This is a genomic window from Flavobacterium sp. (assembly GCF_035456085.1).
Taxonomy (GTDB): Bacteria; Bacteroidota; Bacteroidia; order Flavobacteriales; family Flavobacteriaceae; genus Flavobacterium.
Genome location: NZ_DATIDY010000089.1, coordinates 1 through 51,249 on the forward strand (window position 1 = coordinate 1; position 51,249 = coordinate 51,249).

General features: G+C 32.8%; 40 protein-coding genes and 1 tRNA gene. 24 read left to right on the forward strand and 17 right to left on the reverse strand.

Annotated elements, in window-relative coordinates:
• Window positions 1–133 precede the first annotated feature (133 nt).
• Entirely contained in the window at window positions 134–1,198 is a 1,065-nt protein-coding gene (locus tag VLC96_RS06700; RefSeq protein WP_325261557.1) for a family 16 glycosylhydrolase, read from the forward strand.
• 470 nt (window positions 1,199–1,668) lie between these two features.
• On the forward strand, window positions 1,669–2,433 hold the full coding sequence (locus VLC96_RS06705; protein ID WP_325261561.1) for an endonuclease/exonuclease/phosphatase family protein: 765 nt from the start codon (window positions 1,669–1,671) through the stop codon (window positions 2,431–2,433).
• Between the two features lie 175 nt (window positions 2,434–2,608).
• On the opposite strand, the gene VLC96_RS06710 is transcribed toward VLC96_RS06705, so the two are convergent.
• Window positions 2,609–5,365 carry a helix-turn-helix and ligand-binding sensor domain-containing protein gene (locus VLC96_RS06710; RefSeq protein WP_325261562.1) on the reverse strand — a complete coding sequence of 919 codons (2,757 nt, stop codon included), beginning with the start codon at window positions 5,363–5,365 and terminating at the stop codon, window positions 2,609–2,611.
• A gap of 460 nt (window positions 5,366–5,825) precedes the next feature.
• Here VLC96_RS06710 and VLC96_RS06715 point away from each other — a divergent pair, with 460 nt between their 5' ends.
• The 8 genes from VLC96_RS06715 (at window position 5,826) to VLC96_RS06750 (ending at window position 18,697) form a co-directional block, all read left to right on the forward strand.
• Window positions 5,826–8,933 (forward strand): SusC/RagA family TonB-linked outer membrane protein, encoded by a 3,108-nt coding sequence (locus VLC96_RS06715; protein WP_325261563.1) that lies wholly within the window; start codon window positions 5,826–5,828, stop codon window positions 8,931–8,933.
• A gap of 14 nt (window positions 8,934–8,947) precedes the next feature.
• Window positions 8,948–10,453, forward strand: a complete 1,506-nt coding sequence (locus VLC96_RS06720) for a RagB/SusD family nutrient uptake outer membrane protein (protein ID WP_325261565.1) — start codon at window positions 8,948–8,950, stop codon at window positions 10,451–10,453.
• 54 nt (window positions 10,454–10,507) lie between these two features.
• On the forward strand, window positions 10,508–11,374 hold the full coding sequence (locus VLC96_RS06725; protein WP_325261567.1) for a hypothetical protein: 867 nt from the start codon (window positions 10,508–10,510) through the stop codon (window positions 11,372–11,374).
• A 122-nt stretch (window positions 11,375–11,496) separates the two neighbouring features.
• On the forward strand, window positions 11,497–12,564 hold the full coding sequence (locus VLC96_RS06730; protein WP_325261569.1) for a glycoside hydrolase family 16 protein: 1,068 nt from the start codon (window positions 11,497–11,499) through the stop codon (window positions 12,562–12,564).
• A 13-nt stretch (window positions 12,565–12,577) separates the two neighbouring features.
• Window positions 12,578–14,041 (forward strand): glycoside hydrolase family 30 protein, encoded by a 1,464-nt coding sequence (locus VLC96_RS06735; RefSeq protein ID WP_325261570.1) that lies wholly within the window; start codon window positions 12,578–12,580, stop codon window positions 14,039–14,041.
• A gap of 150 nt (window positions 14,042–14,191) precedes the next feature.
• A complete protein-coding gene (locus VLC96_RS06740; RefSeq protein WP_325261572.1) occupies window positions 14,192–15,934 on the forward strand; it encodes a cellulase family glycosylhydrolase in 1,743 nt (580 codons plus the stop codon).
• 30 nt (window positions 15,935–15,964) lie between these two features.
• The gene (gene bglX, locus VLC96_RS06745) at window positions 15,965–18,187 is read left to right on the forward strand and encodes a beta-glucosidase BglX (RefSeq protein WP_325261573.1); all 2,223 of its coding nucleotides are present in this window, start codon (window positions 15,965–15,967) and stop codon (window positions 18,185–18,187) included.
• A 108-nt stretch (window positions 18,188–18,295) separates the two neighbouring features.
• Window positions 18,296–18,697, forward strand: a complete 402-nt coding sequence (locus VLC96_RS06750; protein WP_325261575.1) for a DUF2059 domain-containing protein — start codon at window positions 18,296–18,298, stop codon at window positions 18,695–18,697.
• A 238-nt stretch (window positions 18,698–18,935) separates the two neighbouring features.
• On the opposite strand, the gene VLC96_RS06755 is transcribed toward VLC96_RS06750, so the two are convergent.
• Window positions 18,936–19,009 (reverse strand) — tRNA-Met (locus VLC96_RS06755).
• Between the two features lie 151 nt (window positions 19,010–19,160).
• Here VLC96_RS06755 and VLC96_RS06760 point away from each other — a divergent pair.
• Window positions 19,161–19,553: an START-like domain-containing protein gene (locus VLC96_RS06760; RefSeq protein ID WP_325261620.1), complete on the forward strand. Its 393-nt coding sequence runs from the start codon at window positions 19,161–19,163 to the stop codon at window positions 19,551–19,553.
• Between the two features lie 52 nt (window positions 19,554–19,605).
• A complete protein-coding gene (locus VLC96_RS06765) occupies window positions 19,606–20,445 on the forward strand; it encodes an aminotransferase class IV (RefSeq protein ID WP_325261577.1) in 840 nt (279 codons plus the stop codon).
• Here the strand turns inward: VLC96_RS06765 and VLC96_RS06770 are convergent.
• The 5 genes from VLC96_RS06770 to VLC96_RS06790 all read right to left on the reverse strand — a co-directional run bounded on the left by VLC96_RS06770 (window position 20,437) and on the right by VLC96_RS06790 (window position 25,008).
• Window positions 20,437–20,997, reverse strand: a complete 561-nt coding sequence (locus VLC96_RS06770) for a YqgE/AlgH family protein (protein ID WP_325261579.1) — start codon at window positions 20,995–20,997, stop codon at window positions 20,437–20,439. The two genes, VLC96_RS06765 and VLC96_RS06770, sit on opposite strands and share 9 nt — an antisense overlap.
• A 128-nt stretch (window positions 20,998–21,125) precedes the next feature.
• Window positions 21,126–21,398: an HU family DNA-binding protein gene (locus VLC96_RS06775; RefSeq protein ID WP_035637634.1), complete on the reverse strand. Its 273-nt coding sequence runs from the start codon at window positions 21,396–21,398 to the stop codon at window positions 21,126–21,128.
• A 181-nt stretch (window positions 21,399–21,579) separates the two neighbouring features.
• Window positions 21,580–22,527 (reverse strand): methionyl-tRNA formyltransferase, encoded by a 948-nt coding sequence (fmt, locus tag VLC96_RS06780; RefSeq protein WP_325261583.1) that lies wholly within the window; start codon window positions 22,525–22,527, stop codon window positions 21,580–21,582.
• Complete coding sequence (locus tag VLC96_RS06785; protein ID WP_325261584.1) at window positions 22,527–24,422, reverse strand: RecQ family ATP-dependent DNA helicase; 1,896 nt, start codon at window positions 24,420–24,422, stop codon at window positions 22,527–22,529. The genes fmt and VLC96_RS06785 overlap by 1 nt, the downstream gene beginning before the upstream one ends.
• A 52-nt stretch (window positions 24,423–24,474) precedes the next feature.
• Window positions 24,475–25,008, reverse strand: a complete 534-nt coding sequence (locus VLC96_RS06790) for an AAA family ATPase (RefSeq protein WP_325261621.1) — start codon at window positions 25,006–25,008, stop codon at window positions 24,475–24,477.
• A gap of 381 nt (window positions 25,009–25,389) precedes the next feature.
• Here VLC96_RS06790 and VLC96_RS06795 point away from each other — a divergent pair, with 381 nt between their 5' ends.
• The 4 genes from VLC96_RS06795 (at window position 25,390) to VLC96_RS06810 (ending at window position 28,789) form a co-directional block, all read left to right on the forward strand.
• Window positions 25,390–25,686 carry a DUF493 family protein gene (locus VLC96_RS06795; protein WP_325261586.1) on the forward strand — a complete coding sequence of 99 codons (297 nt, stop codon included), beginning with the start codon at window positions 25,390–25,392 and terminating at the stop codon, window positions 25,684–25,686.
• Between the two features lie 2 nt (window positions 25,687–25,688).
• Window positions 25,689–26,396: a DUF4290 domain-containing protein gene (locus tag VLC96_RS06800; RefSeq protein ID WP_325261587.1), complete on the forward strand. Its 708-nt coding sequence runs from the start codon at window positions 25,689–25,691 to the stop codon at window positions 26,394–26,396.
• Between the two features lie 112 nt (window positions 26,397–26,508).
• Window positions 26,509–27,825, forward strand: a complete 1,317-nt coding sequence (murA, locus tag VLC96_RS06805) for a UDP-N-acetylglucosamine 1-carboxyvinyltransferase (protein ID WP_325261588.1) — start codon at window positions 26,509–26,511, stop codon at window positions 27,823–27,825.
• A gap of 97 nt (window positions 27,826–27,922) precedes the next feature.
• A complete protein-coding gene (locus tag VLC96_RS06810; protein ID WP_325261591.1) occupies window positions 27,923–28,789 on the forward strand; it encodes a cation diffusion facilitator family transporter in 867 nt (288 codons plus the stop codon).
• Window positions 28,790–28,927: 138 nt separating this feature from the next.
• Here the strand turns inward: VLC96_RS06810 and VLC96_RS06815 are convergent, their stop codons facing one another.
• A complete protein-coding gene (locus VLC96_RS06815; RefSeq protein WP_325261592.1) occupies window positions 28,928–29,125 on the reverse strand; it encodes a hypothetical protein in 198 nt (65 codons plus the stop codon).
• Window positions 29,126–29,634: 509 nt separating this feature from the next.
• Window positions 29,635–32,100, reverse strand: coding sequence for a DUF5686 and carboxypeptidase regulatory-like domain-containing protein (locus VLC96_RS06820; protein ID WP_325261594.1), 2,466 nt, complete (start codon window positions 32,098–32,100; stop codon window positions 29,635–29,637).
• 213 nt (window positions 32,101–32,313) lie between these two features.
• Here VLC96_RS06820 and VLC96_RS06825 point away from each other — a divergent pair, with 213 nt between their 5' ends.
• On the forward strand, window positions 32,314–33,402 hold the full coding sequence (locus VLC96_RS06825; RefSeq protein ID WP_325261595.1) for an SGNH/GDSL hydrolase family protein: 1,089 nt from the start codon (window positions 32,314–32,316) through the stop codon (window positions 33,400–33,402).
• A gap of 143 nt (window positions 33,403–33,545) precedes the next feature.
• Here the strand turns inward: VLC96_RS06825 and aroQ are convergent, their stop codons facing one another.
• Window positions 33,546–33,959, reverse strand: a complete 414-nt coding sequence (gene aroQ, locus VLC96_RS06830; RefSeq protein WP_325261597.1) for a type II 3-dehydroquinate dehydratase — start codon at window positions 33,957–33,959, stop codon at window positions 33,546–33,548.
• Window positions 33,960–34,166: 207 nt separating this feature from the next.
• Here aroQ and VLC96_RS06835 point away from each other — a divergent pair, with 207 nt between their 5' ends.
• The 4 genes from VLC96_RS06835 (at window position 34,167) to VLC96_RS06850 (ending at window position 38,091) form a co-directional block, all read left to right on the forward strand.
• The gene (locus tag VLC96_RS06835; RefSeq protein ID WP_325261599.1) at window positions 34,167–34,769 is read left to right on the forward strand and encodes an outer membrane beta-barrel protein; all 603 of its coding nucleotides are present in this window, start codon (window positions 34,167–34,169) and stop codon (window positions 34,767–34,769) included.
• A 246-nt stretch (window positions 34,770–35,015) separates the two neighbouring features.
• A complete protein-coding gene (locus VLC96_RS06840; RefSeq protein ID WP_325261601.1) occupies window positions 35,016–35,525 on the forward strand; it encodes a putative outer membrane beta-barrel protein in 510 nt (169 codons plus the stop codon).
• An 80-nt stretch (window positions 35,526–35,605) separates the two neighbouring features.
• Complete coding sequence (gene xerD / locus VLC96_RS06845) at window positions 35,606–36,502, forward strand: site-specific tyrosine recombinase XerD (RefSeq protein WP_325261623.1); 897 nt, start codon at window positions 35,606–35,608, stop codon at window positions 36,500–36,502.
• Between the two features lie 86 nt (window positions 36,503–36,588).
• Window positions 36,589–38,091, forward strand: a complete 1,503-nt coding sequence (locus VLC96_RS06850; RefSeq protein ID WP_325261602.1) for a PAS domain-containing sensor histidine kinase — start codon at window positions 36,589–36,591, stop codon at window positions 38,089–38,091.
• Window positions 38,092–38,188: 97 nt separating this feature from the next.
• On the opposite strand, the gene rny is transcribed toward VLC96_RS06850, so the two are convergent.
• From rny to VLC96_RS06865, 3 genes are all read right to left on the reverse strand, one after another.
• Window positions 38,189–39,751 (reverse strand): ribonuclease Y, encoded by a 1,563-nt coding sequence (rny, locus tag VLC96_RS06855; protein WP_325261604.1) that lies wholly within the window; start codon window positions 39,749–39,751, stop codon window positions 38,189–38,191.
• 206 nt (window positions 39,752–39,957) lie between these two features.
• Window positions 39,958–40,251, reverse strand: a complete 294-nt coding sequence (locus VLC96_RS06860) for a cell division protein ZapA (RefSeq protein WP_325261605.1) — start codon at window positions 40,249–40,251, stop codon at window positions 39,958–39,960.
• A 9-nt stretch (window positions 40,252–40,260) separates the two neighbouring features.
• Window positions 40,261–40,551 (reverse strand): hypothetical protein, encoded by a 291-nt coding sequence (locus tag VLC96_RS06865; protein ID WP_325261607.1) that lies wholly within the window; start codon window positions 40,549–40,551, stop codon window positions 40,261–40,263.
• A gap of 178 nt (window positions 40,552–40,729) precedes the next feature.
• Between VLC96_RS06865 and VLC96_RS06870 the strand changes: the two genes are divergently transcribed.
• The 3 genes from VLC96_RS06870 (at window position 40,730) to VLC96_RS06880 (ending at window position 45,727) form a co-directional block, all read left to right on the forward strand.
• The gene (locus VLC96_RS06870) at window positions 40,730–42,421 is read left to right on the forward strand and encodes a M23 family metallopeptidase (RefSeq protein WP_325261609.1); all 1,692 of its coding nucleotides are present in this window, start codon (window positions 40,730–40,732) and stop codon (window positions 42,419–42,421) included.
• Between the two features lie 14 nt (window positions 42,422–42,435).
• The gene (locus VLC96_RS06875; RefSeq protein ID WP_325261611.1) at window positions 42,436–44,898 is read left to right on the forward strand and encodes a TonB-dependent receptor plug domain-containing protein; all 2,463 of its coding nucleotides are present in this window, start codon (window positions 42,436–42,438) and stop codon (window positions 44,896–44,898) included.
• A gap of 106 nt (window positions 44,899–45,004) precedes the next feature.
• Window positions 45,005–45,727, forward strand: a complete 723-nt coding sequence (locus VLC96_RS06880) for a hypothetical protein (RefSeq protein ID WP_325261612.1) — start codon at window positions 45,005–45,007, stop codon at window positions 45,725–45,727.
• A gap of 2 nt (window positions 45,728–45,729) precedes the next feature.
• Here the strand turns inward: VLC96_RS06880 and VLC96_RS06885 are convergent, their stop codons facing one another.
• The 4 genes from VLC96_RS06885 to VLC96_RS06900 form a co-directional block, all read right to left on the reverse strand.
• Window positions 45,730–46,431, reverse strand: a complete 702-nt coding sequence (locus tag VLC96_RS06885) for a DUF2971 domain-containing protein (protein ID WP_325261614.1) — start codon at window positions 46,429–46,431, stop codon at window positions 45,730–45,732.
• A gap of 33 nt (window positions 46,432–46,464) precedes the next feature.
• A complete protein-coding gene (locus tag VLC96_RS06890) occupies window positions 46,465–48,312 on the reverse strand; it encodes an ABC transporter ATP-binding protein (protein ID WP_325261616.1) in 1,848 nt (615 codons plus the stop codon).
• Window positions 48,312–50,039: a phospho-sugar mutase gene (locus VLC96_RS06895; RefSeq protein ID WP_325261617.1), complete on the reverse strand. Its 1,728-nt coding sequence runs from the start codon at window positions 50,037–50,039 to the stop codon at window positions 48,312–48,314. Before VLC96_RS06895 ends, VLC96_RS06890 begins: the two co-directional genes overlap by 1 nt.
• 322 nt (window positions 50,040–50,361) lie before the next feature.
• A partial coding sequence (locus VLC96_RS06900) for a glycosyltransferase family 2 protein (protein ID WP_325261619.1) occupies window positions 50,362–51,249 on the reverse strand: 888 nt, incomplete at its 5' end.

Sequence of the window (51,249 nt, forward strand, 5' to 3'; positions counted from 1 at the left end):
TTTGTATTCAGACCACAATAATTTGAATTAGTATTTTCGAAAAAGGAAGTTTTTTTTCTTCCTTTTTCGATTAAAAAATATTTCCCTCGTTTTTCTAAGCTAAATTCATAATTAATGTCCTAATTTTTATACAATGAAAAAAGATTTTATTACAATAACAATGCTATTATTAAATTGCCTGATCTGTTTTTCATGTAGTAAAAATGTAGATGATCCTACAGAATCACCAATAGTTGCACCTTCTGACTTAGTAGTTACAGCAACTATTGAAGGAAAGACAGCCGATAATCAAAATGGAGATGGAAGCGGAAAGGTCAATTTCAATATAAATGCCAATAATGCCCTTTCCTATAAAATTGACTTTGGAAATGGTGAAATAAAAACGGTCGATCAAGGAAGTTTTGCTTATTCTTATACATCTTCTGGAACCAAAACATATAACGTAAAAGTTGTTGCCTACAATTCATCTAAAGAAATCAGTACCACTGTGCCAATTACACTTTATGTTGCACCAAAAATTATTTGGTCTGATGAGTTCAATGTTGATGGCGCACCGGATAGTAAATATTGGGGATATGATTTAGGAGCCGGAGGCTGGGGTAATAATGAAGAAGAATATTATACCAACAGACCAGAAAATGTAATAGTTAAAGATGGTGTCCTGAAAATTAAAACCATTAGAGAAGATTATCAAGGGAGTAAATACACTTCTGCCAGAATTTTGACTAAAGATAAATTTTCATTTAAATATGGAAAAATTGAGTTCAGAGCCAAACTTCCTGTTGGCGGAGGAACATGGCCGGCACTTTGGACTTTGGGAAATAATTTGACCACTGCAGGTTGGCCAGCATGTGGCGAAATGGATGTTATGGAGCATGTATATAATCAGTTAAATAAGATTCATGGGACATTTCATTATCCAGGGCATTCAGGAGGAAATGCCACAACTGCATCTAAAATTATCAGTAATGCTACTTCTGAATTTCATATTTATTCTATGGATTGGCGAGCAAATTCGATCATTATTTATGTAGATAACGAAAAAATCATTGAATTTCCTAATACGAATGCAACACCATTCAACCAAGAATTTTTTATAATTATAAATTGTGCAATAGGCGGAAATTTCGGAGGAGCAATTGCCTCTGATTTTACGTCTTCTACTTTCGAAATAGATTATGTTAGAGTCTATAATTAATGGTTTTTGTTTTTAGTAATTTGTTCTTCAGCAAAAGGTTTTTATTTTGTTAGTTAAATAAAAACCTTTTCGAAGAATTTGAGAAAGCTTTAAGATCTTTTTAAAACAACAACATTCAGCATAGCCACTTGATTTAAAGCTTGTGGCTATTTTTATTTTCATTCAAAATTCTGCATTAAAAAAATAACACAAAATAGAATTTTGGAACGTAGTTTCTACTAAAGTAGTTTCTACTAAAAAAGTTTGGCTTTAAAAACTGGAATTTCAACTTTTTTAAATTTCGATTATTTTAATTTGTAATGCATTAATACTTTCATTTTTTATAAATGTAAGTAGTTTATGTTGTGTTAATTGAATAAATTTATTAGATAAAATAAAATTTCTAATAATTTACAAAAATGGATAAAAAGAACTTCACTTGGATAATTTGTTTGATGAGTCTTTTTTTAAATGCTCAAACCTTAAAAATAATGACATATAACATTCGATTAGATATTGCTTCGGATGGAGAAAATGATTGGACACATCGCAAAGATTTTTTCAATGCACAGATTCAATTTTATGCACCCGATATTTTTGGAGTTCAAGAAGCAAAACCAAATCAAGTGTTAGATATATCAACTGCTCTTCCCAAATATGGATATGTTGGAATTGGAAGAGAAGGGGTTGGAAAAGGTGAGGCATCTAATATTTTTTATGATAAAGAAAAATTCAAAGTGATAAAATCCAACACCTTTTGGCTATCAGAAACGCCTGATTCAATTTCAATTGGTTGGGATGCAGCTTATAACAGAATCTGTACTTATGCACTTTTGCAAAATAAACAGAATAATAAATTAATTTGGGTTTTTAATACTCATTTGGATCATGTTGGGGAGCAGGCAAGAACCAAAGGCTTAGAGCTAATTTTATCCAGAATAGAAAAATTAAATAGCAATAAATATCCCGTTATTTTAATGGGTGATTTTAATTCTGAACCCACAACAGATCGGATTGTGTCATTAAAAAACAAAATGAATGATGCCAGAACAATTTCCAAAGAAAAACCTTTTGGGCCTTACGGAACTTTTAATAATTTTAAATATAATGAGCCAACAACGCTTTTGATCGATTACATTTTTTTATCCATAAACAAAACGATTACAGTTAACAAATACGCTGTTTTATCAGATGCCAAAGATTTGAAATACCCATCGGATCATTTTCCTGTCTTTGTCGAAGTTAATTATAAATAAGAACATTAAATTTTAGACTTGCATATTACTCTTGGAGATCAAAGGAAGATGCTGTAATATCCGACTATGATGATTCAAAACCATCACTCTGGGAGAGTACTGCAAATCAAAAAATGCAATGCCAAAATGTTTAAAAAAGAAGCTATTTCAAATGCGAAATAGCTTCTTTTTTTATCTATTTTATACTCATAAAGTATCCGATTAAATTTTCTTTTGGACCTAATTGAAGTTTTTTTCTTAATCGGTATCTTGCCAAATCTACTCCTCCTGTTGAGATACTCATAAACTCAGCAATTTCTTTTGTAGACATATTCATTAATAAATAGGTTGCTAAGTCCATTTCTCTTGGAGTTATGGTAGGGTGTTTTTCTTTTAATTTTTTTAGAAAATCAAAGTGGACATTTTTAAGGTGTTTTTCAAGATCTTTCCAGCTTTTATCAGAGTTGACTTCCTTGATAATACTTTTGTTGAGTTTAGTAAATTGAGTTTTTGCAGCTTCATCAAATGAGCTCGTATTGATATCTCTTAGTTTTTGAATAATACCGTTCAATACCTTATTTTTCTTAACTACCTGCAATGTGTTGTTTACGAGTTCTTTATCTTTTGATAATAACTTTATTTGCAATTTGTCGTTTTCTAGTTTTTCAATTTCTTTTTCTAATTCATATTGTTCTTGTCTGATTTTAGTTTCTTTTTCAAGATACAATCTTCGTTGTTCTAGGGTTTCGACATACCTGTTTTTTCTTATCTTCATTCGTATGCGATATCGAATATAATAAGTTAATCCTGCCGCCATTAGTAAATAAAATAAATAAGCTAACCAATGCCTGTACCAAGGTGGATATACTTTGAATTCAATAATAGTTTCGTCCGATTGAATTTTAAAGCTATTTCTTGACTTTACCTTCATTTTATAATTACCTTCTTTTAAGTTGGTATATTCCTTTATGGTATTGTTGGACCAAGCACTCCAATTCTCATCAAAACCTTCGAGTTGATAGGAGAACTCAATGTTCTCCAGATTTTCATAAGAAGGAGAAGAAAACGTAAATTTTACTTGATTTGAAGCATAAGGCAGTTCGTATATTTCACTCTTGTCTTGTTTATTTCCAAGATATATTGTGTCCCCAGGAAACGTAAAACTAGTGATATGAGCAATAGGTTTTAATATAGATTTATTTTCAATAGTTGAATCATAATGTGCTAGACCATCTGTTAAGCCTATAAAAGTGTTATTGGAATCGATAGTATTTATCGAAATATAATTAGTAACTAACTTCCTGGTCAAAATTGAAAATGGAGTAACAACATGCCTGTATTTATTATCTCCCACTTTCATTAGCGCTCCCATTGATTCATTATAGTTGTACCAAATATTTCCTTTAGTATCTTCAGTTAGCTTTAATATTTTTGGGATTGACTTAAAGATATTGGTCATCGCGGCATCTTCTATAAATGTGCCTTCAGTTTTTGAATAAGTGTAAAAAATATTATTCGATTGAAAATAAATTTTATTATTTATTTTTTGAAGACTTCCAACACCCGAATTTTTTTCAGAAAATTGAGTAAAGGTTTTAATGCTGTTGATTTTTCTTAAATTATTATTCAGCGTGATTTGATGAACATATTGGTCTTTTTTTAACCACAAATAATCCTTATCAATCTCAAATGTATTGGATGATTTGTCGATGCCTTCTATTTTATTTCTAAATTTTAATCCGGAGCTTGTTTTTTCAAAAATTGAAAAGCCATTGTAATTTGACCCTATGAAAAAATTAGGATGATTAGGTATTGATTTAAAACCAAAATATCCATTTGGATCAAGATTTTTGATCATTTTTCCATTCTGTATAAGTAAGGCACCTTTGTTACTGGCACATATTAATTCACCATTTATTATTTGAATATTCCATGCTTGTGTAGTAGTGCCTTCGATCAATTTAAAAATACCATTTTTGAAATTTTTATCCCAAGGATGATAAAAAACACCTTGATTGGTAGCGACATACAAATTATCATTATGCACAATTGAAGCATAAACGGTACCTAAATTATAACTAAGTCCCAAATAGGTAAGGAATGAATTTTCGTTCACATACGCAATTCCATTATCTAATCCCAGCCATAGATTATTGTCATTATCTATGAAGGAGGCAAGAACAGTATTATTTTGAAGACCTTTGCTACGGTCGATGTGTTGTATAATATTTCCTTTTAAATCGCATACTATAAATCCATCAAGTACCGAGTTGATTACGACATATTTTTTTTTATAAAGAATACAACCTAAAGAACCATTCTTTTTTATAAATGTGTTGGCTTCAGTATTCCATGGGAGTGCTTGATTGTTTGTAATTATGAAAAGCCCTTTATCTAAAGTGGCCGCCAGGATTTTATTATTTTCTAATTCCACCATACCCCAAACTTCTGAGTTGTTGAATGTATTTAGTCCTGGAAGATGATTCAGTTTACCATTTTTGTATTCTAAAAATCCAGATGTAATATCCTGAAAATATAATTTAGAATTGGTCAGAAAAGAGAATTGAAATCTTTTTGGGGCATTTATGATTTTAATTTTATTGTTCTTATAAATATAGATACAATCGAATGACTGAAAAATAACTTCATCTTTATAAAGATGTATTTTCCAGATAAAGTCAATTATGGTTAGCTTTTTTTTATCTAATAAATTGGAAATAGAAAAGTATTCGAGTTTGCCTTTTGGATTGGCTTTAAAATACCCAAATTCATTATAACAACCAACATAAATTTTTCCCGACGGATCTACTTTTAAACACTTAATTGCATCTGAGTTTTTGGCTTTGTATTTGTTCCATTTCGATCCGTTAAATTGTAAAAGACCATCATTATTTGCAAAATAGAGATTTCCATTTTTGTCTTGATCAATATTCCAGTTTTGTGTTCCAGCCATATAATCTGTTCTAGAATAATTCTTAATAAGAGGAAGACCAATCTTTTTTACCTGGCCTTGAAGAATAAAAGGTAGGCTGAGTAAAATAAGTAGTAAAATAAGTGTTGTGGTTTTAATGTGCTGGACATTTTTGTTATATAGAGACTGTATAGGGTATGATGTTATAATATACATTTTGGTGTTTTAAACTTAATTTTTTATTGCTTTTTATAGATTTTAAGCTAAAGTATCTAATTTATCGTAATTGTAGTGATTTTTACCGACCTAATATTTTGTTAAGTAATGTATTTTAAATTTTAAAATATTCATTATGAGTTATTTGTGCTTGAATTGATAATATTTTGTAATACCACTACAACGTTTTTGATGTGATTTTGTAGTGAATGATGATTATCGAATTAGGAATTTTAGACATAGTATTGCTATAAATAATTAATTAAACAACCAAATATTCAGAAAAATGAAATTATTAAAAACATTTATTTTTTGTATTTCGTTAATCTTATTTTCCGTTTATGGGTATGCACAGGATGCATCTATTAGTGGAAAAGTGATTGATGAAACGGGAATGCCAGTTCCAGGAGCGACGATAGTTTTAAAAGGAACTTCGACATCAGTAGTAACAGACTTTGATGGTCAGTTTCAAATTAAAGCTCCTAAAGATGGAATTTTGACAATTAGTTTTATAGGTTATAAAACGGTTCAGGAGTCAATTAGTGGTCGAACACAATTACAGTTAAAATTGCATAGTGAATCACAAGACCTGAATGAAGTTGTTGTTGTGGGTTATGGAACCCAAAAGAAAAGTGTAACTACAGGTGCGATTTCAGGTGTGAAAGGAAAAGAAATTGAAAAAGTTCCTGCCGGTCGCGTTGAACAAGTTCTTCAAGGTAGAGTTTCTGGTGTTACGATTGCTGCTAGTTCTGGTCAGCCAGGTTCTGGATCAACAATCCGTATTCGAGGGTTAACTACTTTTGGTGACGGCGGAAATAATCCACTTTGGGTTGTAGATGGCGTTGTGGTTGATGCCGGAGGTATTGGTTACCTTAATCAATCAGATATTGAATCTATGGAAGTTCTTAAAGATGCTGCTTCTGCTGCAATTTATGGAACTCGTGCTGCAACAGGTGTAATTTTGGTAACAACTAAAAAAGGAAAAGCAGGTAAAATGACTGTTAGCTACAATGGATTTGCAGGAGTTTCATCTCCTGAAAAAACTTTGGATTTATTAAATGCTACTCAGTATGCTACAATAATGAATGAAAAATCAGTAGCTGCAGGCGGTCCTATCCGATTTGCTGATCCTGCTGCTTTTGGAGAAGGAACTGATTGGCAAAAACAGATTTTTAACAATAGTGCAGTTCGTTATTCTCATGAATTGAGCATTAGCGGAGGAAATGATGTTTCAAGTTTTTATGCTTCTTTTGGAGTTCAAGATCAAGAAGGGATTGTTTTGTCGGATATTTCAAACTATAACAAAAAGAATTTCCGTTTAAACTCTACTCACAAAATATCTAAAATTTTCACTTTCGGGCAAACTTTCGGTTTCTCAAGACAAAAATCAACAGGTATTGGTAATACAAACAATGAATATGGAGGGCCATTGGCTTCAGCAATTAGTTTGGATCCACTTACTCCAGTTGTTGAAACAGATCCTTTCGTGATCAATTCTAAATATACTAATCCAACGATGGTTCGCGATGCTAATGGTAATCCATATGCAATTTCTGAATTTGTTGGAGGTGAGATGACAAATCCATTGGCTTACGAAAAAACCAGACTTGGAGGTTATAACTGGTCTGATGACTTAGTTGGAAATGCATATTTTGAAGCAGCTATTTCTAAAAGCTTTAAATTCAGAACTACATTCGGAGGAAAAATGTCTTATTGGGGTAACCAAGGATTTACGCCTGAATATTATTTGAGTGCAACATCAAAAGTGCTTGAAAACAGTTATGGAAAAAGTGAAAATAGCAGTTTTGCATGGAATGTTGAGAATACTGCTACTTATACAAAATCTCTTGGAGATCATAACTTTACAGTATTGTTAGGACAAGGTGCTTATGTAGATAATATTGGTGGTGGATCAAGCGCTACAATGAAAGATTTGCCAATCACAAGTTATCAGGATGCTTCTTTTAATTTTGATATTCCTCAAGCTAAAAGAGCAAGCAGTACTTATGACCAGACACAACATAAATTGACTTCTTTATTTGCACGTGTTAATTACGATTTTAATGAGAAATATTTATTTACAGGTATTATCCGTCGTGATGGATCATCTCGTTTTGGAGATAATAATAAATACGGAGTGTTCCCATCATTCAATTTGGGTTGGGTAGTTACCAAAGAAGATTTCTGGAAAGAAAATAATGTACTTAATACTTTAAAGATTAGAGGTGGATACGGAGTTGTTGGAAATGATGCAATCCCAGATTTTAGATACCTTTCTTTAGTAGAAGGTGGTTACAATTATGCTTTTGGAACTGATGGACAAATAAGTACTGGTTATGCAAACCTTACTCTTGATAATCCTGATTTGAGATGGGAAGAAACTTCTCAGGTTAATATTGGATTTGAATCAAGATTATTCCATGATTTAAGCCTTACTGTTGATGTTTATAATAAAACAACTAACGGTATTTTGCGTCCGGTAAATATTCCTGGTTATGTTGGAGTTGCTCAAAACCCAACTGCAAATATTGCCGATATGGAAAACAGAGGTATTGAGGTTGAATTAGGATATAGAAAACATTTTGGCGACGTTAACTTTTCAGTTAATGGAAACTTCGCTTATTTAGAAAATGAAGTTACTTACGTTGCTTCTGATTCAGATTATATTGTTGGAGATGCTTCTTTCCAATCTATGGGTACTGTGACAAGAACAAAAGTGGGGCAATCTTATAACTCATTCTATGGTTTCAAAACAGCTGGAATTTTTCAAAATGAAGCTGAAATTGCTGCTTATACAAATGCTTCAGGTGGTTTAATCCAGCCAAAAGCTCGTCCTGGTGATTTCCGTTGGGTCGATACTGATGGAAATGGTACTATTAACGATGATGATAAACAATTCTTGGGTAGCAATATTCCAAAATACACATTTGGATTGACCTTGAATTTAGACTATAAAAACTTTGATTTTATGGCATTTGCTCAAGGAGCAGCAGGGAATAAAGTTTTCCAAGGACTACACAGATTAGATATTGCAAATGTAAATTATCAAAGTGATGCTATGGGACGTTGGACTGGAGAAGGAACTTCTAATGATTACCCAAGACTTACTGATAATGATACTAATGCTAACTTCGGTAAGATGTCTGATTTCCACTTGGAAAATGGTGATTATGTACGTTTAAAATTAATTCAGCTTGGTTATTCATTACCAACGAATGTAGTTTCACAAATAGGAGCAAGTAAAATACGTTTTTACTTAACTGGCGAAAACTTGTTCACGATTACTAAATATACTGGTTTTGATCCAGAAATTGGTGGAGGTGTATTTGGAATCGACAAAGGAGTTTATCCACAGGCGAAGTCATTCATGTTTGGAGCTAGTGCGCAATTTTAATAAAATTAAGAATTATGAAAACGATTAAATTTAAATATTTATTTATTGCATCAGCAATTATTTCTTTTGGATCCTGTTCTGAAGAATTTATAGAAGTGCAACCAAAGGGAGTATTCCTTTCTGAGAATTATTACTCAAACGAACAGCAATGTACTTCAGCTCTTGTTGGAGTTTATGATGCCATGAGAAAAAATTCAGGAGGTTTTGAAAATATGATTACGATGATGAATGCCGGTTCTGATGATTTTTATGCAGGCGGTGGTTCTTCAACTGATGGTGAAGGAATTCAAACTTTTTCGACACACTCACTTACACCTACAGGTATTCCAGGAAGTTTTTGGAATGACCATTATCAAGGAGTTTTCAGGGCCAATGTATTGCTTTCAAAATTACCACAAACGGTTATGGCAGATGACGTAAAGGCAAGAATTGCGGCAGAGGCTAAAGCTTTACGTGCCATTTACTATTTCAATTTGGTTCGTATGTTTAAGAATATTCCATTGATTTTGGAGCCTTTGACTACTCAAACGATGTATGATGTAGAACAAGCAACTTCTGAAGCAACGTATGCTCAAATCGAAAAAGATTTGATTGAAGCAATACCAGCATTGCCAGGAACTATACCATCATCTGATGCGGGACGTATTACAAAAGGTGGAGCTCAGGCAATGCTTGGAAAAGTATATTTATTTGAGAACAAAAAACCAGAAGCTGCTGCTATTTTGGCTCAGGTAAATGGTACTCCAGGTGCTGTAAATCAATATGGAAATAAATTATTGGCATCATACAAAGATTTATGGGTTGTTTCTAATAAGTTTAATACAGAGTCACTTATCGAGGTTTGTCATTCAAGCGCTGGTAACACAGAGTGGGGATGGTATGCTAGTAGTAGAGATGAAGGAAATACTATGAACTTAATGATAGGACCTAGAAATTATTCTAAAACAGCTGGTTCACCAGCACCAGATTTACCTTCTGGATGGGGCTTTAATATCATTACTCAGGATTTATACGATGCAATGAAGACCGATCCGAGATTTACCGCTACAATATTGGATCTTAATATATATACAACTGCAGGAACGGCTAAATATGACCCAAGTTATCAAAACACTGGATATTTCTTGAGCAAATTTGTTCCGCGTGCCTCTGATGTTTCTCAAGGTGGAGGAAATGTTGAATTGAACTACAGACAAAACACCCCTATTATCAGACTTGCCGACACTTATTTGATGGAAGCTGAAGCATTGGGTTCAGGAGCAAGAGCTCAAGCATTACTGGATGCGGTAAGAGCAAGAGTTGGTTTGCCTTCAGTGCCGGTTACTCTTCAGGCTATCAAAAATGAAAGAAGAATGGAATTTGCCGGAGAAGGATTACGCTTTTTTGACTTAGTTAGATGGGGCGATGCACCTACTGTATTGGCAAATAGAGGTTTTAATGCTGGTGTAGATGAAATTTTCCCTATTCCAACAAGAGAACTTCAGGGAACTAAATTGAAACAAAACCCTGGCTATAATTAATAAAAGCTAAGGTTGGTTCAAAATCCAAATTATTAATAATAAAGAAACACACATATGAATATAAAAATAGTATTGAATAGAAGCATTTTTCTAATGTTGTCTATTATAGCATTAAGTTCATTAGCGGGTTGTCAGCCAGATGATGCTGATAACGGATTGTCAGATCCTAATGTTGATCCCTCTTTTACAATTACACCTGTAGAAGGTTCTGCCAATAAATTTACATTGACAGCCCAAACAAAAAACGTATTGGGTTCTAAATGGGATTTTGGGGATGGTGCAGGTATGAATCTTGGTAAAATGACCGAAACTCTTTTCCTTCCAGATGCAGGAACTTATACCGTTACACATGCTGCCATTGGTAGAGGAGGAATTATAAATACAACAACTAAAGATATTGTTGTAGCTACTACAGATCCAATAGCAGGAAACATCCTTAAAGGAGGAAAACTTCTTAATAGTGCTGATTGGTCAAAATGGACTGTTACAAATCCTACTTCTAGCGCTAATATCGTTTTTGCAGCTGGTTCAGCTACTTTAACAGCTACTGGTTGGGCGGGTAATGGAATTTATCAGGCAATCAATGTTGTAGCAGGGAAAAAATATGTAATCGACATGGTAACTTCTTCAACAACAGGCTGTAATAATACTTGGTTTGAAGTATATTGCGGATATTCTGCACCAGTGACAGGAACTGATTATTCTGAAGGTGGAAAATTGAGAAGTATAAATACTTGGGACGGTTGCGGAACCGGACCTTTTTCAGGAAAAATTTCAGTTGTGGGTTGTTCTGCAGCAAACAATAAAGGAATATTCACTGCTACGCAAACAGGTACTGCATATCTTGTAATAAGAGGTGGTGGTGAAGACATGAAAGCAGGTATTCAAATTAAAAATATCGAAATGAGACTTTCTTTATAGTCTTTTGATAATAAAATTGATTAATAATTAAGTTTGGTTTGAGTTGGCAGAAAAAGGCCCATTCTCTATTGATTATGGGCCATTTTCTTTAATAGATTGTTTAACTAATTAATAAAGAAAAAATGAAAAAATATCTTTTTAGAATTAATTTGATTATTATGCTGAATTGCCTTCTATTTATTTCCTGTAGCAGTTCAAATTCTGACGATTCAGAAGCAGGTGATATAACGCCGGCAAATCTAAATGTTACAGCCACAATTGTTGGTGCTACAACTCAAAATCCAAATGGAGACGGAAGCGGTGTGGTAAATTTTACTTTATCAGCAACAAACGCAAGATTATATAGAATAGCTCTGGGTAATGGAGAAACTAAAGAAGTGACAAACGGAAGCTTTTCTTATACATATACTGCATCTGGTACTAAAACATATGTGCTATATGTATCTGCTTATAACGGAATGAAATTTGTCAGTACTTCATTGTCTATAACCGTTTTGGTTGAGCAAAAACTAGTATGGTCTGATGAGTTTAATACTGATGGTGCGCCAGATCCAACTAAATGGAATTTCATGATTTGGGATCCGGGACATGTTAATAGCGAACTGCAATCTTATACCAATCGTTCCGAAAATACAATTGTTGAAGGTGGTGTTTTGAAAATAAAAGCCATTAGAGAAAAATACGGAAAAGGAGATTTCACTTCAGGCAGATTAGAATCTAATGGAAAATTTGATTTCACTTATGGAAAAGTTGTAATTAGAGCAAAAGTACCGACAGGTGTTGGGACTTGGCCTGCTGTCTGGATGCTGGGCAGTAATATTGGTAGTGTAGGGTGGCCTGCATGCGGAGAAATAGATATCTTAGAATCTGTTGGAAAAGAACCACATATTAATCATTCATCATTGCATTCTCCTGGACGTTCAGGAAATACTCCTGATACTGGAGTTATAAATGTGCCAAATGACAATACTGAATTCCATATCTATACAGCCGACTGGACTGCTTCATACATAAAGTTTTATGTGGATGATCAATTGTACTATACTTTTATAAATACAGATAAATTTCCTTTCAACAAAAACTTTTATCTAATTGTCAATTTGGCAATGGGCGGAGTTTGGGGAGGTCCTGTAGATCCAAATTTTACATCATCAACTCTTGAAGTAGATTACATAAGAGTATATAACTAAGAAATAATCACATATGAAAAAAATACATCAATTAACAAAGCTGTTTTTCATAATGGCTTTTTCATCAATACATATCTCTTGCTCATCATCGAATGATGGTGGTGGTTCCTCAAATCCAACTCCAACACCAACTCCTCCTGTCGTAAAGAACGAAGTAGATTTTTGGTTGACCAAAGGAAATCAATCCGCACTTTTGCAAAAACAAACGGGTACTTTAGCATTTGGAAATGCGGTAAATACTTATTCAAACATCGAAGTTAATGAAACTCAAACTTATCAAACTGTCGATGGTTTTGGATTTACACTGACTGGCGGAAGTGCACAAGTGATTAATCAACTGACTGCACAAAAAAAGAAAGATTTATTACAGGAATTATTTGGTTCTGGAGACAACTCAATTGGTTTGAGTTACCTGAGAATTAGTATTGGAGCATCCGATTTGAATGCCACTCCATTTACCTATGATGATATGCCTACAGGACAAACAGATGTTAATTTAAACAACTTTAGCCTGACTCCTGATATGGGTGATGTTATTCCGTTATTAAAAGAGATTTTGGTAATTAATCCCAATATCAAAATAATGGGTTCTCCATGGTCTGCACCGCTTTGGATGAAAGACAATAATAATTTTATGGGCGGAAGTTTGCAACCACAATATTATGAAGCGTATGCGCAATATTTTGTGAAATGTATTCAAAAAATGAAAGCTGAAGGAATTACAATTGATGCGATTACTCCTCAAAATGAGCCTTTGCATGGAGGTAATAATCCAAGTATGCTGATGACTGCCTTGCAACAAGCTGATTTTATAAAAAATAATTTAGGCCCTGCATTTAAAGCAGCCAATATTACCACAAAGATTATTGCGTATGATCATAATTGTGATAACCCAAATTATCCAATTACGGTTCTAAAAGATGCTGCAGCTTATCCTTTTGTAACAGGTTCAGCATTTCATTTGTATGGGGGTGATATTAGTGCACTTTCTACAGTTCATAATGCTTTCCCTGATAAAGAGGTTTATTTTACGGAACAGTACACTGCCTCTACAGGTGCTTTTGACGGAGATCTAAAATGGCAGGTCAAAAATGTGATTATTGGGTCAATGCGCAATTGGAGTAAAAATGCCTTACAATGGAATCTTGCGAATGATGGGGCTTTTGGACCTCATACAAATGGAGGATGTACAACTTGTAAAGGGGCTTTAACAATTAACAGTACAGAATCAGTAGTACGTAATGTGGGTTATTATATCGCGGCTCATGCTTCCAAGTTTGTGCCTGCGGGTTCTGTTAGAATTTCAAGTAACATAACAGGCAGTTTACATAATGTTGCTTTCAAAACTCCAGCTGGAAAAAAAGTTTTGTTAGTTGTAAATGATAGCGATGTTGCTGCATTATTCAATATTAAAAATAACGGAAAATGGATTACCACTTCACTGGAAGGTGGAGCAGTAGGAACCTATGTTTGGTAAAAAGTATTAAATAAAGTACTGATTTTTAAATATAAACAGCACATTATTAGGAAAATAAGAAAATTGATAAAATTAGATTAACCTCTTTTTTCCTGTTTTTGTTAGCATCCATAGATTCTATTCAATAGTATAATATATAATTAAAAAGTAATGAAAAAAATAATAGTAATTTCTCTTTTGTGCTTCGCGACAGCATCTTTCAGTCAAGGTTTTTTGCATAGAGACGGACAAAATATTGTGGACGGAAACGGTAAAAATATTGTTTTGCGAGGTTTGGGATTAGGAGGCTGGATGGTTCAGGAAGGCTACATGATTCAGACAGGAGCATTCGCAGGATCACAGTACAAAATCAAACAAAAAATCACTGATTTAATCGGAGCAAAAGACACTGATGAATTCTATAAAGCATACAGAGCAAATGGAATTACAAAGAGAGATATTGATTCATTGGCTGCTTGGGGATTTAACTCTATCCGTTTACCAATGCATTATAATTTATACACACCAGCAATTGAAACTGAGAAAAACGGTCAGATTACCTGGTTGGAAGAAGGTTTTAAAATGACAGACGATTTAGTAAAATGGTGCGCTGAAAATAAAATGTATTTAATCTTAGATTTGCATGCTGCTCCTGGAGGTCAAGGGAAAGATGCTGCAATATCCGACTATGATGATTCAAAACCATCACTTTGGGAGAGTATTGCGAATCAAGATAAAATGGTGGCGCTTTGGGAAAAATTAGCTCAGCGCTATAAAGACAATCCATGGATAGGAGCTTACGATATTATCAATGAACCAAACTGGAATTTTACAGGAACAAATCAAAACGGTTGTGATGAAACTTCAAATGCACCTTTGAGAGCCTTGATGATGAGAATTACCAAAGCAATAAGAATGGTTGATACCAACCACTTAATTTTCATTGAAGGAAATTGTTGGGGAAATAATTACAACGGAATATTTCCACTTTGGGATGAAAATACAGCTTTGAGTTTCCATAAATATTGGAATGCAAATGACGTCGCTTCTATTCAAACAATGCTAAATTATAGAACTCAATATAATGTACCAATTTGGTTAGGTGAGAGTGGAGAAAACTCAAATGTTTGGTTTGAAGAATCGCTTTCTTTAATCGAGTCTAATAATATTGGCTGGGCATATTGGCCAATGAAGAAAATTGAAAATTTAGCTGGAGTTACATCGGTTACAAAACCAGAAGGCTATGATCAGATATTAAATTATTGGCAAAAAGGAGATAAAAAACCTGAGAAGAATTTTGCCAAAAATGTTTTGATGCAAATGGCTGAAAATTATAAAATGGAACATTTAACTATCAGACGTGATGTAATTGACGCCATGTTCAGACAAGTTCAAACGAATGATACCAAAAAATATAAAAATCATCCTGTTCCTGGAAAAGTCTTTGCAACCGAATATGATTTAGGTCAAAATGGCTATGCATATTTAGACAATGATGTTGCCAATTATGATGGAACTAAATTCACTCAATGGAATAAAGGAGGCAAAATGAGAAATGATGGTGTAGATATTTCCGTTTGTACAGATAAAATAACCAACGGCTATGAGGTTTCTTTCATTGAAGATAAAGAATGGTTACAATTCACAGTAGATGTAAAAAAAGGAGGAAATTTTAATGTTGAGGTTAGATATAGTAGTGAAAAAGCTGGTGGAAAACTATATTTAGAAAATGAAGGTATAAAAATTTCAGAATCGATAGCGCTTCCAATTTCAGGAGGATTGAAAACTTGGAAAACGGTAACGCTAAAAAATGTAACTCTTAAACAAGGCGTAAATAAAATTCGAGTTCACTTTGAAGGAGGAAGCTTTAATCTTAATTTTTTAGAATTTAAAAACGCTTCAAAATCAAAATAGTATGCGTTAATTTGAAATAAAAATTACAATATGAAAAAGACAACAACTCTAGTATTAGTATTTGTTTCGTTTTTTGCTTTTTCACAGCAACAGACAGTAGACCAAAAAGTCGAAGCTTTACTAAAGAAAATGACTCTCGAAGAAAAAATCGGACAGCTAAATCAATACACTAGTAATGATGTTGCAACTGGTCCTATTACTGTTAATGACAATAAGCAAAATGAAATAAAAAAAGGATTGTTAGGATCGATGCTAAATGTTATGGGAACAACACGTACCAGACAGTATCAGGAATTAGCAATGCAATCCCGATTGAAAATTCCATTGTTGTTTGGATTAGATGTAATTCACGGTTATAAAAACACTTTTCCCATTCCGTTAGCCGAAGCGGCGAGTTGGGATTTAACAGCAATTGAACTTGCGGCCAGAGTTGCGGCTACAGAAGCTGCTGCTTCTGGAATTCACTGGACATTCGCGCCAATGGTTGATATTGCTCGTGACCCACGTTGGGGTAGAGTGATGGAAGGTGCTGGCGAAGATACCTATTTAGGTTCCAAAATTGCGTATGCAAGAGTGAAAGGATTTCAAGGAAACTTAGGAGATGTGAATTCGGTGATGGCTTGTGTTAAGCATTTTGCAGCTTATGGTGCAGCCGTTGGCGGACGCGATTACAATTCGGTTGACATGAGTAACAGAATGCTTTGGGAAACGTATTTGCCACCTTTTAAATCGGCTCTTGATGCTGGAGCGGCAACTTTTATGAACTCTTTCAATGATCTTAATGGAATTCCTGCTACAGGAAATAGCTATTTACAAAGAGATATATTGAAAGGGAAATGGAATTTTCAAGGTTTCGTAGTTTCCGATTGGGGTTCAATAGGCGAAATGGTAGCTCATGGTTATGCTAAAGATAAAAAAGAAGCAGCTCTTTCGGCTATTACGGCTGGAAGTGATATGGATATGGAAAGCAATGCGTATCGTTATAATTTGGAACAATTGGTAAAAGAAAATAAAGTTTCCGTGGCATTGATAGATGATGCGGTAAAAAGAATTTTACGCAAGAAGTTTGAATTGGGGTTATTCGATGATCCTTATAAATTTTGTAATGCTGAACGTGAAAAAACAGAACTTAATAATCCAGCACATACCAAAGCAGCCAGAGAAATGGCAGCCAAAAGCATTGTTCTTTTGAAAAATGAACAAGATGTTTTACCGCTTTCCAAAAGTTTAAAAACCATCGCATTTATTGGCCCAATGGTAAAACCAAAAAGAATCAATCACGGATTTTGGTCTATTGATTTAAAAGAAATTGATTCTACTTATATCGTTTCGCAATGGGAAGGTTTGGAAAATAAAGTAGGCAAGAGAACCAAAATTTTATATGCCAAAGGTTGTGGAGTCGAAGATAAAAGCAAAGAAGGCTTTGCCGATGCTTTGAATGTTGCTAGTCAGGCTGAGGTTATCATTTTGAGTATTGGAGAAAGATTTAATGAAAGTGGGGAAGCCAAAAGTAAAAGCAATATACATTTGCCAGGAGTTCAGGAAGAATTGGTCAAAGAACTTCAAAAAACTGGTAAACCAATTGTTATTTTGATTAATGCAGGAAGACCTCTTGTTTTTGATTGGGTTGCCGATAATATGCCAACCATTGTCTATACTTGGTGGTTAGGTTCTGAAGCTGGAAATGCTATTGCCGATGTACTTTTTGGAGACTACAATCCATCAGGAAAATTACCAATGTCATTCCCTCGAACTGAAGGACAAATTCCAATTTATTACAATCATTTCAATACAGGTAGGCCAGCATCTTCAGAGACTAATACCAATTATGTTTCAGCTTATATTGATTTAAAAAATACACCTAAGTTTCCATTTGGATACGGATTGAGCTACACAACTTTTGAATATTCTGATTTAAAATTGTCTAAAAAAACAATGACAAATAACGAAACAATCACAGTTTCAGTAAATGTAAAAAATACAGGAAGCGTAAAAGGTGAGGAAGTCGTCCAATTGTATTTGAGAGACAGGGTAGGCTCCGTAGTACGTCCAATTATTGAATTAAAAGATTTTCAAAAAATAACATTGAATCGTGGCGAAATCAAAACAATTCAGTTTACCATTGATAATTCAAAATTATCATTTTATAACAATGCGCTCGAGTTTGTTTCAGAACCTGGTGAATTTGATTTGATGATTGGTTCATCTTCGGCTGATATCCGTTTAAAAGATAGTTTTGAATTGGTGAAATAACATGTGCTGTTTTTAGAATTGATTATTAGTGGTTTACTGTTTGTATTGGTTTAAATTTCTTACCTTCGATAAGTTATACATTAATAATTAATTTAAACAAAAAAGACAATGAAGAAATCACTATTAATTTTTGCTTTGATTCTAATAGCACCATTCGTTAATGCGCAAGATGCTACATTTAAAGCTGATGTGTTAAAAGTAATCACAATGAGCGGTTCTGACGCGCAAATGAAAATTGTAAAAAAACAAATACTTACAATGATTCCTGCCGAGAAGCAAAATGATTTTTTGAAAGAGTTTGATGCAACATTACCAAGTCTTTATGATAAATTGGCGGCTGTATATATGGAATTATACACACATGATGATATCAAAGAAATGATTAAATTTTATCAAAGTCCTATAGGTTTAAAAATGCAATCCAAATTAACGGAATTTACAGAAAAAAACTTATTAGCTGCCAAAGTATGGGGTCAAGATTTGGGAACAATTATGGCAAAATATAATTAGTAGAATACTTGGCAAAATATTAGAAATATTATTTTAAATTAAAAGGTGATATGGTTCGAATAGAATTATATCACTTTTTTATTTAGAGTGTTATAATAGGTTTCTTCGTGTTTTGATGAAATATTTGGTTAATACCCAACTCTTGCACCTAATTCTTTTAAGTAGTGAGTATTGTTTTCGAAACATAATTTCAATAAAAAAACCCTAACTATTTGATTAGTTAGGGTTTTGCCTTTTGTAGCGAAGACGGGAGTTGAACCCGTGACCTCAGGGTTATGAATCCTGCGCTCTAACCAACTGAGCTACCTCGCCATATTGGGATATTTTCTTTCCCTGAATGCGGGTGCAAATATAAAACAATAATTAGAGTTTGCAAGCGAAAAACAATAAAAAAAATATTTTTTTAAAAAGGTTTTTTTTTGAAAGTAATAATCTATATATTTCGGAAATAAAACCAGTATTCATGAATTTAAAAGTGCGTTACGAGATTGAGTTCCCCATAAATTCCTCACCCCAACTATTGTATCAATATATTTCAACTCCATCAGGTTTATCTGAATGGTTTGCCGATAATGTAAATTCACGAGGTGAGTTCTTTACTTTCATTTGGAACGATACCCAAGAAAAAGCAAGACTTGCTTCAAAGAAAACGGGCGAAAAAGTGAAATTTAAATGGGTAGATGAACACAATAAGGATACCGAATATTTCTTTGAATTGAATATCTTAGTTGATGAGTTGACAAAAGATGTTTCATTAATGGTAGTCGACTTTGCTAGTAAAGAAGAAGTTGAAGAAGCTACTCAGTTATGGAGAAACCAAATTACAGATCTGAAACATGTGATAGGTTCGGTATAGTAGAATTGTATTTTATGACTTATATTTGCCTGAATTAATTCAGGCTTTTTTTATGGTAAATTTTAATGGTGCAATTGTATCTGAAGATGCAAATGTTTTAGTGCAAAATAGAGGGTTTTTATATGGCGATGCGGTTTTTGAAACTGTAAAAATTGTGAATGAGAAAATCCTGTTTCTAGAAGATCATTATTTTAGACTAATGTCTTCTATGCGTGTAGTCCGAATGGAAATTCCAATGGATTTTACGATGGAATATTTAGAAGAACAAATACTCTCAATAGTCAAAAACAATCAGATAGAATCTTCATCCAGAGCACGAATTACAGTTTATAGAAATAATGGAGGGTATTATTTACCACAAAATAATACAGTTTCATTTTTAATAAAAGCTACCCCGCTTGAAAATAAAGAATACAGACTCAATGAACAGCAGTATGAAGTCGATTTATACAAAGATTTCTATATAACGAAGCAATTATTATCTTCTATTAAAACTACAAATCGTTTAATAAATGTGACTGGAAGTATTTATGCTCATGAAAATGGTCTGGATAATTGTATATTGTTAAATGATGGTAAAAATGTTGTTGAGGCATTACAAGGTAACATTTTTATGCTAAATGGTAACAAATTAATTACCCCGCCAGTTTCTGAAGGTTGTTTAAATGGGGTTATGAGAAAACAGATTTTACAATTAGCAAAAAAAATCGAAGGCATTGAAGTAGCTGAAGAAATAATTTCTCCATTTGATCTTCAAAAAGCAAACGAATTATTTATAACAAATGTTATTAAAGGCATACAGCCAATAACGAAATATAGAAAAAAAGAATTTAAGACAGAAATTGCTAAGATTTTAATTGGGGAATTAAATAAGATTTTGGGTTTAATTTAAATAAGGATTTTCGGGAGCGTTTGACCAAATAAGGTACTCTCCTCCCAATTCAATTATTTGCTCTTTCCAGAAATGAGCAGTTGATTTTCCGATTATTTTATTCTCATAGTTATTTCTAGTGATAATCCACGAATTGGATCTCATTTCGCTCTCAAGTTGGTCAACTTCCCATCCTGTATATCCTAAAAAGAAACGAATATTTTCTTTTTTGATTTTACCGTTATTGATGAGGCCTTTTGTGGATTCAAAATCACCTCCCCAATAAATTCCGTTGGATATTTCAACGCTATTAGGTATCAAATCTGGAATATTATGAATAAAGTACAGATTATCCTGTTCTACCGGACCACCATTAAATATTTTAAAACTAGCATCAATTTCAGGAATTAAATCGTTGATAGTATATTTCAGTGGCTTATTCATAATAAATCCTACCGATCCATCTTGATTGTGATCAGCCAATAGGATTACAGATCTATTGAACGATAGATCTCCTATTATTGACGGTTCGGCGATAAGTAAATACCCTTTTTTTAATTTTTCTGAAATCATAAGGCAGCATTTTTAATTAAATTTAAGAAAAATTAGACCTTGTAACCAAATTTTTGAAATCTTAATCGTTTAAAAGCAAAAAAAAACCTTCCAATTGGAAGGTTTCAAATTATGTTGAGAAATCTATATTAGTTTACAGCTCCTTCTAAATCAGCTCCAGCTTTGAATTTTACAACATTCTTAGCAGCGATTTTTATAGTTTTTCCAGTTTGAGGATTTCTTCCGTCTCTTGCAGCTCTTGAAGATACAGACCAAGATCCAAATCCTACTAAAGATACTTTACCACCTTTTTTCAAAGTACCACCTACATTTCCTAAAAATGATTCAAGTGCTAATTTTGCAGCAGCTTTAGTGATTCCTGCATCTGCAGCGATAGCGTCGATTAATTCTGATTTGTTCATAATAATTGGATGTTAATTGTTGGTTAAAATAATTGTTAATAGAACAAAATTAGCAGGAAATACGGTGTGTGCAAGTGTTTCGTACAAAATTAGCAATATTTGTTAATAACTTGCTTTTATTGTTCATAAAGTAGGATAAAATTCTGTAATTATAATACCTTATCCTCTGTTTTTATTGATGTTAGTATGCTTTGGCACTCTCAGAAAAAGTAATTCCATTCAATAATTCAGTAGCTTTCATTTTCTTTTTGCCTGGAAATTGTAAACTTAGTATTTGAATAAAGCCTTGTGTTGTTGCTATTTTTATTTCTTTTTTAGTGCAAATTAAAGTGCCTGTTGCATAATTATGTTCTTCAAAAATAGCTTTAGCTTCGTAAATTTTTACATTCCATTCTTCGTTTTTATCTGCAAAATAGCACCAAGCGGCAGGATATGGACTTAGTCCTCTAATAAGATTATGAATGTCTGTAGTTGATTTTGACCAATCAATTTTACAATTTTCTTTGTTTAGTTTGTACGCCGTTTTAATATCTGATGTGTCATTTTGAATAGTAGTTGTTACATTTCCACTTTCAATCAATCTTAAAGTATCAATAACTGTTTCACTGCCCAAATGCATTAATCGATCATGCAGCTGTCCGGCATCTTCAGTGCTATTGATTTCAGTCTCGGCACTTAGAATCATTGCTCCGGTATCTATTTTATCATCGATAAAAAATGTAGTTACTCCCGTTTTGGTTTCGCCATTGATAATCGCCCAGTTGATCGGAGCGGCCCCTCTATAATTAGGTAATAAAGAAGCATGCAGATTGAATGTTCCTAATGAAGGCATTTCCCAGACTACTTTTGGTAACATTCTAAAGGCAACTACAATTTGCAAATTAGCCTGCAACGATTTTAATTCTTCAAGAAAACTTTCGTCTTTTAAATTAGTAGGTTGTAATAAGTGCAAATTATTTTCTAAAGCATATTCCTTTACTGCTGAATATTTTATTTTTTGTCCACGACCGGCTGGTTTGTCAGCAGCGGTTATTACACCAACAACTTCGTAATTGTTTTTGAGAATTGTATCTAGAATTCCAACAGCGAATTCTGGAGTTCCCATAAATATGATTCTTAATTTTTCCATTAGTTTTTTAAAGTGTATTTATTGTTTTTTTGAATTGCCACGCGATTATCTTCTAGCAATTGTTGTAGTATAAAAATAACATCGTCTGCAGTGTTTTTGGTTTTGTTTTGAATTTCTCTTGAGCTTAAATCTTCATTTTGAAGTAAAGCAGTAATTTTATTGGAAAGATCATTAAAATCTTTTTTGGGTTTTGAAAGCGTAATACAATAGGAGCAAATTCCACAATTCTTAGTTGCCGTTTCACCAAAATAGTCCAAAATCATTTTGCTTTTGCAAATGTCTTTTTCACTTACATATTTTATAACCGATTGTAATTGCTCTTTTTTGAGTTCATTTTGACGAGTTAGATATTTTGAAACTTTATTAATAGTTCTTTCGTCTTCTCTAATTTCATTAAAAATTAAAACTGCATCATTGTTTTTTGAGTGAAATTCAATAATTCCTTTGTCTTTTAATTTATGTAAAACGGCTAGTACAGCTGCTTCTGAATGTTGAGATTTTTTGGCAATCAATGATAAATTAAAAGCAGTCTGCATTTCGTAAACTCCCGGATATGTTCTTAGAATTGTCAAAATAATTTCTTCATCATTTGGATTCAAACTCGTGTAGCGAATGACTTCTTTTGATTCGATTAAAAACTGCAATGTAATTTTTTCTGAAAATTCTTGAGACAAAGTTAGTACGCCCTGACCGTCTAAAAAACGCATTCCATTATAAGTTTTCAGTATTGGAAAATCATATTTGTGGCAAAAATGATTTAGATTAAACATGAATTCCTCGTTGATTCCTTCTCCGTATGCAATTTGAAAATAATTGCAAAGTTTGATATACATCTTTTTTAGAAAATCTCTATCAGGCAATACGTCAAGAAACTGTTTTTCTGCCTGAATAATATCGCTTGGGCTAGTTAATAAAACGGCAAAAGCTTTCTCACCATTTCGACCAGAACGTCCAGCTTCCTGATAGTAGTTTTCAATGTTTTCGGGAAGTTGAATGTGAATTACTGTTTTGACATTGGGTTTATCGATTCCCATTCCAAAAGCGTTTGTAGCGACCATAACCTGCGCTTTTTCTTCCATCCAGAGTTGCATGTTTTTGTCTTTTTCTCTTGAAGCAAGACCTCCGTGGTAATAAGTTGCCTGAAATCCTAAAGTTTGTAGTTGTGTAGAAATGTCCAAACACGATTTTCTATTTCGTACATATATAATAGAAGGCTGAGGATTTTTTTTGAGAATTTGTTCAATTCGAAAAAGTTTATCTTCAACTTCAAAAACCATATAGGCGATGTTTTTTCGAGCAAAAGATTTAGCAAATTGAACAGGATTTTGCAGTCCAAGTTGAGTGATAATATCTTCTTTAACTCTAGGAGTTGCAGTAGCTGTCAAAGCTAAAAAAGGAACTTTTGGAAAGTATTCTTTTAATATCGAAATCTTTAGATAAGCAGGTCGAAAATCATGGCCCCATTGAGAAACGCAATGTGCCTCATCAATAGTTATAAGGTTTATGGGAAGATTTTTTATTCGTTCCAAAATCCAGTCGGATTGCAATCGTTCTGGAGAAACATATAGAAATTTATAATTCCCAAACTGGCAGTTGTCTAATAAGTCGACAACTTCGTCTGTTTTTATGCCACCGGTCAATGCAATAGCTTTGATTCCGCGGTTTTGTAAATTAGCTACTTGATCTTTCATCAAGGCGACCAAAGGTGAAATAACTAAGCAAATTCCTTCATTGATAAGGGCTGGCACTTGAAAACAAATTGATTTTCCGCCACCTGTTGGCATCAAAGCAAATGTATCATGACCATTCAAAACCGAATCAATAATTTCGTTTTGTAACGACCTGAAAGTATCGTGTTGCCAATATTTTTGAAGAATTTCTAATGCTGTTGGCATTACTTTTAGTTTAGATTTCGACTAATTTACAATATTGAATATTAATAAATTGCTAAATTTTATCTAATATAAAAAGAATTCTGTTATCGATGGTGTCTTTTGGTACTTCAATTAAGTTATAGCCATAGTTAGTGTAAGTTTTGGTAAGATGTTCCTGAATTTCCTTTGCCTGTTCAAAGTTTTCATAACGTTCACTATCGCTTTCGTAGATTTCTTCCCAAGGCGGTAAAATGAAGGTTTTGGTATAGACTTTTTCGCGGCAAGCATCAACAAAATGATCCGGATAATCATCACCAATGTAGTCCAAATAGGCTACAACATCTGGAATTCCGCGGTCTATAAAAACATGTTGATGAGGTTCGCTTTGAGCATTTTCAAATTGCTTAATTCGACCATCAAGCAACATCTGACTAAATAAGAGCGGTTCTGTTAGGAACAATTGTTCGATTCCTCGTTTTTGGGCTTCCAATGTAACCTCACGAGAAATCTCAGGATAGCAACAATAACCTTTAGCAACTAAACCATTAATAATAGAACTTTTCCCTGTACCGGGTCCACCAATAATAACAATAATATCTTTCTGCACTTTTTGTAAATAAGCGGCAAAAATACTCAAACTTATTGGTTTTTGAAATAGGAATTTTTTTTAGATTTACGAATTACAATTTTGCAATTGATTTTTGAATTTTGACTGTTGAAGTTGATTTTTACTTTTTGCGTGAGGGATAGGAATAAGCTACCGAAGTAGCATGGATAGCCCGACCGCGTTGAGTAAAGGGGCTTTGTAAGCGTTTCTATAAATAAGCCCCTTTGCTCAACGGGGTCACGCCCAGATTAAGACATTAGTTGCTGATTAGAGAATTTAGATGTATTTTGCCTATAGTTTAGAGTTTTAAAAAAATCTAAATTCTAAAATCCTTAAATCTAAATTCTAAAACGTATATTTGCCTTTATTTTTATTTTAGGGATGAGCAACGAACAAGAGAAAAAAACTGCAGAGTTTTACGAAAGACTTAAAGCTGAATTAGATAAAAGTAGTTCATGGCCTGCTCCATATTTGTTTAAATTTATAGTTCCAACAAGCGAAGAAAATATTTTGAAAGTAGAAGACGCCTTCAATTGTATGGGAGCTGTGATTAAAACAACTAAGTCGAAAACTGGCAAATTTACCAGTATTTCTGTAGACATAACTGCCAAAGATTCACAAGAAATAATAGATAAGTACCAAGAATTATCTACAATAGAAGGTATAGTTTCCTTATAATTATGATCGAAAAATATAAAAAAGAAAATGCGAATGATGTCGTTTTCAACTTGGAATATAATTCTGAAAGAAAACATTTAATCATTCCTGAGTATGGTCGTCATTTGCAAAAATTGATTGAGCAGGCTACTCTTATAGAAGATGATGAAAAACGCAATAAAGCGGCCAAATACATCATTCAGGTAATGGGAAGTTTGAATCCTCATTTGCGTGATGTGCCCGATTTTCAGCATAAACTTTGGGATCAGTTATTTATAATGTCTGATTTTAAATTAATTGCAGATTCTCCTTATCCAATTCCGTCAAGAGAGGTGTTGCAATTGAAGCCTGATGTTTTGAAATACCCTCAAAACTATCCCAAATACAGGTATTATGGTAATAATATCAAATATATGATTGATGTTGCCAATAAATGGGAGGAAGGCGAAATGAAGAGTGCATTGGTAAAAGTAATTGCCAATCACATGAAAAAGTCCTATTTGAGCTGGAATAAAGATACTGTGAAAGACGATGTGATTTTTGAACATCTTTACGAACTATCTGACGGAAAGCTGAATTTACTACAAAGTTCAGAAGAATTGCTCAATACTACCGATTTACTTAGAACCAACAAAAGGATTTCTAATAAAACAGGTGCAGCAGGACAACCAAAAATTCAGAGTAACAAGAATAATAAAAACGGCAAACAAAAACCGTTTCAAAAAAAGTAATTAATTAAAAAGTTACTAAGTAGCTAAGTAGCTAAGTTTCTAAGTTTTTTGAATAAATCTTAGAAACTCAGTAACTCAGAGGCTTAGAAGCTCAGCAACTTAAAATAAAAGCATGGAAGTTTTCAAAATCGAAGGAGGAACACGTTTAAAAGGAGAAGTAATACCACAAGGTGCTAAAAATGAGGCATTACAAATTTTATGCGCAGTACTTTTAACACCAGAAAAAATAACAATTAACAACATTCCTGATATTATTGATATCAATAAATTAATAAAACTTTTAGGGAATTTAGGAGTTAAAATAGAAAAATTAGGACATGGTTCTTATACTTTTCAATGTGATGAAGTAAACGTAGGATACCTGGAAACTGAAGCTTTCAAAAAAGAAGGAGGCGCACTTCGTGGTTCTATTATGATTGTTGGACCACTTTTGGCTCGTTTCGGAAAAGGATATATTCCAAAACCAGGAGGAGACAAAATTGGACGTAGAAGATTAGATACGCACTTTGAAGGTTTTATTAATCTTGGTGCTAAATTCAGATACAATAGAGAAGATCATTTTTATGGGGTAGAAGCTCCGGATGGCTTGATCGGTGCCGATATGTTGCTTGACGAAGCGTCAGTTACAGGAACTGCTAATATTGTGATGGCTGCGGTTTTGGCCAAAGGAAAAACGACAGTTTACAATGCTGCTTGCGAGCCTTACTTGCAACAACTTTGTAAAATGTTGAACTCTATGGGTGCTAAAATCACAGGTGTTGGTTCTAACTTATTGACAATTGAAGGAGTTGAAAAACTTGGCGGTTGTACACATAGAATTCTTCCAGATATGATCGAAATCGGTTCTTGGATTGGTCTCGCGGCTATGACCAGAAGTGAAATTACTATCAAGAATGTAAGCTGGGAAAATCTAGGAGTTATCCCTAATGTTTTTAGAAAATTAGGAATCACACTGGAGAAACAAGGAGATGACATTTTTATTCCAGAACATAAAGATGGTTATGAGGTAAAAACAGACATCGATGGTTCAATCCTTACTATTGCTGATGCGCCTTGGCCAGGATTTACTCCCGATTTGTTGAGTATTGTTTTGGTGGTTGCAACACAAGCCAAAGGGGATGTTTTGATTCATCAAAAAATGTTCGAAAGCCGTTTATTCTTTGTCGATAAACTGATTGATATGGGAGCAAAAATCATGTTGTGTGATCCGCACAGGGCAGTAGTTATAGGGCATGACTTTAAGTCGACTCTAAAAGCTACAACAATGTCTTCACCAGATATTCGCGCGGGAATCTCATTGTTAATAGCAGCACTTTCGGCAAAAGGAACAAGTACAATTCAAAATATTGAACAAATTGATAGAGGTTATGAGCACATAGACGAAAGGCTAAGAGCGATAGGAGCCAAAATAGTTCGAGAAAAACAATAAAAAAACAAATACACAAATTTTAAAATCGCTTAAATAAATTAAATTTTCACTTGAAAAGAATTTCTTTAAGCGATTTTTCAGTTTAAAATAGTCATATATGTCTAATGAACAAAAGGCAATAAAAGCAACTTATTTTAGTATATTAGGGAATACTGTTTTAGCGCTTATTAAAGGTTCAGCTGGTTTTTTTGGAAATTCCTATGCTTTGATTGCTGATGCGATAGAATCGACTGCCGATATTTTTTCATCGTTATTAGTTTTATTTGGTATAAAATACTCTAGCAGGCCAGCAGATGATAATCATCCTTATGGGCACGGAAGAGCTGAGCCATTAATCACTTTTTTGGTTGTTGGTTTCTTAATCACTTCGGCTACAATTATTGGCTACGAAAGTATAATGAACATTCAGACACCACATGAATTACCAAAACCTTGGACACTTTTTATACTTGGAGCAATTATTCTTTGGAAAGAATATTCGTTTCGATTAGTAATGAAAAGAAGCAAAGAGACCAATAGCTCATCGCTAAAAGCAGATGCCTGGCATCATAGAAGTGATGCGCTGACTTCGATTGCAGCATTTATTGGGATTTCGATTGCCTTGTATTTAGGAAAAGGATATGAAGCTGCAGATGATTGGGCGGCTTTGTTTGCTTCTCTATTCATACTTTATAATAGTTATTTGATTTTCAGACCTGCACTGGGCGAAATCATGGATGAACATTTATACGATGATTTAGTGGAGGAAATCAGAGAGGTTTCTCACCAAGTAGAAGGAATTATAGACACCGAAAAATGTTTAATTCGTAAAGCAGGAATGAAATATCACGTTGATCTTCACGCTCGTGTAAATGGAGATATAAGTGTGAAAGTAGGTCACGATTTATCACATAAACTCAAAGATACTTTAAGGGAAAAAATCCCGGAATTGGGAAATATTTTAATACATATCGAACCCAATTAAACTGAATTCATAATAAGACCAATACAATTAAGAGTATTGGTTTTTTTATGAATTAAATTTAGAGTAAAATGTCCTTAATTAAAATTCAAATTTGGAGGGTTGAGCCTGTAGACTACAAGATCAATTGGGATTTTTTTATCAATTTTGTTTTTCTATACAAGATAAAATAACTCCAAAGGTTAAAGTAGGTAGCCAAAAAATAAAGGAAAGTAATCCTAAATTATCTATTGTTGCATTTGAATTTCCACCAGTACAAGCAAACACATTAGTACTAAAAACAAGCATTGTTATGCCTAATAGAATCAATCCGATTCCTTTTTTTTGAGAGGTCATCATTTTCATCTTTTTTAATTTATATTTTGATGTTTTTAATGAATAAAGATGTTGTGTGTTAATAATTAATTTATAGCCTTATTTGGCTATATATCCATTATTGATTTGAGTTTTGGTAGTATAAAATTAAAGCTATATTATCAACTGGCATATGACTTTTATCATGTGCTGCATATCAATAAAATAGCTTCTTTTTCTCAAAAAGTTTCCCTGAAATATGATTCTTGACTTTGTTATTTAGAATTTTATAAAGTCTTTGAAAAAGGATTGACACTGTACAACAGTCTTAAAAGTTGTCAAAATCTAAAGGGAGCATGAATTGGACTCAATTTGCATAGATAAATACCATCATGCATAGATCCTGTACTTGTTTTCTAGACAATAGTTTGAATCACTATTTTATTAGGTAAAATGCTTTATCAGCAGACCCTATTTAGTTTCATACTAAATCTGTATCAATCGGTAATTTGTTTTAGACCTATATTTTGATGATAAGTTGTGAAGTATGAATTTTAATTCAAAAATTTCAATCCAACAATTACGCCATCTTTTTGAAATCCATCTTGATAGGAACGAACATAATCCAGTCGGAATATTTTGAATTTTCCAAAACCTAAGTTGTCTAATCCAACACTATATTCTGAGTAAGGTTTCATTTTTGGAATTGTCAGCAAATGATACCCTAACACCAAATTTGATTTAAGTAGATTTAATAGTGGGATTTTATTCATAATAAATCCTTTATCGTTGTATTCTGTGTGGAATTCAAAGTAACGATCATTGGTACTATTGGTGTAGTAAGGCACCAAATTAAACACATTGAGATAGCTTTCTGAGAATCCAATATAGGTTTGATTTCCATTAAAATGTTGGTAATCTACAAACGAAATTTCATCTGCATTAAAGAATTTGCCGCCTTTGGCATTCAAGGATAAATTACCTTTGTTGCCCAGTTTTAAATCATAAAAGATCTTGGCTCTTAGGTAATCAAACTCATACTTTTTTTCGCTTCCGGCAAATCCTTTTTCATAACCTAATGTCACGACAGGATAATTGCCTTCAGAAATATTGTATTTTCCATTTGGTCGTGAAATGTAGCTTTGATCAAAATTAATTTTGGCTTCGACTTTAGCTTTTACCAAATTGTATTTTTCAAAAGCCGGAGTTGTGAAATCATTGGGGGCCCATGGATTATTGGAGGTGTACGCTTTGTCTTTTTGTACAAAAGTTTGGTCAGTAGTATTAAATAATGGTTTGTTTTCAAGATAATCGATTTTGGCTTTCATGAAAATTCCGTTCGTAACCTCTTTTTGATATAGCAAGGAAACGTAATTATTTTCATAAACTTTCATCAGATTTTCTTTGAAAAATAAGGTAGTAGCAGAGTTTAATAGTTCCTTTATTGGGTTTTCATTATTAAATTGAGCTACACGACTTCCTCCTGAAATTTGAATTTCGCTTTTATCAATATTGTTGAATCGATGAATGAAACTTCCCGTTGCTCGAAATTTATTTTCGGAAAAACCATAGTCAAAATCGGTTCCAAATCGAGTGTATTTACCTTTTTCTGAATCATCTTTGGTAAACGAAAATCCTGTAGAGATATTCCACCCTTGAACTGTATTGAAGTTGATCCCAGTCAATAATCCGTTATAATGTGCGGACCACTTTTGAAAAGAATTTCTATAATTATACCCAGAAACAATATCTAAAGGGTTGAATTTGTTATTCTTTTTATCAATAGAATCCAGATATACTTGTGATTTTTTCTTGATTTGTAGGCTGTCTTTTTTCCTGTAATCGGTACTTTCTTCGAGTGTTAAGGGTATTGGTCGAATGGTATTCCAATAATTATCGTCTTTTTTGTTCGCATTTTTTTCAAAAGATAATATTTCTTTGGTAAATGTTTTTTTAGTGAAAGCGGGTTCAAATTCAAAATTGGAAAATACATAAGTAAATTTTCCTGAAACATTGATGCCCATCATTCCAAAGACAAAATCAATAGTCTGAGTATTTTTGACCCAGATTTTAGTATCTGAATTATAACTAAAATTTTGCTTTAACGTCAATGTATTCAAAGCTGGATTCTGCATTTGATCTCCTGTAATAGTGATATCAACGGCATAAATCGCCCAACTGTCTTCCAAAATATAAATGTAACCTTCCATCACTGGTTCCGTCGATCGTTTTGGCGTGACTTTTATTTTGTTGATTTGTTGATTGTTTTCATTATAAAAAGAACCTTCTAATTTGTATTTATAGTAATTAAAAGCATTGTTGGCAATAGGCGAAACAATGTTGACATCAAAATCCAAGTAATTATCGTATAAATCAAAATTAGCAGAAGCCGCATTGTTATAGCTAAATCCATTATCATTGCCACTAACTTTGGAAGCTATAATGGTTTCCTTCAATTTGTTTGGTTTTTGATAGATTACTTTAGAAACGGTTTCGGACAAATAAAGAATACCAGATCGAGTTGAGTCTAGTGATTCGTCAAACATGTCAAGCTTTATTCCAAGAACTTTTTTGGGAGCATTTTTGATTCTAAAAATACCACGAGAGTAAAAATCAGCTTTGTATTTTGCTGTCTTTTCTGTGTTTACTTTTTTATTAGCAATAGCGTTTCGTATAATTTGATTGGCTGGATTATCTTTTGGATTGACAATTACTTCGCTGAGCGAATAACTTTCTTCAGCCATTTTCACATCCAAAGTATAGGGAAAAGTAGTAATATCAACAATGGTTTTTTGAGTTTTGAAACCTAAAAACTGAAACACAATCGAGTGCTTGCCTTCTTTTTTTATATTTAATTCATAAAAACCTTTTTCGTTCGAAGTGGTTCCATTATAAGTATTGTCTTCATAAACGGTTACAGATGCTAACGCATTGCCTTTTTCATCTGTAATTTTGCCTTTGAGTTGGGCAAAATTTATAAACGACGAAAGTAAAAAGAAATACAAAAAAGGTTTTTTCATAAATTTAATTTTTAGGTAGGACGCTTTTTTGTAAGTAATGTTACGTAAATATATTCTATGTTTTTAATAATCAAGAAAATAAATATAATCCGTCCTATTATCTAAATAGTGAAAAAAATCTTCGGGTTTATATAAGATACAACTAAAGCTGATTATGGGTATTTTTGAACAAACATCTTATGAACCAAAAAACAATAATTAATAAATAACAATATGAGTAGATATTTAAAGCACTTCATTTTTTCATTCCTTTTATTGAATTGCATCAGCAGTTTTGGACAACTAATTGTAAAACCAAATGACAATAAAATAACATACATGGGTAGAGTTGGAGTTAATAATGATTCGGTTTCGTTTTATTGGCCAGGAACTTCGGCAACCATTAATTTTATTGGGACAAAAGTTTCTGTAACTATGAAATCAAATAATGAGGTGGGCTATTTTTATGCCATTGTGGATAACGATGTTTCTAAGGCTTTTAAATTTAGTACTGATAATATTAAAAAAAATATTGTTGTCGCTTCTGATTTGCCTTATAAAAAACACACATTGCTTCTTTATAAATTGTCTAATAACACTTCCGAAAATATTTTATACAATTTTGAAATCGAAGGAACTCCAAAGCTTTTGCCTCCGAACAAATTGCCAAAAAGAAAAATCGAGTTTTATGGCGATTCAATCACAGCAGGTCACGGAGTCGATCTTGCTGATGGTGCCAATGATAGCGGTCAGCCACAAGATTTTAATAATTATTTTACTTATGATGCATTGACAGCTAGACACTTTAATGCACAATATTCAATTATAGCTCGTAGTGGTATTGGGATTATGGTAAGTTGGTTCCCAGAAATTATGCCTGAAGTATATGATAGAATCAATCCTGAAGACCCAAATAGTAAGTGGGATTTTTCGTCTTATGAACCTGATATTGTCGTTATTAACTTGTTTCAAAATGATAGCTGGATTGTAAATCTTCCACAAAATCAACAGTTTATTGCCAGATTTGGTACTGTAAAACCAACAGAAGAATTTATTATTTCAGCCTATAAAAATTTTGTTCAGAGCATTAGAAAAGTGCATCCTAAATCGCATATAATTTGTGCTTTGGGCAATATGGATGCTACGGCAAAAGACTCAAAATGGCCGGGTTATATTGAACAAGCCGTAAAAAGAATGAATGATACTAAAATCCACACTGTATTTTTCCCTTATAAAAACAGAGGCAATCATCCAAATAAAGAAGAGCAACAAATGATGGCAAATGATTTGATTGGATTTATAGAAAAAAATATTAAGTGGTAAAAGCATTTGTTTTTTTGACTTGTTCTTGCTAATTAGAGTAGTTTATTAATCAAAAGAGAATCTCTAGAATCTTATTCAACAAAACGTCAATAAGATTCTAGAGATTCTCTTTTATAAACTAAAACCAAATTGGTTTCAAAGAATTACAAAAACGACTGAATCGCTAAATCGTAACTTTTCATTCCAAAACCTAGAATTACTCCTTTGGCATTTCCAGAAATATACGATTGATGTCTGAAGCTTTCACGTGCATACGTATTGGAAATGTGAACTTCAATTACAGGAGTCGTTACTGCTTTTATTGCATCACCAATACCTACAGAAGTGTGTGTATACGCACCAGCATTAAGAATAATTCCATCATAACTAAAGCCGAAATCTTGTATCTTTCCAATTAATTCTCCTTCAATATTGCTTTGATAATAAGTGAATTCAATTTGAGGGAATTTGCTTTTTAGAATTTCAAAATAATCTTCGAATGTTTGGGAACCGTATATTTCGGGTTCTCTTTTTCCAAGTAAATTTAAATTTGGTCCGTTAATGATGGCTATCTTCATATTTTTTTGTTTTTGTAAAAATAAATAATCCGCATAGAATATGAATGACAGATTTATCAAAAAGTATTGTTTTAATGTTAGATGATTTATTTCCGTAGAACATTTTAAAAGGAAAATTATTTAAGTGCCTCATTGATATTTGTTTAATAAAAAAATTAATAGGTTTTCGTACATTTACTTTAATGATAACAAGCAAAAACAAAAAGAATGGAAAAAAGATTTTTATTATTAGTAACTGTATTTGCCATTAATTTTGCAAATGCTCAAGATTCCGAAATGCCAAAAGCAACTTTTACAAGAGGCGATAAATGGCTTGAAGGCGGAATTAGTCTAACAACCGGAGACAGTAGTGACGATTACTTTGCAATGACTCCCAAATTTGGATATTTTTTGAATAAAAGATGGGCAGTTGGTGCCGATATAAATTATGCGGCTATTTCTTATATGCCAAATAGCAATAATCTAGACAAATCAAGTTCGTTGGGAATCGGGCTGTTTGTGAGAAATTATTTTTTGAGTTTGGGTAATTTTAAAGCTTATGGTGAAATCGGATTGGGATATAACCATACTCAATTGGATTATTTAGACAATTCATCTAGTGTAAATAACGGCATCAAAGCTAATTTAGATGTAGGACTAAATTATTTTTTCTCTCCAAAATGGGCGGTATCTTTTACAATCGCCGAAATTCTGAGCTATAACAATACACGCCCCGAAAATGGGGACAATACAAACGATTTGGTCATTAATATCAATTTGTTCAATAACATTTTTGCTCAACCAAAATTTGGATTACTATATAAATGGTGATATTAAAAATTTTTTGATATTTATAATTCCCTCTCAATTCGAGAGGTTTTTTTTGCAATGTTATTGGGATAATTATCAATTAATATTATTTCCCTTACATCTTTAAAATTATTATCACTCATAATTGTTTGACTATCAAATTCTTATTAATTATGAATTAATTAGTAAGAAATATATATATTGTTTTCTTTGCGGATATATCATTTTATATTAATTTCGCTGGATAAACACAAAAAAAATAAAAGAATGAAAAAGATTATTTTATCTATGATTGCGGTTTTAGCATTTGGTTTTGCAAATGCACAAGAACAAACAGCTAAAGGAAAATGGCTTATTGAAGCTAACACTGCTTTTGGCGCTGGTAATGTTGGTAACACAAGCTTTCAATTAGCTTCTTCTGATGGAGACACTACTTGGAATATTGGTGGTGAAGCTGGTTACTTTGTAGCTGATAATTTAGCTTTAAAGCTAGGTTTAGGTTTTGGAGATGATGGAAGTGATAACAATTCTTTTGCTTACAAAATTGGAGCAAAATATTATGTTGTAAACAAATTTCCATTAGAGGTTTCTTACAATGGGGTAAGTGACAAAGATTATTATAAAAATCCTTCTTTTATTGGTTTACAAGGAGGTTATGCTTGGTTTTTAGGATCTAATGTATCTCTTGAGCCAGGTCTTCGTTATAATGTTACATTGGATGATAAAGTTGCTGATAGCTACTTACAATTCAACATTGGATTTGCATTGCACTTCTAATATTTGCATAAATACATTAAAAGAACCTTCTCCTAATCGGGAAGGTTTTTTTATGCCTAAAAATGTTTTACTTTGCCACTATGAATTGGAATAAATATATAAAAGAGTATCAATCGTATCTCCGAATTGAACGTGGTTTGTCTAAAAATACTATAGAAAACTACAGTTTCGACATCGAGCGGTTATGTCTTTTTTTAGAAACCAATCAAATAGCCGTTTCCCCTTTAAAAATTAATGAAGAAACGCTTCAACAATTCATTTATTCAGTTTCCAAAGAAGTAAATCCAAGATCCCAGGCGCGAATTATTTCAGGACTGAAAAGCTTCTTTTCATATCTAATATTTGAAGATTTGAGGAATGACAATCCCTTAGAATTAATAGAATCTCCAAAAACAGGACGAAAATTACCAGATACTTTGGCTGTTGAAGAAATCGACGCATTAATTTCTGCTATTGATTTGAGCTCTAATGAAGGAGAACGCAATCGTGCTTTATTGGAAACTTTATACGGTTGCGGACTTCGGGTTTCGGAATTGGTTGCCTTAAAAATATCCGATTTGTTTTTTGATGAAGGTTTTTTGAAAATAACTGGAAAAGGAAATAAGCAACGCTTTGTACCCATTGGAGAGCTCACTCAAAAATATATTGAGATTTATAAAAATACCACTCGTAGTCATCTGAATATTCAAAAAGGCTTTGAAGATATATTGTTTCTCAATAGAAGAGGGCGACAACTCACTAGAGCTATGATTTTTACAATTATTAAAGATTTGGCTGTAAAAATTAATTTGAACAAAAAAATTAGTCCACATACATTTAGGCATTCCTTTGCAACTCATCTTTTAGAAAATGGAGCTGATTTGCGTTCGATTCAGTTAATGCTTGGTCACGAATCTATTACTACGACGGAGATCTACGTTCATTTGGATAGAAAATATTTGACAGAAGTGATCAATACTTACCATCCAAGAAAGTAATTTTGGAGATAAATTATTAATCTTTTTGTAATAATATCTATTTTACTTTCGATATTTTTGTAATTAAATTAAGAGATTCCCTCAATATGATCTTTACAGCTAACAAAAACCCCGAAGATTTAAATAAATTATACGAAAGTTTAATAAAACAACTTCCTAATATAATTTTCCAAATTAGAGTAAATGCAGATGAGCATATTTCGGTTGACTTTTTGAGTAAACCAATTGAGTTTTTAGATGAATTTTCAATAAATGAATTTTTGGAAGATTCCTATAACTTATCTCATTACAAAATTTACGAACCAGATTTAAAAATATTTTTGGATTCCTATGAAAAGGCCATTTCGGGTAACGAAAAATGGGAGATTGATTTTAGGTTGTTACTTCCAGAAAGTGGTTACAAATGGATTCGTATTGATGCAACACCCAAAAAAAATGATGCAGGCGAAATAGTTTTTTACGGACTAATTTCGGATATAACTATTGTGAAAGAACAAGAGATTAGACTAAAAGTTGCTGACGAAAGATATCATTTTGCGGTACAAGCTTCGGATAGGGGAGTTTGGGATTGGGATTTAATTACCAATAAAGTTTATTATTCATCCGAATCAATGAAGATTTTAGAGCTAACAGAATCTGATTTGGTAGGTTCTCCCGAAGAATGGGACGAAAGAGTGCATCCAGATGATCGTGAAGAATATTACGGTAATATCAATTTACATTTTGACAACAAAATTCCATTTTATGAAACCTGCCATCGGGTTCTTTGTTCGGGTAGATACAAATGGATTTTGGACAGGGGGAAAGTTATTGAAAGAGACGAAAATGGAAAACCATTGCGAATCGTAGGTACACACACCGATATCTCAGTGCAAAAAGAAAAAGAAATAGAGTTGGCTAAAATGCTCGAAATTGTAAATACTCAGAATAACAAATTGCTTAATTTCGCTCATATTGTTTCTCATAATTTAAGAACGCATAGCGGAAATATAAAGTCATTACTGGATTTACATAAAGAAAATCTTTTGTCAGAATCGGATACATTAAATAATATTCAAATTGTATCTGACGAGTTGTTCTCGACCATTGAAAACCTTAATGATCTGGTTAGTATTTATACCGAGAGAGAAGATAATATGCAGCTCTTAAAAATCAATAGTTTTATTGATAAAGTACTGGATGTTTTATCTGAATCTATCAAATATAAAAAAATCCAGGTTTTGAATTATGTCCCAGATACTGCTGAGATCTTCTGTATACCGGCTTATTTGGAAAGTATAATGCTCAACCTATTGACCAATGCCATTAAATATTCAGATCCAGCAAAAGAACCTAAAATAATCTTTACCACTGAAGTGAATGAAGATTTTGTGGTTTTAAACGTAAAAGATAATGGATTGGGAATTGATCTGGAAAAGCATAGAGATTCTATTTTTGGATTGTATAAAACGTTTCATAGAAATAATGATGCCAGAGGAGTAGGTCTGTATTTAACCAAAAATCAGATTGAAAATATGGGAGGAAAAATCGAGGTAGAAAGTACTTTAAATTTTGGAACAACTTTTAAAGTTTATTTTAAAAAAGGATAATAATTTTGTCAAAAAAAATCAATAAAAAAATTCCAAATTCCAATCGTTTAATCTAAACATTGGAATTTGGAATTTTAAATTTGGAATTTATAATTCCTTATTTTGCTATATTTACAGCTCTTGTTTCTCTAATTACAGTAACTTTTACCTGACCTGGATAAGTCATCTCAGTCTGAATTTTTTGTGATATTTCAAATGATAAACTAGCTGCATTCTCATCAGATACTTTTTCACTTTCAACAATTACACGAAGCTCTCTACCTGCTTGGATAGCATAAGCATTTTTCACACCACCGAATCCGTAAGCGACTTCTTCAAGGTCTTTCAAACGTTGGATGTACGAATCTAAAACTTGTCGTCTCGCCCCAGGTCTCGCCCCAGAAATAGCATCACAAACCTGAATAATTGGAGATAACAATGATTTCATTTCGATTTCATCGTGGTGAGCACCTATTGCGTTGCAAACCTCTTCTTTTTCGCCATATTTCTCAGCCCATTGCATTCCTAATAAAGCGTGTGGTAAATCGCTTTCGGTATCTGGAACTTTACCAATATCGTGAAGTAAACCAGCTCTTTTAGCCAGTTTTACATTCAATCCTAATTCAGCAGCCATGATTCCACAAAGTTTAGAAACTTCACGAGAGTGTTGTAATAAATTTTGTCCGTAAGAAGATCGGTATTTCATTCTACCTACCACTTTTATCAATTCTGGGTGTAATCCGTGGATTCCTAAATCTATAACCGTACGTTTACCAACTTCAATGATTTCATCATCAATTTGTTTAGTAGTTTTAGCAACAACTTCTTCAATACGAGCTGGGTGAATACGTCCGTCTGTAACCAATTTGTGTAATGCTAAACGAGCAATTTCTCTACGAACTGGATCAAAACATGATAAGATAATTGCTTCTGGGGTATCGTCTACAATAATTTCTACTCCGGTTGCAGCTTCAAGAGCTCTAATGTTTCTACCTTCACGTCCAATGATTCTACCTTTTACATCATCTGATTCAATGTTGAATACTGAAACGCAGTTTTCTACAGCTTCCTCAGTTCCAACTCTTTGAATAGTGTTGATGATGATTTTTTTAGCTTCTTGTTGTGCTGTTAATTTTGCCTCTTCAATAGTGTCTTGAATGTGAGACATTGCTTTGCTTTTTGCTTCAGCTTTTAAACCTTCTACAAGTTGTTCCTTTGCTTCTTCAGCAGATAATCCGGAAATTACTTCTAATTGTTGCAATTGGCTTTTGTGTAACCTGTCAACCTCTAGTTGTTTTTTCTCTAAATTTTCTATTTTCGCGTTGTATTCTTCTGTTTTTGCTTCAAATTCATCATTTATTTTTTTGGCTTTTGATAATTCATTTGAAACTTGTGATTCTTTGTCGCGAACTCTTTTTTCTACTTCAGCAACTTTTTTGTCTCGTGCTAAAATTACTTGTTCGTGTTCAGCTTTTAATTCGATGAATTTTTCTTTTGCTTGAAGAATTTTATCTTTTTTAATGTTTTCAGCCTCTAGGTTGGCATCTTTTAAAATAGAAGCGGCCTCTTTTTTTGCGCTTTTAATTAAATTAGAGATATTGCTTTTTTCTATGATCTTGGCGATCCCAAATCCTAGCGCAACACCTGCAATTCCTGAAATAATTATTGTTATGATGTCCATGTTAATTAAAAATTTATATATAAAAAAAGCCTACATTAGAAGTTGTATAAACTCGAAAAGACAAGTTTTGAGCTAACTCACTGTTCAAGTTTCCTCGCCGAAGCGTGGCATGCTTTAGTAGTGATGATTTGCTCATTCTAAATTGTTAGTGTTGAGTTTACCAATATGAACTAATGTAGGCAGTATCTTAGTCTATGTAAAGAACGTTAATTTTCGAGATATTCGTCCAAAAGTAAATTGATTTTGTTTAATCTTTCAATGGTTTCGTTGCCATTTATTGCATTGTCAATTTGTTTTTGTTCTACTTGAGAAGCGAATTGTAAGGCACACATTGCCAAAACGTCTTGTTTATCTCTTACAGCATAATTTTCTTCAAATTGCTTAATCATTGCATCAATTTTTTTTGAAGCACTTCTAAGTCCTTCTTCCTGAGAGAAATCCACCGTTAATGGATAGACTCTGTCTGCAATTGATATTTTAATTTTAAGCTTTTCGTCCATAATTTTTTATTAATCTGATAGCTGGGCTATACAGTAATCAATTTCACGAATTATTGAATTTATTTTAAGCTTTGTATCTCTTTTATTGTCGTCACTGCCTAATAATGCATTGGCTATTTTGAGTGTTTCTAATTGTGATTTTAGCGTTTCAATCTCTTTAGATTGATTTTGCACAAGCACAGCAGCGTTTTTTAACTCCAGTTGTAAATCCTGATTGCTTTTTTCTAAACTTTTTATTTTTAGAAAAAGTTTTCCAATCTTATTTTCAAGAGTATCAATTATTTCTGCAATCACACTCATTATAATTCCTGTTCATTACTTAATCTTACAAAGTTAGTATTCCTTTTTATTATTACAATATTTTATTGATTTTTTTACATTAAATTAATTAATTTACTGAAAATCAGTTTTTTATATTTGATTTGATTTTACCTTGTTGGTTCTGCTTCCTTTTTTTATCTTAGCAAAAATGTATTTCATGAAATTTTCCTTTTTTTTCATACTATTCTCTTCTGCTCTTTTTGCACAAGTTGATTACCCAAAAAATTATTTTTCTGCTCCACTGGATATTCCATTAAAATTATCAGGAAATTTTGGAGAATTGAGACCAAACCATTTCCATGCTGGTTTTGATATGAAAACGCTTCAAAAAGAAGGTTTAAACGTCTATGCAGCTGCCGATGGATACGTATCCAGAATCAAAATTTCGACCTTTGGTAACGGAAAAACCATTTACATTGATCATCCAAATGGATATACGACAGTATATGCACATTTGCAAAAAGCCACCGATTCCATCGAAAGTTTTATAAAGAAAGCACATTATAGAGAACAAGCTTTTGAAATTGATATGTATTTAAAACCTAATCAATTACTTGTAAAAAAAGGTCAGTTGATTGCATTGTCGGGAAATACTGGTGCTTCCGAAGGTCCTCATTTGCATTTTGAATTTAGAGATACCAAAACCGAAAAAATTATCAATCCAATGTTTTTTGGTTTTGATTCGTTGATGGAAGATACCAAAAAACCAATTGTTTCGAACTTGTATGTTTATCCATTAGACTCCAAAACAACAGTTAATAAGTCACAACGCCGAATTCCAATTAATTTATCGTTGCAAAAAGATGGAACTTATCTGGCGGATAAAGTTATTGCTAATGGAAAAATTGGTTTTGGAATTACAACCTTCGATTACGATGATGTTTCATTTAATAAAAATGGCTCTTTTGATGTCGATTTATTTTGTAACGGAAAATCTATTTTTGAATATCAGTTTAATACGTATGCTTTTGATGAAATGCGGTATGTGAATGCTTTGATAGATTATTCATTTTATAAAAAAGCAAGCCAAAGGATTCAAAAGTTATTCATGAATCCTCCTTATAATTTGAGTATTATAAAAACTGATGAAACCAATGGTGTAATTGATGTATTGCCGAATTTGACTTCGCTTTGCCGTTTGGAAGTTTCAGATTTTTATGGAAATAAAACTATAATTTCAATTCCGGTTGAATATGATTCGCTTTCGACAATTATTGAAAAAGAGCCAGTTATCGCCAATTATGTGGTTAAAGCATCTAGAGATTGCTTTTTTGAAAAAGATAAAAATTCAGTTTTTTTTCCTGCTGGAACGTTTTATAACGACTTTGATCTGAATTTTGAATTCAAAAATAATATTTTGACAGTTCATGATGATACTGTTCCTGCACATACCAATTTTACAATTACAATGGAAAATGATAGCTATACCGGTAAAAAAGATAAAGTTTTTATAGGTAGAATATCTGGAAATGGGGTAAGTTACAATTCAACTCGTGAAAAAGATAATATTTATGAAACACGAGTTAAGACACTTGGTCAGTATAAATTGGTTTTGGATACAGTTGCTCCGGTTATAAAAATTTCAAAACCTATTGAAGGCAAAATATTAGACAATCAAAAAACGGTTCAGGTTTGGATTTCGGATGGTTTGTCCGGAATTCAATCTTACAATGGTTATCTTAATGAGAAATGGATTTTGATGGAGTATGATAATAAAACAGGCCTTTTAACACATGATTTTAGCGATGGAATTGTTGCTGAGGGTGAAAATACATTAAAAGTTGTTGTAGTTGATAATGTAGGTAATTCTTCTACCTTTGAAACTCATTTTATAAGAAATAAAAAATAATAAAATTAAATAAGTTGAATATTTTTAAATCATTGTGTTGCGTTGTTTTTTTCTGCGTGGGAATAACTTCTTTTGCTCAGACTGCTTTTGTAAAAGGAATTATTTTGGACGAAAAAAACAGTCCTATTGAAGGCGTAAATGTTTATTGTTCCAATGCTTCTGTTCAATCAGACAAGAATGGATTTTATCAAATTGCGATTCAGTCTAATCAAAATGTTACTCTCGAATTTACTCATATTTCTTTAAAAAAAGCCACTCTAAAAGTCTCTTTAAAACCAAAAGAAGTATATGTATTTAATATATATATGAATGATAAAGAGGAGCAAATGGGGGAAGTGGTAATTAATAATAAAAAAAAATCAGTTCAAGGAATCCTCACTTTTGAAGCCAAAGATATTCGGTCTATTCCTGGTGCGAATGCTGGAATCGAGAATGTTTTGAAAACATTGCCAGGTGTAAATTCCAATAACGAATTAAGTACTCAATACAGTGTGCGTGGCGGAAATTACGATGAAAATTTGGTTTATGTAAATGAAATGGAAGTGTATCGCCCGTTTTTGATACGCTCAGGACAACAAGAAGGATTGAGTTTTGTTAATACCGATTTGGTGCAAAATATTGATTTTTCGGCTGGTGGTTTCCAGGCAAAATATGGGGATAAAATGTCATCCGTTTTAGATATTACTTATAGAAACCCAACACAATTTGGAGCAGCACTCGAAATGAGTTTCCTTGGCGGAAGCCTTGCATTTGATGCAGTTTCTAAAAACAAAAAATGGTCTGCTGTTACCGGTGTCCGATATAGAAATAATAGCCTTCTCGTAAATAGTCAAGATACAGAAACGAATTATACACCAACTTTTGCTGATATTCAGACAAATATTAATTATAAAGCTTCGGCAAAATGGCAATGGAGTTTTTTAGGAAATATTTCGCAGAACAACTATTTATATGAGCCACTAACTCGTCAGACTAACTTTGGTACGACAGATGCTCCAATGGCGCTAGCGGTTTATTATCAGGGAAAAGAAAAAGATATTTACAAAACTTATTTTGGTGCTGTAAAAACCACTTATCAAGTGAGCGATAGTTTTTCTTTAAAATTTATAGGCTCAGTTTTTCATACGATTGAACAAGAATATTTCGATATTTTGGCACAATACCGACTGGGCGAAGTGGATACAAATATCGGTTCTTATACTTATGGCGATATTCAGTATACAAGAGGAGTCGGCTCTCAGCTGAATCACGCCCGCAATGATTTGGATGCTTTAATTGCTAATTTAGAGATAAAAGGCCTAAAAAATTGGAGGCAAAATCAAATTGAATGGGGAGTGAAGTATACTAAAGAATCCATTCATGATCGAATTTCAGAATGGGAAGTAATTGACTCAGCTGGATTCTCAATAAGACCGCCAATTATTTTGCCTAAAAATAATGAACCTTATCAACCTTATTCAGGATTATTAGTTCCATATCAATCTGTAAGAGCTATTAATTTTACAGATATCGACAGGTTCTCGGCTTATGGACAATGGAGCCGAAAAGATGTTGTTGGAACAAATGAAATATGGTACAATTTGGGAGTACGTATGCAAACTTGGGAAGTTTCTGGTGACAATCTTGACGGAAATTTGCAAACGGTTTTCAGTCCAAGAGCCCAATTTGCCATAAAGCCAGATTGGAAAAAAGATATGCTTTTCAGGTTTACTGTCGGACTTTATAATCAACCTCCATTTTATAGAGAATTGAGGGATTATAATGGAGTTGTTTTGCCAGATACCAAAGCTCAAAAATCTTTAAACATTGTTTTGGCAAATGATTACAGTTTCAAAATGTGGAAACGCCCCTTTAAGTTGGTAACCGAAGCTTATTACAAAAATATGACTGATGTAAATACGTATACTGTTGATAATGTAAGGATACGATATGCTGCCAACAACAATGCTGTCGCTTATGCTCAAGGTTTAGACCTTCGACTTAATGGGGAATTTGTTCCTGGAACGGATTCTTGGGTTAGTTTTGGCTATTTAAAAACGGAAGAAAATATAGATGACAAAGGATATATCGCCAGACCAACCGATCAACGATTGAAGTTTGGTCTTTTGTTTCAGGATTATATGCCTAAAATTCCAAGTCTTAAATTGTATCTGAATTTGGTTTACAATACTGGATTGCCTGGCGGTTCCCCATCATATTCGGATCCATATTTGTATCAAAACCGATTAAATGATTATCGCAGAGCTGATGTTGGTTTTTCTAAAGTTTTTATTGATCAGAAAGTTGGAATGTCGACAAAGAAATTTTTTAAGCATTTTAAAGAATTGTCTTTAGGGTTTGAAATTTTTAATCTTTTTAATAATCAAAATGCAATAACAAATACTTGGGTTCGGGATGTGTATACCAAAACAGAATATGCTATTCCAAATTATATGACAAGTAGAGTATTTAATTTGAAGATGAATGCAAGATTGTAGTATTAATGCATGTTAGTACCTGTATCATGAATAAATCTGTGGTTTATTTCGTTTTTCATTTTTAAAAATCATTACATTTGAGTTTATTTTAAATATTAAAGTTATTATGAGAAGATCACATTTTGTTTGTATTGGAATCTCACTTTTATTTTTAGCAAGCTGTAAAGAAGAAACAGAAAAGCCAAAAGTAACTTATGATGCTACAAGAGCAGGAAAGGAACTCACGAAAGTTGATACGAGCCAAATAAAAATTGCTGATTTGCCAATACAAATGGAAGGAACGAATTATTTGATTCATCCCGTTGGTGACTTGAGTATTTATGATAAAGGTGCCAAAAACAAATATGGTTCTTCGAGTGTGAATGATTTGAGTTTTACAATATCAAATACTTCCGAATACCAGATTACAGGTTATTTACAAAATCTAAAATTCCAAGAAATAGGATCCGATTCAATAAAAGCATTGACAGATAAACCTGTTTTGATTCAAACTGCAACGTACTTAAAAAAGGTTTCCGATAAAATCAATAAACAAATTATGGTCTATACACTAATGGATATGGACACCAATAAAGACGGGAAACTTGATGTAAGTGATATTACAACTTTATATTTGAGTAAAATTAGTGGAGAAAAATTCACTAAAGTTTCTGTTGATTTCCAGGAATTGATAGATTGGAATTTGGTTGAATCTCAGAATCGTCTATATTTTAGAACAGTAGAAGACACCAATAAAAACGGAAAATTTGACAGCAAAGATGTCGTTCATTATAATTACATCGATTTGACTGCTAAGGAATGGGATGTTAAAACCTATAATCCGATTTAAAATTAAATCAAAATATCACTTTCCAAATCTGATTTTTCTATTTGAAAATCAAATCCCAATTGTTTTACCAGTTGAATGACCAAATTTTTATACCAATTCTCTGATTTAGGATGAATGTATATCCTTTCGATCAATTGGCTAATGTCTACATTTATTTTTAAACCATCATTTAGTTTAATGTTGCTATCGGCTACGTCAGTAATGATGCGTATTTCACGTTCATATTGAAAGCTTTTTCGTTTGAATAAAAATGGGAAAAACATATCATCAAAAGGAATATATTCTTTTTTGTAATCGATATAATTTACTTCGCCAATATATTGTTTGAAATTTTTTTCAGGGTTTAAAGAATTTTGAAGCCTTTTTACAGTTGATTGTATGGCCAGTCCTTCGCTGTTTTGAGTAAAAATTTGCCACATCGCAAAAGATTCATATTCATTGATGTGCCAGCTACTAATGGCGACTTTCTCCCGATGAGTTTTATAAAAATGCAAAAAATCAGGATTGTCTATCGACAGTTTTTTAATCTCTTCATAAGTTGGCTCACTAAAAGTACCTTCATATTGATCCTCAAATTTATCAGATCGGGACATGAATAACTTTCGCGACAGCAATAAATCCAAAAACTTCGACAAGTCCAGATATTTCCATATAATGGTATCCGGATCTTGTGGAAGTTTTATGTTTGGATTATTAAGATACATTGCTTTTGAATTATAATCCTAATTGAAGTTTAATTATTCAAGTGTTTGCATCGTTACCAATTTGTTGTAAGTGCCATTCATTGCGATAAGTTCTTCGTGTTTGCCTTGCTCTACGATTTTGCCTTTTCTCATAACAACAATTAAGTCTGCTTTTTGGATAGTCGATAATCGGTGCGCAATTACAATTGAAGTTCTGTTTTGCATCATATTTTCTAGAGCAACTTGTACAAATTTTTCGCTTTCAGTATCCAAAGCAGATGTTGCTTCATCCAAAATCATAATTGGAGGATTTTTCAAAACTGCACGTGCTATAGAAAGTCTTTGTTTTTGGCCACCAGAAAGTTTGTTACCGCTATCGCCAATGTTTGTTTCGATTCCAAGCGGTAAATCTTTGACAAATTCGTACGCATTGGCAACTTTCAATGCCTCTATAATTTCTTCGTCAGAAGCATTTGGTTTTCCAATGAGGATGTTATTTTTAATTGTATCGTTGAAAAGAATTGAATCCTGCGTTACCAGGCCCAATAAATCTCTCAACGAATTCAAAGTCATGTCTTTAATGTCAACACCGTCAATTTTTATATTGCCTTCATGAACATCATAAAAACGAGTCAATAAGTTAGCAATGGTACTTTTTCCACTTCCAGACTGTCCAACGAGGGCCACAGTTTTACCTTTAGGAACTTCCAATGAAAAGTTATGTAAAACATTTTCATCTTCATATTTGAAATTGATATTTTCGATGATAAGCTTATCGTCAAAGGTTTTCTTGATTATTGCATTTGGCTTGTCGGTAATTGTGTTTTCAACTTCCAAAACTTCAAATACACGTTGTGCAGCGGCCATACCGCTTTTAACAGAATACGAAGCTTTTGAAATTGATTTGGCCGGAGTTAAAATATTGTAGGCTAATCCCATATAAGCTAGGAATTTTGCCCCATCAAGTATAGGTTCGCCATTTGCTAATTTTTCTACCAATACCATATTTCCGCCATACCAAAGTAAAATAGCAATCACAACAATTCCCATAAATTCACTCATTGGTGAAGCTAGGTTGTTTTTTTTGCCAATACTGTTTGAAAGTTTTAATAATCTCATGACTGAGTCATTAAACTTATTTTTAAAGCTATTTTCGGCATTATAGCTTTTTACCACTTTCATTCCTGAAAGTGATTCTTCTACAATCGAAATTAAATAACCTCCTTCGTATTGAATACGTTCTGATTTGGATTTAAGGGATTTTCCAATTTTAGAAATAAGGTATCCCGAGATAGGGATGAATATAAACACGAAAATGGTTAATTTGAAACTAATCGCAAACATGGCAACAATGGTAAATATTATTGTCATTGGTTCTTTTACGATTAATTCCAAAATTGCAAAGAAAGAATTCTGAACTTCACCAACATCACCCAGCATTCGCGCCATAATATCTCCTTTTCTTTTTTCAGAATAATAAGAAACAGGAAGGTCAATAATTTTGTTGTACATCGTATTTCTCAAATCTTTTAAAACACCATTTTTTAAATGCATCAAATGATTTGAAGCTAAATAGTTAAAGATGTTTTTAAGAAAAAAAGTGGAAATAACCAAAGATACAACTAATACTAAAGCATATTGAGGACCACTTTGTTCAGACAGTTTAGAGATATAATAATACAGATAATCGTTTGCAAATTTTGTGATATTAAAAATTCCAGTGTAAACAGGTTCAGTAGTTATTTTTTCTGTTTTGTCAAATAACACCTGCATCATTGGAATCAATGATATAAATGAAAGTGTACTAAAAAGCGCATATAAAACATTATAAACCACATTTAAAATTACATGTGATTTATAAGGTTTTATAAAGGGAAATATTTTTCTTAAATTTTCGTCCATTAGTTCAACTGCATGGCAGTAATTATATTTTTAATTTTTTCGTCCAGAACTTTTTCTGTCTGAACAAAGTTAGCGGCATTGTCTAACTCGGTTTTTACACTGATGTAAAATTTAATTTTTGGTTCAGTTCCACTTGGTCTTGCACAAATTTTAGAACCATCTTCAGTATAATAAATCAATACGTCCGATTTTGGAATATTCATTGTTTCTTCTTCACCGGTAAACAAGTTTTTGGCAATAGATGATTTGTAATCTTCGACCATTACTACTCTTTGACCATTGATTTCTTTCAAAGGATTTTCGCGTAAAGAAACCATCATTTGATTGATTTCAGCTAATCCTTCTTTTCCTTTTTTAGTTAGAGAAATCAAGTGTTCTTTGTAAAAACCGTGATCAACATAGTATTGTATTAAAGTATTGTAAACTGAACTTCCTTTAGCTTTTGCTTGAGCAGCAACTTCGCAAATTAATAAAGTAGCAGCGACTGCATCTTTATCACGAACGGCATCTCCAACCATAAATCCAAAACTTTCTTCACCACCGCCGATAAATTGTAGCTCTGGGAAATCTTTAATCATTTTAGCAATCCATTTAAAGCCTGTCAAACCAACTTTGCATTCAACGCCATAAGCAGTTGCCAGTTCCAAAATCATTGGAGTAGAAACAATGGTAGAACCCACAAATTGTTTTCCGTTGATTTTTCCAGCTTTTTTCCATTGTTCCAATAAGAAGGCTGTCATCAAAATCATCGTTTGATTTCCGTTTAATAAAATCAGTTTACCTTCGTTATTTCGAACAGCAACTCCTAAACGGTCACAATCAGGGTCGGTACCAACAACAATATCAGCATTTAGTTTGTCTGCCAAGGCAAGTGCCATTGTCAACGCTTCCGGTTCTTCTGGATTTGGTGATTTTACTGTTGGAAAATTCCCATCAGGTTTGGCTTGTTCCGGAACGATATTTACATTTTTATAACCCGCTTTTTCCAAAGTCGCAGGAACTGCCGTAATCGAAGTTCCGTGCAAAGAAGTAAACACAATGTTCAAGTTATCTTTGGCTTCTTGTGGAGTATTGAAACTTGCATTTTCTACTGATGATTTTACAAAAGCTTCATCAATTTCGGTATCAATATATTGTATCAATTTCTCATCAGCAGCAAAATTGATTTCGTTATAATTCAGCTTTTCGATTGCTTGAATAATCTCTCCGTCTTGTGGAGGAACGATTTGTCCACCATCTTCCCAATATACTTTGTAACCGTTATATTCTGGTGGATTGTGCGAAGCCGTTAATACAATTCCGCATTGGCAACCTAAATATTTAAGGGCAAAAGATAATTCTGGCGTAGGTCTCAAATCCGAAAATAAATACACTTGAATCCCATTGGCAGAGAAAACATCAGCAACCACTTTGGCAAGAGATTGACTGTTATGGCGACAATCAAAAGCGATTACCACTTTCAAAGCTTGTCCAGGAAACACAGTATGTAAATAATTAGAAAGTCCCTGCGTATTTTTTCCAAGCGTATATTTGTTAATGCGGTTATTTCCCACACCCATAACTCCTCGCATTCCTCCAGTTCCAAATTCCAGGTTTTTATAAAAACTATCTTCAAGTTCTTTTGGCGAAGTTGTCATTAATTCTTTTATGGCAACTTGCGTTTCATTGTCAAACGTAGGGGTTAACCACTCGTTTACTGCGTCTAAAATGTTTTGTGCTATGTGCATTGTTTACTTCTTTTTTAAGTTGTTAATCTTTTTATTAAATAAATCAGATTAAGTTTTTTAGGAGCTATTCCTGCTATCCGCTGTATCTTTTCTTGCCTGAAAAAGGCAATAAAAGGATGTCGCTTCTATCAGGGCTAGTCAGTTTGGGGCATTTAATTACTTTTAATTTAAAAGATCTTGATGGACTTTTTAATATTTATTGAAATCAATTAGGTTTTTGACTGCTCAATATCTTTTGTATTCAAATTTCAAAAAAATCATTTTAAATAATGTCAATGTATAGTTAATTTTTAGTGTTTAATTCTTATTAAAAACTAATATACTAAAAATTTACCTCAGTCGAAATTTTATATCGTTCTTCATTGTGTTTGGTTCTCAAAATAATTTCGCCAAGAAATCCTGCCAAAAACAATTGAGTTCCCAAAATCATTGTGGTCAGCGCAATAAAAAACCAAGGATTATTAGTAACCAAAGTGTATTTCATTCCGTTATACATATGATATAACTTTGAAATTCCGATATATGCAGCTGATACAAAACCAATGATAAACATAAAGGAGCCTATCGCACCAAATAAATGCATCGGTCTTTTTCCGAATCGGGAAAGAAACCAAATCGTTATCAAATCCAGGAAACCATTAATGAAACGTTCCATTCCAAATTTGGTTTCCCCATATTTTCTTGCTTGATGTTGAACTATTTTTTCACCTATTTTTCCAAAGCCGGCATTTTTTGCCAAAACCGGAATGTATCGGTGCATTTCGCCAGAAACTTCGATGTTTTTTACAACTGCATTTCTGTAGGCTTTCAACCCACAGTTAAAATCATTCAGTTCTACTCCAGATGTTTTTCTGGCAGCCCAATTGAATAATTTAGAGGGAATGTTTTTAGCAACAACCGAGTCGTACCTTTTCTTTTTCCAACCAGAAACCAAGTCATATTTTTGCTTGGTAATCATTTCGTACAAGCCTGGAATTTCGTCTGGACTGTCTTGTAAGTCGGCGTCCATAGTGATAATCACATCACCTTTTGCCTTAGCAAAACCAGCATGTAGAGCCTGTGATTTTCCGAAATTTTTCATGAATTGAATCCCTTTTACATTAGGATTCTCATTTGCAAATCCCGAAATAATTTTCCAGGATTCATCTGTACTTCCGTCATCCAAAAAAATGATTTCGTAACTATAATTGTTCGATTTCATGATTGAAAT

Bases quoted from the DNA above. Each gene is read 5' to 3' on its own strand.
- aroQ (WP_325261597.1), bottom strand. From the start codon at position 33,959: ATGAAGATAGCCATCATTAACGGACCAAATTTAAATTTACTTGGAAAA.
- VLC96_RS06700 (WP_325261557.1), top strand. From the start codon at position 134: ATGAAAAAAGATTTTATTACAATAACAATGCTATTATTAAATTGCCTG.
- VLC96_RS06835 (WP_325261599.1), top strand. From the start codon at position 34,167: ATGGAAAAAAGATTTTTATTATTAGTAACTGTATTTGCCATTAATTTT.
- VLC96_RS06775 (WP_035637634.1), bottom strand. From the start codon at position 21,398: ATGAACAAATCAGAATTAATCGACGCTATCGCTGCAGATGCAGGAATC.
- VLC96_RS06880 (WP_325261612.1), top strand. From the start codon at position 45,005: ATGAGAAGATCACATTTTGTTTGTATTGGAATCTCACTTTTATTTTTA.
- VLC96_RS06725 (WP_325261567.1), top strand. From the start codon at position 10,508: ATGAATATAAAAATAGTATTGAATAGAAGCATTTTTCTAATGTTGTCT.
- VLC96_RS06715 (WP_325261563.1), top strand. From the start codon at position 5,826: ATGAAATTATTAAAAACATTTATTTTTTGTATTTCGTTAATCTTATTT.
- bglX (WP_325261573.1), top strand. From the start codon at position 15,965: ATGAAAAAGACAACAACTCTAGTATTAGTATTTGTTTCGTTTTTTGCT.
- xerD (WP_325261623.1), top strand. From the start codon at position 35,606: ATGAATTGGAATAAATATATAAAAGAGTATCAATCGTATCTCCGAATT.
- VLC96_RS06760 (WP_325261620.1), top strand. From the start codon at position 19,161: ATGAATTTAAAAGTGCGTTACGAGATTGAGTTCCCCATAAATTCCTCA.
- VLC96_RS06825 (WP_325261595.1), top strand. From the start codon at position 32,314: ATGAGTAGATATTTAAAGCACTTCATTTTTTCATTCCTTTTATTGAAT.
- VLC96_RS06860 (WP_325261605.1), bottom strand. From the start codon at position 40,251: ATGGACGAAAAGCTTAAAATTAAAATATCAATTGCAGACAGAGTCTAT.
- VLC96_RS06795 (WP_325261586.1), top strand. From the start codon at position 25,390: ATGAGCAACGAACAAGAGAAAAAAACTGCAGAGTTTTACGAAAGACTT.
- VLC96_RS06800 (WP_325261587.1), top strand. From the start codon at position 25,689: ATGATCGAAAAATATAAAAAAGAAAATGCGAATGATGTCGTTTTCAAC.
- rny (WP_325261604.1), bottom strand. From the start codon at position 39,751: ATGGACATCATAACAATAATTATTTCAGGAATTGCAGGTGTTGCGCTA.
- VLC96_RS06850 (WP_325261602.1), top strand. From the start codon at position 36,589: ATGATCTTTACAGCTAACAAAAACCCCGAAGATTTAAATAAATTATAC.
- VLC96_RS06720 (WP_325261565.1), top strand. From the start codon at position 8,948: ATGAAAACGATTAAATTTAAATATTTATTTATTGCATCAGCAATTATT.
- VLC96_RS06865 (WP_325261607.1), bottom strand. From the start codon at position 40,551: ATGAGTGTGATTGCAGAAATAATTGATACTCTTGAAAATAAGATTGGA.
- VLC96_RS06740 (WP_325261572.1), top strand. From the start codon at position 14,192: ATGAAAAAAATAATAGTAATTTCTCTTTTGTGCTTCGCGACAGCATCT.
- VLC96_RS06820 (WP_325261594.1), bottom strand. From the start codon at position 32,100: ATGAAAAAACCTTTTTTGTATTTCTTTTTACTTTCGTCGTTTATAAAT.
- VLC96_RS06810 (WP_325261591.1), top strand. From the start codon at position 27,923: ATGTCTAATGAACAAAAGGCAATAAAAGCAACTTATTTTAGTATATTA.
- VLC96_RS06770 (WP_325261579.1), bottom strand. From the start codon at position 20,997: ATGATTTCAGAAAAATTAAAAAAAGGGTATTTACTTATCGCCGAACCG.
- VLC96_RS06705 (WP_325261561.1), top strand. From the start codon at position 1,669: ATGACATATAACATTCGATTAGATATTGCTTCGGATGGAGAAAATGAT.
- VLC96_RS06870 (WP_325261609.1), top strand. From the start codon at position 40,730: ATGAAATTTTCCTTTTTTTTCATACTATTCTCTTCTGCTCTTTTTGCA.
- VLC96_RS06765 (WP_325261577.1), top strand. From the start codon at position 19,606: ATGGTAAATTTTAATGGTGCAATTGTATCTGAAGATGCAAATGTTTTA.
- VLC96_RS06750 (WP_325261575.1), top strand. From the start codon at position 18,296: ATGAAGAAATCACTATTAATTTTTGCTTTGATTCTAATAGCACCATTC.
- VLC96_RS06890 (WP_325261616.1), bottom strand. From the start codon at position 48,312: ATGGACGAAAATTTAAGAAAAATATTTCCCTTTATAAAACCTTATAAA.
- VLC96_RS06840 (WP_325261601.1), top strand. From the start codon at position 35,016: ATGAAAAAGATTATTTTATCTATGATTGCGGTTTTAGCATTTGGTTTT.
- VLC96_RS06730 (WP_325261569.1), top strand. From the start codon at position 11,497: ATGAAAAAATATCTTTTTAGAATTAATTTGATTATTATGCTGAATTGC.
- VLC96_RS06735 (WP_325261570.1), top strand. From the start codon at position 12,578: ATGAAAAAAATACATCAATTAACAAAGCTGTTTTTCATAATGGCTTTT.
- VLC96_RS06815 (WP_325261592.1), bottom strand. From the start codon at position 29,125: ATGATGACCTCTCAAAAAAAAGGAATCGGATTGATTCTATTAGGCATA.
- VLC96_RS06785 (WP_325261584.1), bottom strand. From the start codon at position 24,422: ATGCCAACAGCATTAGAAATTCTTCAAAAATATTGGCAACACGATACT.
- fmt (WP_325261583.1), bottom strand. From the start codon at position 22,527: ATGGAAAAATTAAGAATCATATTTATGGGAACTCCAGAATTCGCTGTT.
- VLC96_RS06895 (WP_325261617.1), bottom strand. From the start codon at position 50,039: ATGCACATAGCACAAAACATTTTAGACGCAGTAAACGAGTGGTTAACC.
- VLC96_RS06885 (WP_325261614.1), bottom strand. From the start codon at position 46,431: ATGTATCTTAATAATCCAAACATAAAACTTCCACAAGATCCGGATACC.
- VLC96_RS06710 (WP_325261562.1), bottom strand. From the start codon at position 5,365: ATGGCTGGAACACAAAACTGGAATATTGATCAAGACAAAAATGGAAAT.
- murA (WP_325261588.1), top strand. From the start codon at position 26,509: ATGGAAGTTTTCAAAATCGAAGGAGGAACACGTTTAAAAGGAGAAGTA.